Annotated in this window: 53 protein-coding genes and 1 other RNA gene; 30 read left to right on the plus strand and 24 right to left on the minus strand. The window is 36.1% G+C overall.

The features are described from left to right. From WBM60_RS02805 to WBM60_RS02830, 6 genes are all read right to left on the minus strand, one after another. The coding region (locus WBM60_RS02805; protein ID WP_424282747.1) for a tetratricopeptide repeat protein at positions 1 to 1,027 on the minus strand (1,027 nt) is incomplete at its 3' end. Between the two features lie 124 nt (positions 1,028 to 1,151). Next, positions 1,152 to 1,298 (minus strand): hypothetical protein, encoded by a 147-nt coding sequence (locus WBM60_RS02810; protein ID WP_424262323.1) that lies wholly within the window; start codon positions 1,296 to 1,298, stop codon positions 1,152 to 1,154. Between the two features lie 146 nt (positions 1,299 to 1,444). Next, positions 1,445 to 2,176 (minus strand): LytR/AlgR family response regulator transcription factor, encoded by a 732-nt coding sequence (locus tag WBM60_RS02815; protein WP_424277272.1) that lies wholly within the window; start codon positions 2,174 to 2,176, stop codon positions 1,445 to 1,447. Positions 2,177 to 2,318: 142 nt separating this feature from the next. Beyond that, positions 2,319 to 3,866, minus strand: coding sequence for a hypothetical protein (locus WBM60_RS02820; protein WP_424282748.1), 1,548 nt, complete (start codon positions 3,864 to 3,866; stop codon positions 2,319 to 2,321). A gap of 6 nt (positions 3,867 to 3,872) precedes the next feature. Then, positions 3,873 to 4,283 carry an acyl-CoA thioesterase gene (locus WBM60_RS02825; RefSeq protein WP_424262329.1) on the minus strand — a complete coding sequence of 137 codons (411 nt, stop codon included), beginning with the start codon at positions 4,281 to 4,283 and terminating at the stop codon, positions 3,873 to 3,875. Position 4,284: 1 nt separating this feature from the next. Further along, positions 4,285 to 5,331, minus strand: coding sequence for a glutaminyl-peptide cyclotransferase (locus WBM60_RS02830; protein ID WP_424262331.1), 1,047 nt, complete (start codon positions 5,329 to 5,331; stop codon positions 4,285 to 4,287). A gap of 146 nt (positions 5,332 to 5,477) precedes the next feature. Between WBM60_RS02830 and ffs the strand changes: the two genes are divergently transcribed. The 3 genes from ffs to fsa all read left to right on the plus strand — a co-directional run bounded on the left by ffs (position 5,478) and on the right by fsa (position 7,228). Beyond that, an RNA gene (ffs, locus tag WBM60_RS02835) (signal recognition particle sRNA small type) lies at positions 5,478 to 5,576 on the plus strand. A gap of 123 nt (positions 5,577 to 5,699) precedes the next feature. Beyond that, positions 5,700 to 6,509, plus strand: a complete 810-nt coding sequence (locus tag WBM60_RS02840) for an SDR family oxidoreductase (protein ID WP_424282749.1) — start codon at positions 5,700 to 5,702, stop codon at positions 6,507 to 6,509. Positions 6,510 to 6,574: 65 nt separating this feature from the next. Then, positions 6,575 to 7,228: a fructose-6-phosphate aldolase gene (gene fsa, locus WBM60_RS02845; protein ID WP_299163007.1), complete on the plus strand. Its 654-nt coding sequence runs from the start codon at positions 6,575 to 6,577 to the stop codon at positions 7,226 to 7,228. A 73-nt stretch (positions 7,229 to 7,301) separates the two neighbouring features. Here the strand turns inward: fsa and WBM60_RS02850 are convergent, their stop codons facing one another. Then, complete coding sequence (locus WBM60_RS02850) at positions 7,302 to 8,681, minus strand: TlpA family protein disulfide reductase (protein WP_424262336.1); 1,380 nt, start codon at positions 8,679 to 8,681, stop codon at positions 7,302 to 7,304. A gap of 176 nt (positions 8,682 to 8,857) precedes the next feature. On the opposite strand from WBM60_RS02850, the gene WBM60_RS02855 reads away from it, so the two are divergent. Further along, positions 8,858 to 10,486: an ABC-F family ATP-binding cassette domain-containing protein gene (locus tag WBM60_RS02855; protein ID WP_299163001.1), complete on the plus strand. Its 1,629-nt coding sequence runs from the start codon at positions 8,858 to 8,860 to the stop codon at positions 10,484 to 10,486. 29 nt (positions 10,487 to 10,515) lie between these two features. Beyond that, positions 10,516 to 11,658: a hypothetical protein gene (locus WBM60_RS02860; RefSeq protein WP_424262340.1), complete on the plus strand. Its 1,143-nt coding sequence runs from the start codon at positions 10,516 to 10,518 to the stop codon at positions 11,656 to 11,658. A 55-nt stretch (positions 11,659 to 11,713) separates the two neighbouring features. On the opposite strand, the gene WBM60_RS02865 is transcribed toward WBM60_RS02860, so the two are convergent. After that, complete coding sequence (locus tag WBM60_RS02865) at positions 11,714 to 12,430, minus strand: hypothetical protein (RefSeq protein WP_424262342.1); 717 nt, start codon at positions 12,428 to 12,430, stop codon at positions 11,714 to 11,716. A 202-nt stretch (positions 12,431 to 12,632) separates the two neighbouring features. On the opposite strand from WBM60_RS02865, the gene WBM60_RS02870 reads away from it, so the two are divergent. After that, entirely contained in the window at positions 12,633 to 13,184 is a 552-nt protein-coding gene (locus WBM60_RS02870; RefSeq protein ID WP_424262344.1) for a fasciclin domain-containing protein, read from the plus strand. 1 nt (position 13,185) lies between these two features. Here the strand turns inward: WBM60_RS02870 and pheT are convergent, their stop codons facing one another. After that, positions 13,186 to 15,612 carry a phenylalanine--tRNA ligase subunit beta gene (gene pheT / locus WBM60_RS02875; protein WP_424262346.1) on the minus strand — a complete coding sequence of 809 codons (2,427 nt, stop codon included), beginning with the start codon at positions 15,610 to 15,612 and terminating at the stop codon, positions 13,186 to 13,188. Between the two features lie 127 nt (positions 15,613 to 15,739). Here pheT and WBM60_RS02880 point away from each other — a divergent pair, with 127 nt between their 5' ends. Next, entirely contained in the window at positions 15,740 to 16,960 is a 1,221-nt protein-coding gene (locus tag WBM60_RS02880; protein WP_424278808.1) for a peroxiredoxin family protein, read from the plus strand. A gap of 44 nt (positions 16,961 to 17,004) precedes the next feature. Here WBM60_RS02880 and leuB read toward each other — a convergent pair whose 3' ends face one another. Then, positions 17,005 to 18,123 (minus strand): 3-isopropylmalate dehydrogenase, encoded by a 1,119-nt coding sequence (leuB, locus tag WBM60_RS02885; protein ID WP_424262350.1) that lies wholly within the window; start codon positions 18,121 to 18,123, stop codon positions 17,005 to 17,007. Next, positions 18,124 to 19,296 carry a 2-isopropylmalate synthase gene (locus WBM60_RS02890; protein ID WP_424276273.1) on the minus strand — a complete coding sequence of 391 codons (1,173 nt, stop codon included), beginning with the start codon at positions 19,294 to 19,296 and terminating at the stop codon, positions 18,124 to 18,126. A gap of 145 nt (positions 19,297 to 19,441) precedes the next feature. Between WBM60_RS02890 and WBM60_RS02895 the strand changes: the two genes are divergently transcribed. Continuing rightward, complete coding sequence (locus tag WBM60_RS02895; RefSeq protein ID WP_424258916.1) at positions 19,442 to 20,986, plus strand: hypothetical protein; 1,545 nt, start codon at positions 19,442 to 19,444, stop codon at positions 20,984 to 20,986. A 54-nt stretch (positions 20,987 to 21,040) separates the two neighbouring features. Here the strand turns inward: WBM60_RS02895 and WBM60_RS02900 are convergent, their stop codons facing one another. Both WBM60_RS02900 and panB read right to left on the minus strand, forming a co-directional pair. Further along, positions 21,041 to 21,739, minus strand: coding sequence for an RluA family pseudouridine synthase (locus tag WBM60_RS02900; protein ID WP_424258914.1), 699 nt, complete (start codon positions 21,737 to 21,739; stop codon positions 21,041 to 21,043). A gap of 5 nt (positions 21,740 to 21,744) precedes the next feature. Further along, entirely contained in the window at positions 21,745 to 22,563 is an 819-nt protein-coding gene (gene panB / locus WBM60_RS02905) for a 3-methyl-2-oxobutanoate hydroxymethyltransferase (protein WP_424258912.1), read from the minus strand. 111 nt (positions 22,564 to 22,674) lie between these two features. Between panB and WBM60_RS02910 the strand changes: the two genes are divergently transcribed. The 3 genes from WBM60_RS02910 to WBM60_RS02920 all read left to right on the plus strand — a co-directional run bounded on the left by WBM60_RS02910 (position 22,675) and on the right by WBM60_RS02920 (position 26,268). Then, positions 22,675 to 23,130, plus strand: coding sequence for a nuclear transport factor 2 family protein (locus WBM60_RS02910; RefSeq protein ID WP_424258910.1), 456 nt, complete (start codon positions 22,675 to 22,677; stop codon positions 23,128 to 23,130). Between the two features lie 179 nt (positions 23,131 to 23,309). After that, a complete protein-coding gene (gene dnaK, locus WBM60_RS02915; RefSeq protein WP_424258908.1) occupies positions 23,310 to 25,220 on the plus strand; it encodes a molecular chaperone DnaK in 1,911 nt (636 codons plus the stop codon). A 103-nt stretch (positions 25,221 to 25,323) separates the two neighbouring features. Next, on the plus strand, positions 25,324 to 26,268 hold the full coding sequence (locus WBM60_RS02920; protein ID WP_424258906.1) for a hypothetical protein: 945 nt from the start codon (positions 25,324 to 25,326) through the stop codon (positions 26,266 to 26,268). Between the two features lie 121 nt (positions 26,269 to 26,389). Here the strand turns inward: WBM60_RS02920 and WBM60_RS02925 are convergent, their stop codons facing one another. Together WBM60_RS02925 and WBM60_RS02930 are read right to left on the minus strand one after the other, a co-directional pair. Further along, positions 26,390 to 26,956: a GNAT family N-acetyltransferase gene (locus WBM60_RS02925; protein ID WP_424258904.1), complete on the minus strand. Its 567-nt coding sequence runs from the start codon at positions 26,954 to 26,956 to the stop codon at positions 26,390 to 26,392. Further along, positions 26,953 to 27,603 (minus strand): alpha/beta hydrolase, encoded by a 651-nt coding sequence (locus tag WBM60_RS02930; protein WP_424258902.1) that lies wholly within the window; start codon positions 27,601 to 27,603, stop codon positions 26,953 to 26,955. Before WBM60_RS02930 ends, WBM60_RS02925 begins: the two co-directional genes overlap by 4 nt. 57 nt (positions 27,604 to 27,660) lie before the next feature. Here WBM60_RS02930 and WBM60_RS02935 point away from each other — a divergent pair, with 57 nt between their 5' ends. The 10 genes from WBM60_RS02935 (at position 27,661) to WBM60_RS02980 (ending at position 38,072) form a co-directional block, all read left to right on the plus strand. After that, a complete protein-coding gene (locus WBM60_RS02935; protein ID WP_424258900.1) occupies positions 27,661 to 28,083 on the plus strand; it encodes a PaaI family thioesterase in 423 nt (140 codons plus the stop codon). 1 nt (position 28,084) lies between these two features. Further along, a complete protein-coding gene (locus WBM60_RS02940; RefSeq protein WP_424258898.1) occupies positions 28,085 to 29,134 on the plus strand; it encodes an isochorismate synthase in 1,050 nt (349 codons plus the stop codon). A 49-nt stretch (positions 29,135 to 29,183) separates the two neighbouring features. Next, positions 29,184 to 30,941 (plus strand): 2-succinyl-5-enolpyruvyl-6-hydroxy-3-cyclohexene-1-carboxylate synthase, encoded by a 1,758-nt coding sequence (menD, locus tag WBM60_RS02945; protein ID WP_424278807.1) that lies wholly within the window; start codon positions 29,184 to 29,186, stop codon positions 30,939 to 30,941. Between the two features lie 33 nt (positions 30,942 to 30,974). Next, positions 30,975 to 31,319, plus strand: coding sequence for a DUF2853 family protein (locus tag WBM60_RS02950; RefSeq protein ID WP_424260122.1), 345 nt, complete (start codon positions 30,975 to 30,977; stop codon positions 31,317 to 31,319). A 61-nt stretch (positions 31,320 to 31,380) separates the two neighbouring features. Beyond that, complete coding sequence (locus tag WBM60_RS02955; protein ID WP_424277104.1) at positions 31,381 to 32,211, plus strand: S1-like domain-containing RNA-binding protein; 831 nt, start codon at positions 31,381 to 31,383, stop codon at positions 32,209 to 32,211. 153 nt (positions 32,212 to 32,364) lie between these two features. After that, positions 32,365 to 32,961, plus strand: coding sequence for an SPOR domain-containing protein (locus WBM60_RS02960; RefSeq protein WP_424278659.1), 597 nt, complete (start codon positions 32,365 to 32,367; stop codon positions 32,959 to 32,961). After that, a complete protein-coding gene (gene menA / locus WBM60_RS02965; protein WP_424261149.1) occupies positions 32,961 to 33,869 on the plus strand; it encodes a 1,4-dihydroxy-2-naphthoate octaprenyltransferase in 909 nt (302 codons plus the stop codon). Before WBM60_RS02960 ends, menA begins: the two co-directional genes overlap by 1 nt. 37 nt (positions 33,870 to 33,906) lie before the next feature. After that, positions 33,907 to 34,659, plus strand: coding sequence for a LytR/AlgR family response regulator transcription factor (locus WBM60_RS02970; protein ID WP_424261147.1), 753 nt, complete (start codon positions 33,907 to 33,909; stop codon positions 34,657 to 34,659). Between the two features lie 749 nt (positions 34,660 to 35,408). Then, positions 35,409 to 37,367: a histidine kinase dimerization/phosphoacceptor domain -containing protein gene (locus WBM60_RS02975; RefSeq protein ID WP_424277160.1), complete on the plus strand. Its 1,959-nt coding sequence runs from the start codon at positions 35,409 to 35,411 to the stop codon at positions 37,365 to 37,367. Positions 37,368 to 37,391: 24 nt separating this feature from the next. After that, positions 37,392 to 38,072, plus strand: a complete 681-nt coding sequence (locus tag WBM60_RS02980) for a metal-dependent hydrolase (RefSeq protein WP_424282750.1) — start codon at positions 37,392 to 37,394, stop codon at positions 38,070 to 38,072. On the opposite strand, the gene WBM60_RS02985 is transcribed toward WBM60_RS02980, so the two are convergent. Further along, a complete protein-coding gene (locus WBM60_RS02985; RefSeq protein WP_424282751.1) occupies positions 38,073 to 38,867 on the minus strand; it encodes an SDR family oxidoreductase in 795 nt (264 codons plus the stop codon). 48 nt (positions 38,868 to 38,915) lie between these two features. Between WBM60_RS02985 and WBM60_RS02990 the strand changes: the two genes are divergently transcribed. The 4 genes from WBM60_RS02990 (at position 38,916) to WBM60_RS03005 (ending at position 43,468) form a co-directional block, all read left to right on the plus strand. After that, positions 38,916 to 39,968, plus strand: coding sequence for an o-succinylbenzoate synthase (locus tag WBM60_RS02990; protein ID WP_424258673.1), 1,053 nt, complete (start codon positions 38,916 to 38,918; stop codon positions 39,966 to 39,968). Then, complete coding sequence (locus tag WBM60_RS02995; RefSeq protein ID WP_424258671.1) at positions 39,959 to 40,906, plus strand: lysostaphin resistance A-like protein; 948 nt, start codon at positions 39,959 to 39,961, stop codon at positions 40,904 to 40,906. Before WBM60_RS02990 ends, WBM60_RS02995 begins: the two co-directional genes overlap by 10 nt. 4 nt (positions 40,907 to 40,910) lie before the next feature. Then, positions 40,911 to 41,978, plus strand: coding sequence for an AMP-binding protein (locus WBM60_RS03000; protein WP_424258669.1), 1,068 nt, complete (start codon positions 40,911 to 40,913; stop codon positions 41,976 to 41,978). Positions 41,979 to 42,103: 125 nt separating this feature from the next. After that, entirely contained in the window at positions 42,104 to 43,468 is a 1,365-nt protein-coding gene (locus WBM60_RS03005) for a M24 family metallopeptidase (protein WP_424258667.1), read from the plus strand. On the opposite strand, the gene WBM60_RS03010 is transcribed toward WBM60_RS03005, so the two are convergent. Next, entirely contained in the window at positions 43,465 to 45,093 is a 1,629-nt protein-coding gene (locus tag WBM60_RS03010) for an acyl-CoA carboxylase subunit beta (RefSeq protein WP_424277157.1), read from the minus strand. The two genes, WBM60_RS03005 and WBM60_RS03010, sit on opposite strands and share 4 nt — an antisense overlap. Before the next feature lie 79 nt (positions 45,094 to 45,172). Between WBM60_RS03010 and WBM60_RS03015 the strand changes: the two genes are divergently transcribed. From WBM60_RS03015 to ettA, 3 genes are all read left to right on the plus strand, one after another. Then, positions 45,173 to 46,156: a Gfo/Idh/MocA family protein gene (locus tag WBM60_RS03015; protein ID WP_424277156.1), complete on the plus strand. Its 984-nt coding sequence runs from the start codon at positions 45,173 to 45,175 to the stop codon at positions 46,154 to 46,156. Positions 46,157 to 46,227: 71 nt separating this feature from the next. Beyond that, entirely contained in the window at positions 46,228 to 46,410 is a 183-nt protein-coding gene (locus WBM60_RS03020; protein ID WP_299162915.1) for a CAL67264 family membrane protein, read from the plus strand. An 86-nt stretch (positions 46,411 to 46,496) separates the two neighbouring features. After that, the gene (ettA, locus tag WBM60_RS03025; protein ID WP_424263089.1) at positions 46,497 to 48,188 is read left to right on the plus strand and encodes an energy-dependent translational throttle protein EttA; all 1,692 of its coding nucleotides are present in this window, start codon (positions 46,497 to 46,499) and stop codon (positions 48,186 to 48,188) included. Positions 48,189 to 48,214: 26 nt separating this feature from the next. Here the strand turns inward: ettA and WBM60_RS03030 are convergent, their stop codons facing one another. Both WBM60_RS03030 and WBM60_RS03035 read right to left on the minus strand, forming a co-directional pair. Next, on the minus strand, positions 48,215 to 49,021 hold the full coding sequence (locus WBM60_RS03030) for an MBL fold metallo-hydrolase (RefSeq protein WP_424263091.1): 807 nt from the start codon (positions 49,019 to 49,021) through the stop codon (positions 48,215 to 48,217). Between the two features lie 53 nt (positions 49,022 to 49,074). Then, complete coding sequence (locus tag WBM60_RS03035; protein WP_424263093.1) at positions 49,075 to 49,536, minus strand: GNAT family N-acetyltransferase; 462 nt, start codon at positions 49,534 to 49,536, stop codon at positions 49,075 to 49,077. Between the two features lie 172 nt (positions 49,537 to 49,708). Here WBM60_RS03035 and WBM60_RS03040 point away from each other — a divergent pair, with 172 nt between their 5' ends. Then, positions 49,709 to 50,596 (plus strand): hypothetical protein, encoded by an 888-nt coding sequence (locus tag WBM60_RS03040; protein WP_299162904.1) that lies wholly within the window; start codon positions 49,709 to 49,711, stop codon positions 50,594 to 50,596. 168 nt (positions 50,597 to 50,764) lie between these two features. Here WBM60_RS03040 and fumC read toward each other — a convergent pair whose 3' ends face one another. After that, on the minus strand, positions 50,765 to 52,162 hold the full coding sequence (fumC, locus tag WBM60_RS03045; RefSeq protein ID WP_424277154.1) for a class II fumarate hydratase: 1,398 nt from the start codon (positions 52,160 to 52,162) through the stop codon (positions 50,765 to 50,767). 152 nt (positions 52,163 to 52,314) lie between these two features. Between fumC and WBM60_RS03050 the strand changes: the two genes are divergently transcribed. After that, positions 52,315 to 52,488, plus strand: a complete 174-nt coding sequence (locus WBM60_RS03050) for a hypothetical protein (protein WP_299162900.1) — start codon at positions 52,315 to 52,317, stop codon at positions 52,486 to 52,488. Positions 52,489 to 52,534: 46 nt separating this feature from the next. On the opposite strand, the gene WBM60_RS03055 is transcribed toward WBM60_RS03050, so the two are convergent. The 4 genes from WBM60_RS03055 to prfB all read right to left on the minus strand — a co-directional run bounded on the left by WBM60_RS03055 (position 52,535) and on the right by prfB (position 57,619). Continuing rightward, positions 52,535 to 55,069 carry an outer membrane beta-barrel protein gene (locus WBM60_RS03055; protein ID WP_424263098.1) on the minus strand — a complete coding sequence of 845 codons (2,535 nt, stop codon included), beginning with the start codon at positions 55,067 to 55,069 and terminating at the stop codon, positions 52,535 to 52,537. Between the two features lie 437 nt (positions 55,070 to 55,506). Further along, a complete protein-coding gene (locus WBM60_RS03060; protein WP_424262453.1) occupies positions 55,507 to 55,986 on the minus strand; it encodes a hypothetical protein in 480 nt (159 codons plus the stop codon). 141 nt (positions 55,987 to 56,127) lie between these two features. Then, complete coding sequence (gene arsC / locus WBM60_RS03065) at positions 56,128 to 56,475, minus strand: arsenate reductase (glutaredoxin) (protein ID WP_424277632.1); 348 nt, start codon at positions 56,473 to 56,475, stop codon at positions 56,128 to 56,130. A gap of 48 nt (positions 56,476 to 56,523) precedes the next feature. Then, positions 56,524 to 57,619, minus strand: a protein-coding gene (prfB, locus tag WBM60_RS03070) for a peptide chain release factor 2 (RefSeq protein WP_424262457.1) whose coding sequence is annotated in 2 segments (ribosomal slippage) — positions 56,524 to 57,555 and positions 57,557 to 57,619 — 1,095 coding nt in all. Because the reading frame shifts where the segments join, the coding sequence is not laid out codon by codon here. Positions 57,620 to 57,671: the final 52 nt, after the last annotated feature.

The following is a 57,671-nucleotide window of genomic DNA, read 5'->3' on the forward strand; positions in this document are numbered from 1 at the left end:
CATTGTCCATTGCTAATGAAGTATCTCTTTCAGCCAAAAAATACTCCGCCAGATGGTAGCGACTCATGGCAATTTGATCAAGGTAGTTCTCCTGGATATTAATTTGCAAAGCCTCTTTTAAATTGGCCTCGGAAATTTTCATTTTGCCCGTTTTGAACTGACTATAAGCCAAATTATCAAGAGCAAGGGCGTAGCTTTTTGGATTCTTAATCAGCAAACTATCTGTGCCTACTACCTTTTCGAAATATTTAATAGCTTTTAAATAATCTCCTTGTTCCTTATAGGAATTCCCAATATTATTGTTCAGTATATTTTGTTTTGCATTAATCGATTTTTTTGGTAGTTTGTTGAGGTATTCTCCTGCTTTAGAAAAATAGTTCCGTGATAGTTCAAATTCATTCAAGCTTTTGGAAATAGCCCCCAATAAATTGTAGCAGAGGAACAATTGTTCATTATTTTCATGTTTTTGGAAGAGTTCTATGGCATTTATGATATTTATCTCGGCCCCGGTATAGTCCTTTAAGTCTTTTTGTATTATAGACATCTGATAAAGTAGTCGGCCCCTTCTGAACTTGTCTCCTAAGGCGGTATAAATTTTTTCAGCCTGGGCGTATTGGTAATAGGCACTGTCCTTAGAAAAATAATTCTGATAAAAATCGCCCAGATCCCAATGTAATGCCGCGAGGATTGAAGAATCTTTAATTTCACGTGAGAGAATCCGGGCACTTTTATTGACCATTCGGAAACGTGTAGAATCTTTTAATTTCAGATAAGCCAGGGAAAGTTCGGAATAATGCTTCAGCCTTATCGAATCATTTGGCTCACCGGTAGCAAGCTCATAAGCCTTTTGTAAAAAATCCTTTTGGGCTTTTGAAGGTAGATTTGCGTCTGTTCCATTTTTGATCCACACCTGGGTGCTATCTGAACTGAGAAGTTCACCATTTAAATGAGGCGATTGATTTTCTTTTTTACAGGAAAAAAAAAGAAATAAGAGCGATATTAGAACTATATGTTTTTTAGTTACCATAACACTTAGAAACAAATGGCTTCTAATACAAGATAATTAAAAAGCCCTAAATACACTATTTAAGGCTTTCTAATAATTTATAAAACTTGTGAGGGTTGAATATATACTTAAAATTAATTTTAGGCTAGGATCTACCTCCTCCGGTCGGTATGTCATCTCCACCAGTTCCTTGCTCATATAGAGATTGATCTTCAGCGCTGTTATCTGCGTCACAGGAATATAATCCCATACTAAATACTACTATTGCGACAATGCTTAAAACTTTTTTCATCTTTATCGTTTTTTTAAGGGGTTAGTTATTATTGACTAGCATGGGACTAATTTAAAAGGATAACCAAAAGTTTATTGTTTTAATATAAAAGTATTAGCAGATGTACCTATTCTATGAGTATTCGAAAGGTTTTTGAGAGTATTCCTTTAATTGGAGGGTGATATGGTGTTTTTTGATAAAATCTTTTTTAAACCATCTATATTTTCTTTATAAGATTTGGAAAAAGGCAGTTGTGTTTTTCTAATCTTTAAGAAGCATGTAGATTTTCCATAATTAATTCCCGAGACATAATTGGTGTTCAGGATATAACTTTGGTGAACACGTATGAAATTGGAGGGTAACTGATTTACAAAAGTCTTAAGGGTTTTATAGGCGCTTATTTTACTGCCGTCTTTCATGATGAAATCTGTAGCATTATTGTCTGCTCTTAAATAAAGTATTTCATTGGTATCCAGATATTGGTAATCATTGTAAGATTTAAGACAAAGCGTATGAGAAACATCTTCTTTTGGCAATTGTTTTTTAAGCCGTAATAGCGTCTTCCGAATATCAAATTCATTATAAGGCATCAGCCAGTAGTCAAAGAAATTATGTTTAATAGCATTATAGGCGTACTCCTTGCTTTTTGAGATTCCAATAAGAATGGGAATATTTTTAACATACTGATACAATTCAGTGACCATGTGAAAATATTCAAAAGCCTTGTCGTTTAGGTTAATAAAAACAACATCCGGAGTGTATTTAAGAATAGCATTTAAGCCATCTTCACAGTTTCTAGCCTGACTGGTGCATACAAAATCCCCATAGTCCTCCAAATAGTGCTGCAACTGCAAATTTGAGGTGGCGTCGGAATCAATAATAGTATAAGAATACTCCATGCCAAGGTATTTGGGTACAAAGTAGTAAACCTATTCGAAAAGACACCCTACTTTTACCGTAGAATAATTAAGGTTTTTCTACATAAAGTGTTGGAAATCAAGAATATTGAAAGAAAATTCTTTCAAATAATATTGCTAAAGCTTAATTCTGATCGAAAGCAACAAATTCATAGGCCCCAATATCGGGTTCAGAACTGCGATCTGTTCCCAGAAGATCTGAGGGTACCAGCAATGCTGTGTCAGGATCTGCTTTGCCAATTGCCGAAGAAGAATTGCCAAGCCTGAAATCGTTTTTTGCAGTATTCCAAAAATCAGCATTCTCATTCAGAAAAACATTGTTGTAGTAGGTATCATTATCAAAATCATACAAAGGATCTGAATCAAACTGATTATTTGTATCCTTAAATTTAATCAGGCAATTCTTGAAAGAAAAGTCAAATGCATTTGTCTCATCAGAATTTAAGGAGAGTTCAAGAGACATATTGCCATCTGCAATACAGTTTATAAAACTGGCTGTCAGGTCTTGTCCGTTTGCACTTGTATCCTCCGCGAGATCATAATTACTGATTTGCAATGCAGCACCCGATCTGAAACCATTACTCCAATAATTGGCTATTGAACAGTGCACAAAAGAATAACTACCCCCATTGGAAAGGATTAATGAGCCATTTCCCGCATTACCCAGCACTAAATTTTCTCCATTAATTGAGGAAGATCTTGCCCAAATATTTATTGCCAGGCTGTTATAAATCTGAGAATTACTAACTGAAAGTTTTGGCGGATTTAAGTCCGAATTACCTTCAACCAATAGTCCCACAGAAGCATTCCTGATGGTAAGATGGTTTATGATATTGTTACTACTGCCGGGAGCCAGCCAAATGGTTCCCCATTGCCCGGGCACCTCTGAGAACTCCGGTTCCAGTCGGTCACCCTCAAAAATTACTTCATTTTCCAAAAGAAGCGTATCCATGCTTAAAGTGCCATTAACCCTGAGGGAAGCCCCTTCTCCTACCAATATTCCCGAATCTTTGTGAAAGTGTACTCTGCTGCCTGCAGCCATATTAAGGGTTTTGTCAGATGCTACTCCGGCATAACCATATATAACATAAGGTTTTTCATTGCTAAAGCTTAGTTGCTCATCGGTAAGAAGAAATCCTTCTATTCTAATTTCATTTCCATCTTTGTCCAGTCCCAAAAGTAAAGTTTCCTTAGTTCCATCAGTATTTTCTGCCGGATAAAGGAATATAGCATCTTTTATTAAAGTCACTAATTGAACTTCCTGCTGTTTGGGACCTGCATCAAAAAGGATGGCATCTGTATACAAAAATTCATTCCCGTTGATTGTCGAAATATCAAAAGTTGTTTCGATAAAAATAAATAAGCTGTCTTTGGCCATTAATGGGACATTTTCAAATTCTTTCCCGGCCACACCATCTACATTTAATCTGTAGCTGCTATTATTTCCTTGTGCCAGACGTACACTAGGGATTTGTATATCGTTATTTGACCGGTTATAGACCTTTAGAGAATAAGTACTACTGCCAATATTGGTAAAGACCGTATCTAAATAGACTGTATCCTTTGAAAACTCCAAGTTGCCACTGCTCGTATCGTACTGAAAATCCTTCCTGCAAGAACACCAGAGAAGTGTTATCAATAGAATTGGTATAATAAAAAGACTTTGGCGCATATCATATCAGCTAGGATTCTTTGTCACATCTGCAAAAATAGAACGAATTTCTTCTGAAATTCGTATTGGTTTGAGTGTTTCGGGATTAAGAAGGCACCATGTTGTTTTTGAATGTAGCAAAAGAGTATTCGTTACAGCGTTATACATCTCAACAACCCTTGTAGAAATGGCTCCTTTGGAATTTTCAATATATGTTTTTAAAAGAATAACGTCGCCCAAACCGGCGGCGCTTTTATAGGTTATGTTATGATTGAGCACTACCCAAATAAAACGTTCCTGAAGCTCTTTTGAAGTCAGGTGCTGCCAATGTTCTTTGGAAATGTCCTGAATCCATTGTACATAGCGGACGTTGTTTACATGATTTAGGTCATCAAGATCATCAGGTTGTACAACTAAAGTTTTTTCAAAAGCCTCCATCTTATTTTTTCTTGATCCTAATTTCAAAGAGTTTATCCCAGTTTTTACCTGTGACAAAGAATGTGTCAGTTTTTGGGTTGTAGGCCACGCCGTTTAAAACATCAAGATTTTCATGTTTTTTAACTTTATTCTTCAATCCGGCCATATTAATCACCCCAACGATGGCTCCACTTTCCGCATCAATAATCATCATACTTTCCTTTTGCCAGACATTGGCGTATATTTTTCCATCCACATATTCCAATTCATTGGCTTTATTGAAAATGGATTTATTGGTTACTGTTTCAATATGACTTACTTCCATGAGCGTCTCCGGATCTAATAACCAAATTTTTTCAGTACCGTCGCTTTTGTAAATCATTTTTCCGTCATTACAGAGCCCCCAACCTTCTTTGCTCTCCCCATATTGAAAACTATTAAGTTCTTTAAAATCAGAAAGTTGGTAAACAAAGCCTATGCTGCTGCGCCATGTGAGTTGATAGAGCTTGTCATTTAAAATTGTAATACCTTCTCCAAAATAATTTTTGGCAAGGTCCTTTTGTTGCAATACTTTACCGGTTTTAAAATCTATTTTCCTGATGAACGATTTAGCATTACCACCACTACCGGTACTCTCGTATAAGGTATCATTGTAAAATTCTAAGCCCTGAGTGAATGCGTTTAAATCGTGTGGGTATTCATTGACAATTTCATAAGTGTAAATTTCGGGGGCTGTGGCGGACAAAACCTTTATCTTTTTAGTTATTTCCGCTGTATTCCCTTCATATTCAATAACAGCTTTGAGTTCTTTTTGCCCCAAACGTGTTATTTCCAAACTTAGTTTGTCTCCTTTTACCTCCAATACTTTCCCGTCGATTGAATAGCTTACTTTGTCTATCGTTTTTCCTTTTTTGTTCTTTATGGATACAGCTACGGACTCCTGATTTCTATACTCATTGGTATTGCCGGCTAACTCAATTTCAAATAACTGTTTGGGTTTTGGATCCCCTTCACAGGCTAAGAACAATATAGTTATTATTACAGGGATGAAAAACTTGATGAAATTCATATACGATTTTACTTCTATAGTTTAAGATTAGAAAGCCTAATATTGGAAGTTTCTCTGAGCAAAAGTATTATTTATTAAATGCTTTAGGGCTAAAATAAGAATGTAAAACGATTGTCCCAAATTTAAATTGGTCGTATATTTGCATGAGGCAAGTCCTACACGACCAGCTCCCTCTGAATCCCCCAGGGTGGGAACGCAGCAAGGGTACGAGGTTGTAGCGGTGCGATGTAGGTAGCTTGCCTTTTTTTATGCAGTTTATTTTGTTTTTTTGACACCTTCTACGGATTAATATAATTTTTCACTTCCGTTCTGAATTAAGATTTCAGTATTTTCTTTCTCTTCTTTTTATTTGTTTATTTGCAAGGTATATGAGACAAAAAATTGTTTTAATTACTGGTGGTTCCTCAGGTATTGGCAGATCTATTGGTTTGCATCTTCAATCTAAAGGATATAAGGTTTTTGGTACTACGCGTAACTTGGAGAACTATCCTGAATTTTCAGATTTTCAACTCATAGAATTAGATGTCCGAGATAATACCAGTATTGCACGGGCTTTAAATGATTTAATTGCCTCTGAGGGCTGTTTAGACGTACTTATAAATAATGCGGGAATTGGAATAACGGGGCCAATTGAGGAAACGCCCGAAGCTGAAATAAAAAAAGTATTTGACACTAATTTCCACGGACCAATTAATATGGCCAGAGCCGTATTGCCGCAGATGAGAAAGCAAAATTCAGGACTAATAATAAATATCACCTCAATAGCCGGATATATGGGATTGCCTTATAGGGGGATTTATTCAGCCAGTAAAGGGGCTTTGGAATTACTTACAGAAGCCCTGAGAATGGAGACCAAAGACTTTGGTATTAAGATAACTAACCTGGCACCTGGTGATTTTGCAACGAATATAGCAGCCGGCCGTTACCACGCACCCGCAAATAGTGATTCGCCATATTACAAATCCTACAGCAAATCATTAGCCATAATAGATGATCATGTAAAGGAAGGTCAGGATCCTGTAAAGGTTGCGGAAATGGTATTTAGAATCATGAATACTAAAAATCCAAAAGTTCATTATAAAGTTGGAAGTCCAATGCAGAAATTTTCATTGGTTTTAAAGAAAATTTTGCCTGATAAACTTTATGAACGCTTGTTATTGAATCATTATAAATTGTAGTTTTGTAGGCGCGTTTTTAAAGTAGATACGCAGCTTTCAAACGTTATTAAAACAAAAGAAAACACATGAAATTTTTTATTGATACTGCTAATTTAGATCAAATTAAAGATGCTCAGGAGCTTGGCGTTTTAGATGGGGTTACTACAAACCCTTCATTAATGGCAAAGGAGGGGATCACCGGAAGAAATAATATCTTAAAACACTATGTGGATATATGTAACATCGTTGATGGTGATGTATCTGCTGAGGTAATTGCGACAGATTTACAGGGAATGATCAGGGAAGGGGAGGTGCTGGCAGATTTACATGAACAAATTGTTGTCAAGGTTCCTATGATCCGGGATGGAGTAAAAGCACTTAAATACTTTGCGGACAAAGGCATTAGAACAAATTGTACGTTGGTTTTTTCACCGGGACAGGCCCTTTTGGCGGCTAAGGCAGGAGCAACTTATGTTTCACCGTTTATAGGAAGATTAGACGATATATCTACAGACGGATTAAACCTTATTTCAGAAATAAGGCACATTTATGACAATTATGGATATGAAACGGAAATTCTGGCTGCTTCAATAAGACATACGATGCATATTATTGACTGTGCTAAAGTGGGTGCTGATGTGATGACCGGGCCTTTATCTGCTATTGAAGGACTGTTAAAACATCCCTTAACAGATATAGGGTTAGAAAAGTTTTTAGCGGATTATAATAAGGGAAATTAACTCAGCAACTTATATTGGGTCAAGCGGTTAGGATTATCCATAATCGCTTGTTCTGTCAAACAAATCTGGTACCCTAGAAGGAGGTATAAACGTTAGCAAAAGCATCTACAATTATGCCGTCATTTGTAATGATCCCTCTATTCGGGTCATAGACGATTAAGGTATGCGCAACATCTTCAAAATTCTCTGTCCAAAATTGCTCGTTTTTATCTAGTTGTGAAACTTCGAGCATATTATTCCATCGGGAATGTTCTGTTCTTACATTTAGACCAATAAAAGTATACTCCGGATATTTTTCTTTTAATAGATTAATACGTGTAATCATATTAGTAAAATGCCTTTTTTCGGGCGCTGACCAAAAGTAAAATACAACCTTTCTGTCTTTTCCTAAGTCCTTTATGGAAACCTTGTTGCCTTCAGAATCAAATACCATGAGTTCAGGCAGTTCTTTCTGCGGTTGTAAATTTTTTATCCCGTCATATAGTCCGTTAATTTCATGTATGTGCCTGTTGTTCCCTGACATTTGATGAAATTCCTTGATGAAAATTTCAATATTTTCCTCTTTGTCATATTTAAGCAAATAATCCATTGCAACATTCCTGAATAAATTATCTCTAAGTTCCTTCTGCATTATTAGACTATCTATTAACTTTAATTTGTGTTGATTAAAATGGAGTTTGTTTTTTGCCATCTTAATCTCACTTCCACAGCCGTTTTTACAGTCCATGTATGAAAGGTTCCCTAAATGATATTTCATGAAATTATAATACGGCCGGTAATAGCCCAGACCTTTGTTATCATAATTGATATCGGCGCGATAGTCATAAAAGTCAGGGGGAAGATCATGAATAGATTTCTCACCTTTTTTCCTTTTATGATAAAACGGATAGGCCTCTTTGAAGATATAGGAAGTATACATAATACCCGCCTGGGCTATTTCCTTAGCACCATCTGAAAGTTCAGCCTCCATAGAAAGGTTGTTTAACGATTCAAGTTTTACATTTTTTAGGGAGTCTATTTTTGATATAAAAGCTTCAGGTTCCAGGCTATAGAATTTATAAATCAACTCTTCCTCCTGTTCATTGGCCAGAAACATTTCCAAAAGAAAATTATTTACCTGTTCGTTGGTACCAGAAAAAACCAGTGATTCATCAAAATCAACGGTATTTAGCCTTAATTGTAAACTATCACCTCGCTCTAAAAACACATACTGCTCTTCCGGAAAGTGGTAAAAATGATGAAGACCCTCATCTACTGAATCCAACTGAAAGGAAAATCTATTATTCTCATCAAGACGTGCTGTATCTAAAACCACGTCTCCTTTAAACAGGACAACATACTCGCTTGAAGGGTTAACAATTTCCCCGCCAAAATAAACCGCTGTAGATTTTTTTTCTGCGGTATTACAAGCTGCCAGTAAGATTATAATAAAATATAGTAAAGTTTTATTCATATAATTTTCGCTGCCTATAGGATACAAAACTAGTCAAACCAATAGGCTGAAGCTGTTAAGGCTCAGTTAAAAGTTCACAATCATTGTTAATTGGGAAAGCCGGCTATTCGCGTCGAGGATTATTGCCACTTAGGATTATTTTTCCGTATTTTTGCAAAAATTTTAAAAAGACAAGTATGTTATCTGTTTCCAATTTATCAGTTCAATTTGGCAAAAGAATACTTTTTGATGAAGTAAATGTTAGTTTCACACAAGGCAACTGTTATGGAATAATTGGTGCCAATGGAGCAGGGAAATCTACTTTTTTGAAAATACTCTCAGGTGAAATTGACCCAACCTCAGGTAAGGTACATCTTGAACCGGGCCGGCGTATGTCTGTTTTAGAACAAAATCACAATGCCTATGACGAAATAACAGTTCTGGAGACTGTAGTTATGGGGAACAAACCCTTATATAAAATCAAAAAAGAGATAGATGCCCTTTATGCAGACTATAGTGATGAAAATGCGGATAGAATTGGAGAACTGCAGGTAACCTTTGAAGAAATGAATGGCTGGAACGCGGATAGTGATGCGGCTACCTTGTTATCAAATTTGGGAATTCCGGAAGTATTTCATTTTACCTTAATGTCTGAACTGGATTCAAAATTAAAAGTTCGTGTTCTCTTGGCTCAGGCGTTATTTGGTAATCCGGATGTTTTAATTATGGATGAGCCCACGAATGATTTGGATTATGAAACCATTACGTGGTTAGAAAATTTCCTGGCTTCTTACGATAATACGGTCATTGTAGTGTCTCATGACCGTCATTTTCTGGATGCGGTTTGTACCAATATTGCCGATATAGATTTTGGTAAAATCAATTCCTTTTCCGGTAATTACACCTTTTGGTATGAGAGCAGTCAATTAGCAGCCAGGCAAAGGGCACAACAAAACAAAAAAGCAGAAGATAAGGCCAAAGAATTACAAGAATTTATCCTGCGCTTTAGTGCCAATGTCGCTAAAAGCAAGCAGGCAACATCAAGAAAGAAGATGTTGGAAAAACTTAAGATTGAGGACATTAAGCCGTCGAGTAGGAGATACCCTGCAATAATTTTTGAACAGGAAAGGGAAGCCGGTGACCAAATTTTAAATATTGAAAATTTGGCTGCGAGATCTGAGGATGGGGAATTATTGTTCCAAAACTTAAATCTGAATCTAGCTAAAGGAGATAAAGTGACAATTTTATCCAGAGATTCAAGGGCGACAACTGCTTTTTATGAAATTATCAATGGCAAAAGAAAAGCTGATAGTGGCACATATCACTGGGGAATCACAACTGTGCAATCCTATTTGCCAGCTGATAATTCTGACTATTTCAACGAAAATTTGAATTTAGTGGATTGGTTACGACAGTGGGCCAAAACCGAAGAGGAAAGAGAGGAAGTATATATTCGTGGTTTTTTAGGTAAAATGTTGTTTAGTGGGGAGGAGGCATTAAAAAAGTGTACGGTTCTCTCTGGTGGTGAAAAGGTGCGATGTATGCTTAGCAGAATGATGATGATCAGGGCTAATGTACTAATGTTAGATGAACCTACTAACCATCTTGATCTTGAAAGTATAACAGCCTTTAACAATTCGCTCAACAATTTTAAGGGCACAGTTATATTTACTACTCATGACCATCAATTTGCTCAAACCGTGGCAAATAGGATCGTAGAATTGACTCCAAAAGATACTATAGACAGATATTTAACGTTTGATGAATATATGTCTGACAAGGCTATAAGGGAACAACGTGATAAAATGTATGCAATACCCGTATAGCTGAATAGGACCTCCCAAATCCTAATGCTATGCAAACCTACAGAATTTACTTTCTTTTGCTGGCCCTTTTTATGCTGGGGTGCAGCGATGATACCGGAGAACTTCAGAATACAAAAGAAGATTTTCCCAATGTTGATGCCAATTATTCACTATTGGTAGAATCTAATGAAGTCCTATCACTTATTAATTTAGATGCCGATGCTGAAACTATTTTTTTAGATCCGGGGATAAGTGAATTTGAAGGTATTTCTTTTCCTTCAGTTACTTACAGAGACGGAAACGAAATAAGTATTTTCAATGCTCAAACCGATTGTTCAGGGAGAATTTCTTTATATGATTTTAAAAATGACGCCTTACAAAAGACGGTCGTCTTTGATGATTTGGGAAATTGTGATCTTATTGTTCGGGCGCTTGCTCATTCCGAAAACACTTTCTACGTTGGTTATGAGGTACCCGGAGGAGGAGCCAAAGAGACACTTTATTATATTCGAATAATTAACACCTCACTATCAGTACCTGAATTTGTTGATATTGAGTTGGTTAAAAGACCCTTACAGGCAATTTTTTCAAATAATAACGTATTTATTTTATCAGAGGATATAGAAGATGAAAATAAAAATGCCTTGATAGTCTTTGATACCGGGATTGGAGAATTAGTAGCCGATATAAATCTCGGATTTGACGCACAAAGACTTTTTAATTCCGATGACGGAAATATCATAGTCAGTTATCCTGAGTTACATAATATTATTAGCAGTACTACAATGGCAATAAGCGCAACGATTCGTTATAGCGATGGTAAGGAACCTGGATTCGGAGATTCTGAATCCTCCTTTTATGATGATGTAGGGAATTTGTATTATTCAATGCCCACGAATTTTTCCGGGACTTCCTATCCAAATATCCCGGCTGTTTATGATTTTGAAACTAATACTGCGTTTCTTTATTACTACGAGAATTTTTTATCAGAACAGGAGCAATTATTTGAATTCGAAATTGGTGATACCAGCATGGTTTCCTACGATGCCAAAAACAATCTTATTTTAATTGGATATCAGAAATCAGGAGATCCTGGTAAAGGTGGCCTATTGCGTGTCAGACCTGTCCCCAACCCTGCATTTATTGATAATATTGATCTGAATGGCGTACCTTTTCAAATGTATACCAACTAATTTAACACCGCATGAAATAAGCGAAGTAGAATATGAAATTCGCTAGTATATATGCTCAGGCATTAAAATATTTACTATTCCATATAGCGGGATTAAAATTCTTACCCAAAGCGAATCCGTAGAAAATAACTACGGCGGCTATAGATTTGAACATAAAAAAGAATATTATCATAAATTCCATTTGCGAATTTGATTTTGAAAAAAGTCCGTTTGGAATAAAAAGTGTAGTTAGATAACTGATTAAAACTACAAGTAATGTAAGGTTAATAATATTCTTAAATGGCCAAACCAGAATCCTGCGTAAAGGATGCAGATCATTACCCCATTTATCAATTAAATAAAAATATCCATTACCAATAGGGGCAAACAATAGGGGATCATCCTTATCTGCTAATTTGAACAGTTTTGAGGGGGCAACTATTTTAAAACCTTCAATTTCAATATTATGTTTTTGCTCCAGCAGTTTTATCTTATCAATTGTTTTATCCGGAATCTGACCTTTAAAATATTTTGTGTCCAGAAAACGAAGTCTGTAGTTAATGCAGATTTCCTTTATTTGATCAATGTGAAAAATTCTATCTGTTTCTAAAAGATCAAATTTGAAATTATTTTGTGAACTATTAGTAGTACCGGATATTTTTTTCAGAATTTTTTCTTCTTTTTCGGAAGATTTCTTTAAGAGTAAATATACCTCATTAATAAGTTGTTCTTCGGAGAACTGACGTTTTGCTTTATTGAGTTGCTCCTGGATATTTGTATTTTTTAATAACATGGGTTTCTTTTTCTAGCAATTGAGTCAAAAATAATGAATTGACGTTATGAAACAAATTCTGTTTAAGATTTCATCAACGTTAATGTTTTGTTAAATTCTTTCAAATGCATTTTCACTTATATGAATGTGTCCACCATAATTGTATCTTGTCGGCTTAGCTATACCGTTCATCGATAATTTCGAATAATTTAAATTAGATACCATGAAATTTTTGGCAACCCCCCTAAGCCTACTTGCCTTATTGACCTCTTTAACAACTTTTTCTCAAACTTCCCTGGCTTCCGTAAATAATGATTTATTAAAAAAAACAATTATTCGGAGCACGGAGGAATCTCAAATTCACAAAACGCTTCTTGCCGTTGTAAAAGCTGCAGATCTTGAAGAAACTCTCGCTGGTGATGGTCCATTTACAATTTTTGCTCCATCGGACGGAGCCTTTAAGAAGATGTCTGAGGATAAGATAGCTGCACTGTTAAGACCTGAAAATAAAAGGGCCTTACAATCTTTTGTTACCTATCACATCGTTGCGGGTAATCTTACGGCTTCAAAAATATTAAAGGCAATGTGCAGGGGTAAAGGTATTGCCAGTTTAACTACCGTTCAGGGTAATGAATTATTAGCCACTATGGATGGCCTGGATATTGTTCTAACGGATTGTTTTGGAAATATAGCAAGGATAACTTCTGCAGATGCCAATCAGAGTAATGGTGTTATCCACGTAATTGACAGTGTGATTTTACCAAATCAATTGTAACCTATCGTAACTCTGCACCCAACTCTTTTTCAAAGCGTTGCTGTAGTTTTTTCATAATCTTATCGATCTGCTTATCCGTTAATGTTTTCCTGGCATCCCCTATGGTAAATCCTACAGCGTACGATTTTTTTTCCGGAGGGAGATTCTTTCCGGTATAGACGTCAAAAAGAGTAATATTTTTCAGTAGATTTCTTTCTGTATCGAGTGCAATGGTTTTGATTTCATCAAATGAGATATCCATGTCCAACAATAAAGCCAGATCCCTTTTTACCTCTGGAAATCGTGGAATTTTCTCAAAAATTATTTTATTCTTGGGGATGATCTCAGATAATGCGTCCCACTTAAAATCGGCATAAAAAACATCTTGTTTAATATCAAATTCTTTCAAAATAGTTTTTTGAACCATTCCAAAGGATACCAATTCAGTTTTATTCTTTTTCAGGCTTAGGCCTTCATGGAAAATGTCATTCTGCTCGGAAAAAGAGTTGTAGTCAGCAATGCCAAGTCGATCTAAAACCTGTTCAACGGCTGCTTTTAGGAAATAAAAATCTGTAGGCCTGGAAGGAGAGATCCAGCTGTTTTCATTTCGGGTTCCCGTAATAATTAAGGTTAAGTGCTTAGATTCTAAATAATCTGATTTGGTGTTCTGGTATGTTTTTCCAAATTCGAAAAAATTTAGGTTCTGTTTTTTTCTGTTAATATTATAAGCCACTGTTTCTAATGCCGAAAATAGCATGGTTTGTCTTAAAACTGACAAATCTGCACTTAACGGATTTAATATGGCAACTCTCGTTTCTTCAGAATTAGTAGCTAGAAATTTATCATAATTGGGACTGGTAAGACTATTGGTCATAATTTCATAAAAACCTCTCGAAGCCAGCATCTCGCCAATTAGTTTTTCAAGTTTATGATCTTCAAATCTTGTACTGGTAGCAATGGAAGCATTCAGCTTTTCCTTAAAATCAATATTGTTATATCCGTAAATTCTCAAAATTTCTTCAATCACATCCACTTCTCTTTGAACATCTACTCTGTAAAATGGAATAAGAAGCCCTAAACCCGATTCGGTAGAATTTTTAACCTGGATATCTAAGGATGCCAATATGGACTTAATCGTATCTGCGGGTATTTTTTGCCCTATTAAGGTGTTGATTCTTTCGAAAGAAAGAAATACCTGATAATCATCTTTCTTTCTAGGATAAAGATCTACAACGTCCGAAGTAACATCTCCCCCTGTGATCTCCTTTATCAATAAAGCTGCCCTGCGCAGGCAATATTCGGTGTTATTTATATTTACACCTCTTTCAAAACGAAAAGATGCATCAGTATTTAACCCGTGGCGTTTGGCGGTTTTCCTAATTGAAACAGGGTCAAAATAGGCGCTTTCAAGAAATATTGATCTGGTATTTTCCGTTACGCCTGTATTAATTCCCCCAAAAACTCCGGCAATACACATGGGCTTCTCATCATCACATATCATTAAATCTTCTTCATTCAAAATACGTTCCTCACCGTCAAGGGTCATAAATTTAGTGCCGGATGGTAAAGTTTTTACAACTATCTTTTTGCCGCTAATTCTATCGGCATCAAATGCGTGTAAGGGCTGCCCCAATTCATGCAGGACGTAATTAGTAGCGTCTACCACATTGTTAATAGGGCTTAGGCCGATAGCACGCAATCTATTTTTTAACCAATCCGGCGAAGGCTGCACAATAAGATTACTAAGTGTTACTCCGCAATACCTCGGTGCCAGGTTATTATTTTCAACCGAAACATCTATTTTTAACGATCTGTTTTCAACATTAAAATTACTTACGGAGGGAGTAATAAGTTCTGTTTGAATATCTCTCTGCTTAAGCCCTGCTTTTAGATCCCTCGCTACTCCATGATGGCTCATAGCGTCCGCTCTGTTTGGTGTTAAGCCGATTTCAAAGATTTCATCTTTTTCTATTTCAAAGATTTCAGAACAAGCCGTTCCCGGTACGAGTGTCTCACTTAAGACCATTATACCCTCATGGCTTTCGCCTAAACCTAACTCATCTTCTGCGCAAATCATTCCATGACTCTCAACGCCTCGTATCTTTCCTTTCTTAATTAGCAGGGTCTTTCCATCATTGGTGTATAGCGTAGAACCTATCTTGGCCACAGGTACCATTTGTCCCTCGGCGACATTTGGTGCGCCACAAACTATCTGAACAGGGTTTTCTAAACCAATGTCAACCGTAGTCAGCTTTAACCTATCGGCATCCGGATGCTTTTCACATCTTAGGACATGGCCTACTACTACACCCTCTAAAGAACCGGGAATAGACTCGAATTGGGAGATGCCTTCTACTTCAAGCCCTAAATTGGTTAGAAGTTCCCCTGTTTTTTCTGCTTCCCAGTCGAGCTTAAGAAACTGTTTTAACCAGTTATAGGAAATTTTCATTGGCTAGTTTTAGCCTTCAAAGATAAAACAAAGGTCTTATACATTCAATATAGTAGAGGATGAATAGCTTTATTTTTTATTAAAGGATTTTAATCGTTATTTCGCATCAAATTTTAGAACCAGTCCAATGAGAAAATTTTACTATTTTTTCCTGCTATTTTTTACTTTATTATCCTGTAACAACCAGCAAAGTGAATTGCTTAGGGAAGGGATGTGGTTAGCTCAATTGGAAGCCATGGATAAAGAGCTTCTTCCCTTTAATTTTAATTTAAAAAAATCTGAATCAGGATATATAATTGATGTTTATAATGCTGGAGAAACTGTTCGGGTTGATGAGATTGAAATCCGTAATGACAGCATAAAAATTAAAATGCCTGCATTTGAGGGCTATATCTCGGGAACTTTTAATGATTCGGTTATTAAGGGCAGATTTATAAAAGAAAGCCTGGATAGAATTGTGCCATTTTACGCAGTATATGGTGATAGCATTAGATTTCATAGTTCAGCAAATGCTAGGGTAGATGTTTCCGGGATATGGGAAACCAAATTTAGTCCGGATTCTGAAGATGAGTATTTGGCCAAGGGTATTTTCTCACAACAAATCAACAAGGTTAGTGGTACATTTAGAACAAACACGGGTGATTATAGGTATTTAGAAGGAATAGTAGATGGCGATAGTTTGAGACTCTCCACTTTTGACGGGGCTCACGCTTTTTTGTTTACTGCAAAAGTGACAGACAGTACTTTATACGGCACTTTTTACTCAGGAAATCATTTTAAAGAGCCTTTTATAGGCCGCAGGAATGAAGGGTTTGAATTAGCTGATGAAGAATCGCTAACCTTTATGAAGGAAGGCTATGATAAATTACAGTTTTCGTTTCCAAATACTGAAGACATCTTAATTTCACTAGAAGACTCCAGATTTAAGGAAAAAGTTGTAGTGGTACAAATTATGGGTACCTGGTGCCCGAATTGCCTTGATGAAACCAGATTTTTATCAGATTACGTAAAAACCAAAAAACCGGACAATTTGGAAGTGGTTGCCCTGGCTTTCGAGTATGCCAAGACCAAGGAACTTGCTTTTAAGGGAATTGAAAGGCTAAAAAATAGGGTAGGGGTAACTTATCCAATTCTTCTGGCTCAATATGCAAGTTCCAGTAAAACCAAAGCAAATGAAAAACTACCCATGTTAAATCATATTATTTCATACCCTACAACTATCTTTATTGACAAGAAGGGAAAGGTAAGGAAGATTCATACCGGATTTAACGGGCCGGCCACAGGCCAAAAGTATATTGCTTTTAAAGAAGATTTTGATCAATATATTGAATTGTTGCTAAGCGAATAATGCAAACTTCAAATTTGAAAGTCTGAGACAAAGTAAAAACTCCTTCAAATTATGGTAGATTTACCCAACCAAATATTTTCCCGGTTGATAGTAAGATGATCATCCGATTCCCGGATATTGCTCGAAATAAAATCGCCCACAGAATTTGTCCCGTACTTGCTGTTTTTATCCAAATCCGGAGTGACAATTTCATTTTTCATTGATTTCAGGACTGCTATTACAAGTGCTCTGGACTCCTCATCCAGGCCAAAATGGTCTAGTAGCATTGCCGCAGATAATATGGATGCAATAGGGTTGGCAATATCTTTATCTTTTGCCTGAGGGTAAGATCCATGTATTGGTTCAAATAGCGCATTGTGCTCTCCCACAGAAGCAGAAGGTAGCAGACCGATAGAGCCTCCAATTACACTTCCCTCATCTGACAATATATCACCAAACATATTTTCCGTAAGAATCACGTCAAACTGGCTGGGATTAAGTATTAGCTGCATTGCGGCATTATCAATAAACAAAAATTCCAAAGTAATCTCAGGATAACTTTCTGCAATTTTTGTGACCACTTTTCGCCATAGCCTTGATGATTCAAGGACATTTGCCTTGTCTACCAGGGTTAATTTCTTTCGTCTCGTTTTAGCTGCTTTGAATGCCATGTGCGCAATACGGCTAATTTCTGCCTCAGAATAGGTGCATAAATCTGAAGCCACAGTGCCATCTTCGTTCAAGTTCTTCTCACCAAAATAAATCCCTCCAATTAGTTCTCGGTAGATTACAAAATCAGTACCCCGAATAATTTTTTTCTTTAGTGGAGATTTATCAATAAGCGTAGGAAAAACTTTGACCGGTCGAATATTGCTAAATAGTCCCAGTTCTTTCCTAAGCTTTAATAGCCCTTGTTCAGGTCTGATTTTAGCATCTGGGTCATTGTCATACTTAGGGTCACCTATTGCCCCAAACAATACGGCATCTGAATTTTTGCACAATTCAAGAGTGGAATCAGGAAGCGGGTTTCCGGTTTTATCTATTGCTTTTGCACCGACTATTGCTTCAGTAAACTCAAATTGGTGGCCAAAAGTCTCCGCAACAGCCTGAAGGCACTTAACAGCTTGAGCAGTAACCTCGGGTCCAATTCCGTCACCAGGTAAAAGAGCAATTGTAAGGTTCATTTAAGCGACACTTTGAATATTAATTGGGCTTGCTTCAATTATTTGATGGATATCATCATCAAGGATTTCTTTTTTCTGGTCAGCAAATTTCAAAAATTCAGTATAAACACTATCCAATTGTACTTTTGTGAGTTCATAACCTACTTTTTTAGCCCGATAGGCCAATGCCGCTCTACCACTTCTTGCGGTAAGCACAATGGAGGATTCGTTAACACCAACATCCTCGGGGTCCATAATTTCGTATGTTTCTCGTTTTTTTATCACTCCATCCTGATGAATACCAGAACTGTGTGCAAATGCATTTGAACCAACAATAGCCTTATTTGGTTGCACTACCATCCCCATTTTATCTGAAACCATTTGGCTGGTACTGTATAATAATTTACTGTTAATATTTGTATCCAGATTTAGATCCGGGTGTTGTCTTAATATCATCACAACTTCTTCAAGTGAAGTGTTTCCTGCTCTCTCGCCAATACCATTAATTGTGCATTCTATCTGTCTTGCTCCATTTATTACTCCTGCAATTGAATTTGCGGTGGCCAGTCCCAAATCATTATGACAGTGACAAGAAAGTTTGGCTTTTTCAATTCCTTTTACGTTTTCTTTTAGATATTTCATTTTTGCGCCATATTCCTCGGGAAGACAATATCCGGTCGTATCTGGAATATTTAGTACGGTAGCCCCGGCCTTAATAACGGCTTCACATACACGTGCCAGGTATTCATTATCTGTTCTGCCTGCATCCTCTGCGTAAAATTCAATATCTTCCACAAAAGTTTTTGCATATTTAACTGCATCAACTGCTCTCTCCAGTATTTTATCCCTTGTAGAATTAAATTTGTATTTTATATGTGAATCAGAAGTGCCGATTCCAGTGTGAATTCGAGGTTTTCTTGCATACTTCAGAGCTTCCGCAGCTACTTCTATATCTTTTTTAACAGATCTCGTCAATCCACAAACCGTTGCTTCCTTTACAATTTTTGCAATTTCATTGACAGATTTGAAATCACCCGGGCTCGAAATCGGAAATCCAGCTTCAATAATATCAACCCCCAATAGGTCCAGGCGCTCCGCAATTACAAGCTTCTGTTTGGAATCCAGTTTACAACCTGGGACTTGTTCACCATCCCTGAGTGTCGTATCAAAAATATCAACCTTATCTTTACTCATTATTTTTGCATAATTTTAGTCATTATACGAATATATAGTTAGGAAAGTGAATAGCTTAATTACCTATGATTCATTTACAACGTTAATTTACTTTTTTGTATTCGTAAAGTACTGTAAAACAACTATATAAATTATATTTTTTACGATGACAAATGCCCATAAAGATGCATTGTTTGTTTTAGTTAAATCTCTTTCCAAATCTGAAAAGCGACAATTTAAGCTTTATGTGGGTCGCCTTGGAGTAAATACAGATGCCAAATTTCTTGCGCTTTTTAATTTACTGGATAAACTTAAGACTTATGATGAAAGGGTAATTTTAGAGAGTGGGATCGTTAAAAAAACACAGCTATCTAACCTAAAAGCGCATTTGTACAAACAGATTTTGGTTAGTTTAAGATTAAATCCGGTAAATCAGAATATTAGAGTTCAGATAAGGGAACAATTGGACTTTGCCACTATACTTTATCAAAAGGGGTTGTATAAGCAAAGTCTAAAAATATTGGATAAAGTAAAAAGTATAGCAATAGATAATGAAGAGAAAAACATTGCCTATGAAATTGTGGAATTAGAAAAGATTATTGAAACACAATATATTACAAGGAGTATTCCGGATAGAGCTGATGAACTGGTTAGGCAAGCCAAGAAATTGTCAGAGCAAAACGTTTTGACCAGCAAACTTTCCAATCTATCCCTTCAGTTATATGGTATGATGTTAAAAGTGGGCTATGTGCGAAATGATGAAGACCTTGGCCGAGTAAGGCTTTATTTTGCAGAGCATTTACCTAAATACAAAATTGAAGATCTTGGTTTTAGGGAAAGGTTATGGCTGTATAAGGCACATTTATGGTATAGTTTTTTGATACAGGACTTTTTATCATGTTATAAATATTCAAGTAAATGGGTGGATCTGTTCTATGAGAATAAAAAAATGATTTATTTAAATCCTGTTTTCTTTTTGAAGGGGAATCATTATTTATTAGAATCTTTATTTTTTGTAAAATACAGTTCTCAATTTAGAGAGACACTTGAAAAAATGGAGGCTATTGTTGGCGAAAAGGAATTTTCTAAAAATGACAATATATCATCCTTAGCATTCCTATATATTTATTCAAATAAGTTAAACCTTCATTTTCTGGAGGGCACATTTGATAAAGGATTGTACCTGGTTAAAATAATTGAATACGGTATAACCAAACACCGTGATCGTATAGACCAGCACCATATAATGATATTTTATTATAAAATTGCCTGTCTGTATTTTGGAGTTGGAGACAATAAAACCTGCATAAAATATTTAAAGAAGATTATAGATAATAAAAACCTTAAGATGAGGGAAGATCTAATGTGCTTTGCCCGGGTTTTAAGTTTAGTGGCGCATTATGAAGCAGGCATGGATTACCACCTTGAAATTCAGTTAAAGAGTACTTATAAGTTTTTACTCAAGATGAATGATCTTCAGGCGGTTCAAAAGGAAATGATCAAATTCTTAAGGAAATTAGGGGATATTTATCCTCATGAATTAAAAGCAGAATTTCAAAGTTTATATGATGAACTAAAAAAATATGAAGATCATCCCTATGAAAAGCGTGCATTTCTTTATTTAGATATACTCTCCTGGCTTGAAAGTCATTTGCAAAACAAACCTGTAGGGCAAATTATCCGAGATAAGGCTTTGAAAAATATTCGTTGATTTCCTCTGATGACCACATTATGGTATGGGGCTTTTTTTAAATGTATCGAAAAATCAAAAACAAGCATCCCAAATTGGATCTTCTACGGTTGGTGCCTTTATAGATATAGGTTTCTTTCCAACAGGATGATAAAATTCTATGCTTCGGGCATGCAAATGGATACTTCCGTTTTTATTGCTACGGTCAAAACCATATTTTAAATCTCCTTTAATTGGGCATTTTATTGCCGAGAGTTGTGCCCGAATCTGATGATGCCTCCCCGTTTTCAAATCGATTTCCAATAAATAATAATTGTTGAGCTTTTTTAAAATTCGGTAATCTAAAACGGCTTTTTTACTATTGGGAACTTCTTTAATATGGGCATAGGACTTATTTTGTTTCGTGTTTCTCACCAACCAGTGTTCCAGTGTACCCTGCTCTTTATCAGGATGGTTTTTTATAATTGCCCAATAGGTTTTTTTTGCTAATTTTTTTGAAAATATTTCGTTTAATCTGGAAAGTGCTTTTGAGGTTCGGGCAAATATGACTATCCCAGAGGTGGGTCTGTCTATCCGGTGAACCACACCCAAAAAAACTTTCCCCGGCTTGTTATATTTTTTTTTAATGTATTGCTTTACAATTTCACTTAATGGTTCATCTCCTGTTTTGTCTCCTTGAACAATATCGCCTGGTCTTTTGTTTACCGCAATAATATGGTTATCCTCATATAATACCTGAAGATTTTGGGAATTGGTCTTAGTTCTGTTATCCACTAGCTTTAATATTGCTCATCATCACTAGGGAAATCCCGGCTTTTAACATCACTAACATAGCGCGAAATGGCATTTCCCATATCCTCATAAAGATTCATATATCTCCTTAAAAACCGTGGATTGAACTCATGAGTCATTCCAAGAAGATCATGGATTACCAAGACCTGACCATCCGCATGTTTACCGCCGCCTATACCAATTGTTGGGATAGTAATATTTTCAGACACTTTCCTTGTTAACAAAGCCGGGATTTTTTCGAGGACAATCGCAAAACAACCTAGCTTCTCAAGTAATTCAGCGTCTTCCATTAGTTTCTCAGCCTCATCCTTTTCTTTGGCCCTGACGGTATATGTGCCAAATTTATAGATGGCCTGTGGTGTTAATCCCAGATGTCCCATAACCGGAATACCTGCATTTAGGATTCGTTTTACCGATTCTTTTATCTCAATACCACCTTCGACCTTTACTGCATGAGCACCACTTTCTTTCATTATTCTGATAGCTGAACGAAGTGCTTCTTTGGGATCACTCTGGTAACTTCCAAAAGGAAGATCAACTACTACCAGAGCCCTGTTTACTGCTCGTATAACCGAAGAGGCATGGTAAATCATCTGGTCGAGTGTTATAGGTAAAGTAGTCTCATGTCCTGCCATGACATTGCTGGCAGAGTCACCAACCAATATGACATCAACTTTGGCATCATCAACAATCTTTGCCATGGAATAATCATACGCTGTTAACATAGAAATTTTTTCTCCCTGCTTCTTCATTTCTATTAAGGACTTAACAGTAACCCTCTTGTATTCTTTTTTGGAAATAGACATTGCTTTCTTTTTGGCGAGTTAAATGTAAGGAGTTTTGTTCAATTGTTAAGAGCAAGGTAAAGTGTTTAAATTATTCCTTATTTTAGGCACCGAAGTTTAAACGATTAAACAATGAGAGTATTTATTTGTTTGCTGTTGCTTTTTAGTTCTGGTTTATTAAATGCCCAGAATAATGAAAAAGAAGAAGTAAAGAAGGCCGTTGAAATGTTTTTTGATGGGTTTCACAATCAGGACTCTGTGCTAATAAAAAGCACAACCAGTCCTGGTATAATTATGCAAACTATTGGTCGTGATAAAGAGGGAGCAAGTGTAGTTAAGACCTCGGATTTCAATAATTTCCTAAAATCTATAGTTAGTATTCCTGACACTACAAAATTTCGGGAAAAATTACTATCCTATCAAATTCAGGTCGATGGAAGTATGGCAAACGCCTGGACACCTTATGAATTCTGGATCAATGATAAACTGAGTCATTGTGGGGTAAATTCATTTCAATTGCACAAGCAAGACGGAGCCTGGAAGATCATTTATATTATAGATACACGGCGGCGTGAAGACTGCGATTAGACCAAAATACTGTAATTCTTCCTGTTTCCAGCCTCTCTAAATGCACTATTTTTTAGAATACACCTCATTTATATTTGTGAAACTAATGACATCCTGTCAGTTTTTTCCGGTTGGCATACTGTTTGTCATTTATAAAAACACTGAAATATGGATAAATATTAACTTATAAAATAAAATAGATGAGCAAGATTATAGGAATAGATTTAGGAACAACAAACTCATGTGTTTCTGTAATGGAAGGCAATGAGCCGGTTGTGATACCCAATGCGGAAGGTAAACGTACTACACCGTCTGTTGTTGCGTTTGTAGAAGGTGGCGAAATAAAGGTTGGAGATCCTGCTAAAAGACAAGCAGTTACTAATCCACATAACACGATATATTCCATTAAACGTTTTATGGGGAATAAATTCTCAGAATGTCAAAAAGAAGTTGACAGAGTACCTTATAAAGTCGTAAAAGGAGACAATAATACACCAAGAGTCGATATTGATGGGCGTTTGTACACCCCTCAGGAGATTTCAGCAATGGTGTTACAAAAAATGAAGAAAACTGCTGAAGATTATTTAGGTCAGACTGTTACTTCAGCCGTTATTACAGTGCCTGCTTATTTTAATGATGCACAAAGACAGGCAACTAAAGAAGCAGGAGAAATTGCCGGTCTTAAGGTAGAAAGAATTATTAATGAACCTACAGCAGCTTCTTTGGCCTATGGACTGGACAAGAAACACAAGGATCAGAAAATTGTAGTATTTGATTTCGGTGGAGGTACGCATGACGTTTCCATTTTGGAATTAGGAGATGGAGTTTTTGAAGTCTTGTCGACAGATGGGGATACTCATTTGGGAGGTGATGATGTTGATCAAAAAGTTATTGACTGGTTAGCAGATGAATTTAACAAGGAAGAGAGCATAGATCTACGAAAAGATCCTATGGCGTTACAGAGATTACGTGAGGCAGCAGAAAAAGCCAAAATTGAATTGTCTACTTCTGCGCAAACTGAAATAAATCTTCCGTATGTGACTGCAACAGCTTCCGGACCTAAGCACCTCGTGGTTACATTGACTCGTTCAAAATTTGAGCAATTAATTGCTGATTTGGTGAAGAGAACCATTAAACCTTGCGAAACAGCTTTAAAAGCTGCCGGACTTTCAAAAAGTGATATTGATGAAATTATTTTGGTTGGAGGATCTACCAGGATTCCTGCGGTTCAGGAAGCTGTTGAGAAATTCTTTGGTAAAAAACCATCCAAAGGCGTGAACCCTGATGAAGTTGTAGCTGTTGGAGCCGCTATCCAGGGAGGTGTTCTTACCGGAGATGTGAAAGATGTCTTGCTATTGGATGTTACCCCTTTATCTCTTGGAATTGAGACCATGGGAGGCGTAATGACCAAATTAATTGAGTCAAACACCACGATTCCAACGAAAAAATCACAAGTATTTTCTACTGCTGCGGATAACCAGCCATCTGTTGAGATTCATGTTTTGCAGGGAGAAAGACCAATGGCGACAGATAACAAAACCATTGGAAGATTCCACTTGGATGGAATTCCACCTGCACAAAGAGGGATACCTCAGATTGAAGTTACTTTTGATATAGATGCTAATGGTATTATAAAGGTATCGGCAACAGATAAGGCTACTAACAAAACTCAGGATATCAGAATAGAAGCTTCTTCCGGACTTACCGAGGAAGAAATTAAGAAAATGAAGGCAGAGGCAGAAGCTAACGCAGAATCTGATAAAAAAGCTAAAGAAACTGCGGATAAAATGAATGAGGCAGATAGCATGATATTCCAGACTGAGAAACAATTAACTGAGTTTGGAGATAAATTATCTGAAGACAAGAAAAAGCCAATTGAAGATGCCTTAACAGAGCTTAAAACAGCTTATGAAGGTAAAGATGTTGAAATAATAACATCTGCACTGGATAAAATAAATGAGGCTTGGAAGGTTGCATCTGAAGAGATGTACAAGGCCCAGGCTGAAGCTCAACAAGCCGGAGCACCGTCTAACGGTGAAGAGACTGCTTCTGCAGAAGACACAAAAGAAGGGGATAATGTGGAAGATGTGGATTTTGAAGAAGTAAAGTAAAACAAAAAATATGTTGGGATTAAAGGGCGGATATTCCGCCCTTTTTTATTTTCGGTATGCTATTTGTTTTCATGTTGAGGTATAAAGAAGTAATTTTGTGTCAATGCAAAAAAACTACATTACTTACCTTTTTAAACTGATATCGGTTATAGGACTTTTCTTATTGCCCTTTAAGACGTATACCCAGGAACCACAAATTTTTACTATAAAGGATTTTGACCTTAGGGGAAAGGTTAAGTCTTGCCTGGTCATTACTGATTATGGCAAAGAAGAGTTTGAATTTGATAAGGAAGGCTTACTTACCAAAAATTTAACCCGTTATAATGAAACCGATTACGATATTACTTATTACAAATATTTGAACGGACAATTGATGGAAAAGCGCGATGAAATTTATCGCGAAGGCCAATTTGACAAACAGACTTCACTTGCGCATTTTTTTGAAGTTGATACCACGGATAATAAAAAAGTTTCTGAAAAAATTATTTCTTATACCGGTGATGTTCTGGATATCTATGAGTATTCTTATGATAAGGATGATAATCTCATAGAAATTATCAGATCTAATAATCAAGGTTTAGATGATACAAATATTGAATATAGCAGTTATAAGGGCGAAACAACAATAACCTATTTGTTAAATGGTGTAATTCTCAAATCGGTAAGAACATCTTTTAAGAAGAATAAAAAAGGCATAAAGAACAAGATAGTTTTAACCAAAGAATTTCTTAATGGAATTCCTAACAAAGCGGAAGAGCGGATATATGATTCTGAAGGCAAATTGACCTCATTAAAGGAATTTAATTATGATGAAACGAAGAAGTCATTTGCAACCATAAAGGATATTAACTATACCTATGATGCCCAGGGCTTGCTTATAAAAGAGGTTGAAAAAATTGAAAAATCTGTCAATACGAAAGGTTATATCTACCAATTTGATGGAGAAGAGGAGGGGAATTGGGTTAAGAAAATCATTACACCAAAAAACCTTTTTACTACTCGAAGTATAACTTATTATCAGGATGAATTAATAAAAATTGAAGAATAATAACATTACTCTTTAAACGGTTCAATTAAATCCTATAAGTTGCCATTGAGATCCTCAAAAACGGCTGCGTTACCATAGACTTCCTTTCGGGGAGGACCAACAAAATTAACCCCTTGTTGGCTCATTTATCCTGGCGAAGAAAATTTTCCCATTCATTTTTCAGAATACCGTAACAGCAGGTATTCCTTTTATGGCCATCTAATAAATAGACATTTTCCCTGAGAATTCCTTCCAGAACAGCTCCCAGCTTTTCCACTGCTTTTCTTGATTGTAAGTTTCGTTCATCTATCCTGAAGGAGACTTTTTCAAATCCCAGCATGTCAAAAGCATGGTTTAGCAGCAAATTTTTCATTTGTGAGTTAAGGCCGGTGCCCTGAAACTTTTCACCTATCCATGTAGAACCAATTTCCAACACCTTGTTTTTATAATCGATATTCATATATCTGGTACTTCCGGCAAATGCCATGGATTTTTTATCATAGATAATAAAGGGAAGCGAGGATCTTTGCATCTGTTGTTCCAGGGCTATTTCAACATATCTCCTAAGAGCCGTAGGAGTTTCGATATCAGAAGGGGAATACTGAATAAGTTTATGCTCAGCAGCTACTGAATGTAAGTTTGCATAGTTATCAAGAGTAAGAGGCGAGAGTCTTACCCTATCATTTTCCAGAATTATAGATTTTATCATATAATCAAACTATTAATAAGTTCTTTTTTTACGATATGACCTCCATCAAAAATATGTTCTTTTGCCCTGCCATTAAATATGGCCTGGCTTTTTTCTCTCTCAATAGACAAGCGATCCTCTGTAAGATATTCATCTTGATTACCTATAATTATACTTATCAGAGTATTAGCACCTAAATGTGCAAAATCATTTTTATTTAGTTCATTTGGAATACCCCCAGCATATAGCACTAATTGATTACAAATAATTTTACGTTGAGCCACCCATCTGGCAGCCATCGAAACTCCTTGGGAGAAACCGAATATTATAAGGTTATGCGTGGAGAGCATTGTTTCCTCTTCTATAATGGCATCGAGATAGTTGAGATTATTCTTAATTTCTGTTTGAGTATTTTCTTTTGTCAGCCAACTGGCGCCCACGTGTTTATATGAGTTATTCAGATAATATTTGGAAGGTGCCTGCGGGGCAATAATGTAATTATCTAAAGGATTTAGTTCATCAAAATATTTTAGAAAATACTTGCTCAAATACCCTATACCATGAAATACAATCCATACATTTTTGGTTTTATCAGTAAAGTCATTTAATGTTTCGTAGGTGTTTGTGCTGTTATACCTAACAGATTTTTCCAAAGGTTTAGTACTCATATTATTTCAATTGTTATTTGTGCATTTGAATGCTTAATTTTACGCAAAATTATTTCTATGGACGAATACAAGGACAAAATACTTAAGGTTTGCAATGATATTTGTAAAAACACCCTAATGGAAACCTTGGAAATTGAATTTGTTGATGTAGGTGAAAATTACCTTGTAGCTAAAATGCCTGTAACTTCAAAGGTTCACCAACCTGATGGTGTCTTGCACGGCGGTGCAACTGTTGCTCTGGCTGAAAGTGTTGGCAGCGCCGCTTCTTATGTATTTCTTGATGCCCAAAAATTTTTTGTGCGTGGTATTGAAACATCGGCTAATCATGTAAAGAGTATAAGTGAAGGAGAGGTATATGCCAGAGCTACAATTATTCATAAAGGAAGAACTACACAATTGTGGGATATTAGGGTAACAGACATAAAAGGCAACCTCATTTCAATATGTAAATTAACCACTATTGCCCTACCAAGAGCCTAGCATGTTTTTAGAACACATTGGCATAATTGAAAATCACTGGAAAAGTGAATTGCCCGTTGTTGTTTACAGAAAACCTAATACCAGCGAAGTAATCTCAATTTTTCAGCAAGATTCGAACCTGTATCATGTCCATGATTATAGGGAGAAAGGATTTGTTTTCGCCCCTTATGATAAGAGGGCTCCTGGAATTCTAACCCGAGCGGATAAAATCTGTTCGCATGAATATCAAATAAGGGATTTAAAATTTGATACTCCCAACTTTGGAGCAGTCTCGGGAGAGGGGAAGAAATACCATATCGAAATTGTAAATAAGGGGATTAAAGAAATTGTAAATAATAAATTCAAGAAAGTAGTGCTATCAAGAAAGATAGTGGTCCCCAATAATTCCTCACCTATTGAAATATTTAGAAAGGTCCTTGATAGTTATCCCAATGCTTTTTGTTATTTCTGGTACCATCCAAAAATAGGTCTTTGGATAGGAGCTACTCCCGAATTACTTTTTCTTAAACAAAATTCCACTTTGGTAACTATGTCTCTAGCAGGCACCAAAAAGAGCACAACCACTGATAAACCTTCATGGGGTAAAAAAGAAAAAGAGGAGCAGGATTTGGTTACCCAACACATCGTTCAACAACTCAGGGGTTACGTACCGGATTTATCAATTGGAAAGGTAAATTCTGTTAGGGCAGGTAATTTATGGCATCTAAAAACTAAAATTTGGGGAACAGTTGGGGATTTGGAATTAAAAAGTATAATTCAGGCATTACATCCCACACCGGCTATTTGCGGCTTTCCTGTAAGTGAAGCAGAAGCATTTATTAAAAGGAACGAGAATTATGATCGGGAATTTTACACCGGATTTTTAGGAGAACTAAATATTGATAATGACAAAACTTCGCATCTCTTTGTCAACCTTCGTTGCATGCAAATAAAAGATGATTCGGCTTTCCTTTATATTGGTGGCGGAATAACAGGTAGTTCCAATGCTCAACAAGAGTGGATAGAAACAGTTCATAAAAGTGAAACCATGCTAAATATGATATATAATTAGGTCAATTGATTGGATTTAGACCGTGTTCCGTCGTATTTTTGTGTTGCCTATGAAATATTCTAGTATTCCTTCGGCTCAATCGGTTGTTTTCCATTGTAAATCAAGGGGTATTAAGAACGTTGTAATCTCCCCGGGTTCAAGGAATGCCCCATTGACCATTGGTTTTACTAATGACCCGTATTTTTCGTGTTATAGCATTGTAGATGAGCGTAGCGCAGCTTTCTTTGCCTTAGGCATGGCACAACACTTACAAAAGCCTGTGATAGCTGTTTGTACTTCGGGAAGTGCACTTTTAAATTATTACCCTGCCGTAGCAGAAGCTTTTTACAGCGATATACCTGTTGTTGTTATTTCTGCTGATAGACCCGGTTATAAAGTCGATATTGGTGATGGTCAGACCATAAGACAGGAATCATTATTTGAAAAGCATATTGGTTATTCAGCCAATTTAAAACAAGATATCTCCCATGCTACTGATATAGTAAAAAAGTATGATCCCTCCTTATTTCCAAAAGATTATAGCTTAGAAAATTTACAGTCTCAAATACAAAACTATAATGATGCAGAGTTAAATAATGCCTTAAAGGAGGCAATTAATCAAAATAGCCCCGTACACATAAATATACCCTTTGAGGAGCCTCTATATGACGCTTTGGAAAATTTAGAGATAGCACCATTTTGTGTCCCTGTAATTTTGGAGAATAGCAGTGAGGAGATCGATTGGGATTATCTTGCCCAAATATGGAATTCGTGTGCAAAGAAAATGCTTATTATTGGTGTAAATAATCCAGATAGCATTAATGTTGATTATTTAAATGTCCTTGCGAATGATGATTCAGTAATTGTTTTTACAGAAGTTACTTCAAATGTGCATCATAAAAATTTTCTTCCAAGTATAGATAGTGTAATTGCGCCCATTGAAAAGTCTAAGAATAAAGAATTACTTTTTAAGGAATTACAGCCTGAACTATTGATTACTATGGGAGGTCTGATAGTTTCAAAAAAGATAAAAGCATTTCTAAGAAAATATAAACCAAAACATCATTGGCATATAAATAATAAAAAAGCCTATGATACTTTTTTTAGTCTATCAAAACACATAAAAACAGATGAAAATTGGTTTTTTGAAAACTTGTTTAAGCAGAGGTCTGAAGTGCAAAGTAATTACTTTAGCAAATGGGATGAAGTAAAACAAAAATATGAAAGTAGAAGGAAAACTTATTTAAGTGAAATTCCATTTACAGATTTTTTGGCTTTTCAAACTATTTGTTCCGGCATTCCAAAAAACTATCAGCTACATCTTGCAAATAGCTCAACCGTGCGATACGCACAGTTATTTGATTTAGATCCTTCACTTAAGGTATATTGTAATAGAGGAACAAGTGGCATAGATGGTAGTACTTCTACCGCAATTGGTTCGTCAATTCATTCAGTAAATCCTACCTTGCTAATAACCGGAGACCTGAGTTTCTTCTATGACAGCAATGGCCTATGGAATTCTTATAAGCGCAACGATTTAAGAATAGTGGTAATCAATAATGGTGGCGGCGGAATTTTCAGGATCTTACCAGGTATGGAAAATTCTCAGAATTTTGAGACCTACTTTGAGACCGTACAAGATTTAGAGTTGCAAAAACTTTGCGCGCTTTTTAATATAAATCATCTGGAAGCAGTAGATAAAAAAACCTTAAATACGGCTTTGTCTACTTTTTATTTACCTTCCAATTCACCTGTGCTTTTAGAGGTGAAAACACCCCGATTATTGAATGATAAAATTTTGCTTACTTATTTTGATTTCATATCTTAGGATCTTATTAATTCTTATAAAGAATCTAACAATATGAGCAGTAGACGAGACCACCTTATAGAGCAGTACGCAGCGGATATCAAGGGTAAATTTGGTCAAACCCCGGATATGGATCTACTGACAAAAGTAACTATTGGTCTGGGGCCAGCAATCTATAATATGGATTCTTCCAAAGTGTCTGGAACAGACGATTCTGAACTTGAAACCGTAAAGAAAAATTTTTTACAAAAAAAATTAGGGCTAACAGATGGCCCTCTGCTAATGGAAGGTATCAAAAGTGTAATTAACACCTACGGTGCTTCTGAGAGAAACAAATATCGTGCGGTGGTATATTATATATTGGCAAAGCACTTTAAAAAAGAATCTGTCTATAACTAGAACATCAAATTAGCCGTTCTTTTGATCGGCTTTTTTTATACTTTTTGCTTAGAACAATTTCATGATAGAATTAGGAAATTATAACACTTTAAAAATTTTAAGAGAAACAGATGTAGGATTATTTCTAGGTGACGATGATGTGGATGATTTATTACTTCCATTAAAATATGTTCCAGACGAATTCAATATAGGGGATGATATAAGTGTATTTTGTTATCTGGATCATGAAGAACGGCCTATTGCGACAACACTTAAACCACTCATTAAAAGGAATACTTTTGGTTGGCTTAAGGTAGCTGAGGTAAACGAATTTGGGGCTTTTATGGATTGGGGCTTGGAAAAACATTTGCTGGTACCCTTCAGGGAACAGCAGACAAAAATGATTGAAGGAGAATCATATGTGGTTTTTTGTTACCTCGATGAAAAGAGCTTCAGATTAGTGGCTTCATCCAGATTGAATAAATTCGCGAAGAATGAAGAAATATCACTTAACCCCAACGATGAGGTAGATCTATTGGTAAGCAGGCAATCTGAATTAGGTTGGGACGTCATAATAAATAATAAATACCAGGGACTGGTTTTTAATAGTGAAGTATTTCAACCCATGCAAGTTGGAGCAACCTTGAAAGGGTATGTCAAGAAAATTCGTGAGGATAATAAAGTTGATGTTGTTTTAAAGCCCATTGGTTATTTGGGACTAGAACCTGCGGCTAAGCAGATCTTTGAGCAGCTAGAATTAGCAGGAGGATATATTTCACTTCATGATAAATCAGCTCCGGAGGAAATACAAGAGATGTTTCAGATGAGTAAAAAAACCTTCAAAAAAGCCATAGGAACCCTTTACAGGAATAGAAAAATTGAAATTAAAAACGACGGGATTTATTCCGTTTAGTCAGAATTAATTTTCAATAGTTTTAAACAATTACCAATTGCGCATTTTATTCTTCCCATAATTCTGTTATTTTTGTCCGATTAACCCTATTTATTTTGTTGATAATAAGGTTTTTACTTAATTTTAACCCTGGATCCCTAAATTAATTACCTCATGCCATTTATTGAAGAAAGCGATTTATTAGAATTACATAAAGATATTGACAAGGCACAGATTATAAATGAACGCTTGTTAGATCAAATAAAATTTAAGAATAAAGAATTAAAAAGGAGTAAGATCCAAAGAAATGTTCTTGCTGGTGTAACTGCACTTTTTTTAATCGGAACACTTGCGATTACTTCATTTACAGCCGGACTTAGTAGGTCTAATACCTATGACAATCAAAATTTATTAGTTTCTATTGATAGCTTGGATGCTGTAAAAACCAGAATAGATAATCTTCAACAAAAGAATGAAGAGTTGAGTTTAGTAAAAGAATTCTATCTGGCTAAGATGTTTTTAGAAAAAGAAAAAATATATTCAGTTCAGGTAAAATCCTTTGTTGATAATAATCTTACCCTGGCCTCAGAATCTTTGACAAATACTATGTTCGTCAAAACCAACCCTTTTTATTCTTACTCATTGGGTAACTTCGAGACATTGGAAGAAGCCAGATCCTTCAGATATCAATTGGTTAAAATGGGCTTCGATGATGCATTCGTGGCTTCTTATCAGGATGGAAAGCGAATAAAAATTGAAGATCCGTATTAGTGACCAAATTTAGAGCCTGGCTAAGTGCAGCCCGCTTAAGAACCCTTCCCTTATCATTGTCAGGCATATTGGTAGGTACTGCTGTGGCTAATATTTACGGTTATTGGGATTTGCATGTTTTCATTCTTGCTTTATTAACAACAGTTGCTTTTCAAATTACATCGAATTTTGCAAATGATTATGGTGATGGAGTAAAAGGCACAGACAATGAAGATAGAATTGGACCCAAACGAGCTTATCAAAGCGGCCAACTATCTAAAAATGAGTTAAAATCGGGTATTCGCATATCTGTTGTAATTGATTTATTCCTGGTCTTCCTGTTATTATACTTTGCTTTTCAAGAGAAACACTTATGGTATGTGGTTTTATTTGTAATGCTTGGAATGGCCAGTATTTGGGCTGCCATTAAGTATACAGTCGGCAACAATGCATATGGTTATAAAGGATTTGGTGACCTTTTTGTTTTCTCATTTTTTGGACTGCTGAGCGTTCTGGGTTCTATGTTTTTGTACACAAAGTTTTTAACATCTATGGCGGTACTGCCTGCTGTTTCTATTGGATTCCTTAGTACAGCGGTACTTAATTTAAACAACTTAAGAGATATAGGATCGGATAAAAAAGCAAATAAGAATACGGTAATTGTCAAAATAGGGCTTTCTAAAGGGAAAGTATACCATTACACCTTAATTATTTTGGCATTCATTAGCATGCTAACTTTTGTGCGGTATCATTACTATTCATGGAAAAGTGCAATATGTCTGATCGCATTTGTACCACTTTTTATTCATTTAAAATTGGTAAGCAAAATAGAAAACCCCAGGCATTTTGATCCTGAATTAAAAAAAGTAGCCCTTAGCACTTTTCTGCTGGGATTCTTGTTTTATATAGGGTATAATTATTTTTTGTAAATTTGAGAAGACATAACCCACAAATACCATACTTACTTTGGAACAAGCTATTAAGATTCTTATTGTAGAAGATAATGTGATTATTGCAGACGACATGCAATCCATGTTGGAGGAAATAGGATATGAAATTGTAGATAATGTTATTGTTTACGAACAGGCTGAAGAGGTTTTAAAAAATAATCATATAGACCTGGTGCTTATTGATATCATTTTGGCATCCGACAAAACTGGAATAGATTTAGGGAAACATATAAGAGAGAACTACAATATTCCCTTCATTTTTGTCACTTCCAACTCAGATAGGGCTACTGTGGAGAACGCTAAGACAGTTAAGCCTAATGGCTACCTGGTAAAGCCATTTGAACAGCAGGATTTATACACTTCTATCGAGATTGCGCTTTCAAATTTTGATTACTCAACCAAAGAGGGAGGGCAGGAACACCCGGAAGATGAAGAAAGGGTAGTATCCAATTCTGTTCTCAAAGACTCGATTTTTGTTAAAAAGCAACACCTTTATTATCGAATTCAGTTTGGAGATATTCAGTTTATTAAGGCAGATAATGTCTACCTCGAGGTGAATACCATAGACAAGAAATTTTTGGTAAGATCTCCCTTAAAAGATTATTTAGAGAAATTACCCAAAAATAAATTCTACAGAGCGCATAAATCTTATATCGTAAACGTAGATCATATAGATGCAATTAACTCTAAGGATATTATGATAAATAATACCCTTATCCCGATTTCGAAAGATTTCAAAGAGTTCATTATTTCTGCCATGAACTCATAGGGCTGAGTTTTTTCAGTAGTTTTATTTTATCAGAATTGAACCTGGTATTTATTATTAATGGCCATCAAAAGGCTAATCACAACACATTTGAACTACTTCACAACAATTATTTTTCCCTAAAGAAGAATTGGAATACTTTGGCTATGTAATTAATTAGATAAATTTTTTTCATTTTCATATAGTGTTCTCGTAAAAGAGTCTTGTCTTAGTTGGCAGGGCTCTTTTTGATTAATACCATTTTGAATTGAACCGGATTTCTAATCTCTCTTGAATTAATACTCCATGAAAGGCTAAAAAAATCGGGTAAAATGCTTATAATGACTATAAAATGCTATTTCACAACATAATTATGCACTTACACAACAAAAACCCGAATGCTAAATTTCTAGGTAATAAATTTGAAGCGCTGATACAGCACCCCAAATCTTATCATTAATATATCACAGTTTAAAAGGCTATGCTTTGTGTATAGTCTTTTTTTAGTTGCCCCACGTATTTTATAAGGATGATTACAAAAAATGCATGCGGAAAATTGAAGGTGTTTTGGCATTAAAAGTATGGATGAAAATATTTTGTTATAAGCCTTAAATTTTACTAAGAGCTCTGGTAGACAACAGTTTCATTCTACTTTACAACAAAAATTTAAACGCTAGACGAATTAATAGTAAGTTTAAATTGTTGTTAAGGTTTTTAACTTAATAATTTTAATCAGATCAAAATAGAATTAGGCAAATATCCCTAAGCTTGTTATGGCAAAATCGCTGGGTAAAATTTTAGTAATATTTTTTCTTTCTTTAGTTCAAAGTGTCGGAGCCCAGGTTTTAGATACCTTGGATGAAAATGTATTGGATGTATTTAAGGAAAAGCAAAGTGTTGCCGATAGGTTTGATTATTTTTTTAATACACTACACAGGTACAATGAAAATTCCGCCTATGATTGGTTAGATGAGGTTAATGTTTACCTAAATTCTGCAGAGAAGTCAGGAGATTCAACGGCTATAAATAATTATAAGCTCATGCAATCTCAAATTTATTATGATTTGGGTGACTACGACAAAAGTGTAGCTATAGCTAATGACCTGTATTCTGTGAAAGATGGGCTCGATTTGCAGACCAAGAGGTTTATGTTGGATTTGATAGATAGTAACTATTCACAATTACAACTATATGGCAAGCAAGTTGAGATAAGACAGGAGAAAAGAGATTTAGGTTTCTCCGAGAATATTACCTTTTATGATATTTATTCTAATCTGGGTTTGCATAGAAAAGCCATGGAAGATTATATCATGGATATGAAAAAGACCATTGATAACAGTGATCTCTACGGTCTTGCAGAATATAATAATAATGTAGGACGGTATTTACTTCTGGACAAATCTTCCTCGGTTGCGTTGAGTAATTTTAAAAAAGCCAAAGGTTATGTGGATGTATTTTTAAATGATGTGACCCAGGTTAAGACGGAGAAAGAATTACAGGATGCCAAATTATTAAAGGGAATTATTGAAGGGAATATTGGTAAATCCTATTTGCAGCTAAAACAATTTGAAGAGGCCTTACCTTATTTGGAAAATAGTATTGGTTTAATAAAGGAAAATAATATTGGTCAGTATTCTGAGGATGTGATTGAAAATAGTCTGGCACTTGCAGATTGTCACCTTCAGCTGGAAAATTTTCAAAAGGCAAAGGACATATTAAATGAAGCTCTTAATCCCATTAAAATAGAGCATATTATTAAGAAAAACAGATTACTGGCTGCATATTACGACAAGATTGAGGACTATAAAAATTCTAGTTTTTACTTAAAGAAAAATGTAAGGATTGCTGATTCTATTAATATCAATGACTCCTCACTTAAAAAACAACAACTTTCCACAGTTGCAAAATATGAAATTGAGAATTCCAAAAGAATGATAGATGCGCAAAAGCTGGAAATGGAACGCGCTAGAAATGAAATGCAGGCTAAGGACGAGCAGATAAACCTGGTTTTTATTTCTTTGATTTTTACTCTTTTGGGTTTTGCGGGATTAGTTTATGCCTATTTAAAAAGTATAAAGAATCAACGTCTTATTGCCGAACAGAAGCATATAATTGAAAATTCTCTGGTAGAAAAAGATTCTTTACTTAAAGAAATTCATCATCGTGTAAAAAACAACCTGCAAATGGTATCGAGCCTTTTGAGTCTGCAAACCAAAAATACGCGAAGTAAAGCGGCTATTGAAGCTCTTGAGGAAGGGAAGAGCAGGGTAAAAGCTATGGCTCTAATACATCAGAAATTATATCAAAATGATGATTTATCTGTAATTGAAATGCAGGGTTATATAGAAAGTCTGGTTAATAGTGTTCAATCAGTATTCAAAAAAGGAGGACATAGTATTAATATAACAATTGACGCTGAAGGGGTTGAATTGGATATTGACAGGGCTATCCCTTTTGGATTAATACTAAATGAGTTGGTGTCAAATTCTTTTAAATATGCGTTTCCTGATGATGATGCCGATGGTAAAATATATATCCACCTTAGAAAAAACGGCGACCAGGGATTCTTTGAGTATACCGATAATGGTATAGGACTTGACGAAGAATCTGAAGAAAGGGCCAATTCCTCAATGGGGATTCGGTTAATGAAGCGTCTGGTAAATCAATTACAATCTACATTAAATATTGATAAAACTACGGATGGTGTACGTTTTTGGTTCAATTTTAAATAAATTTGAACTTCTAAATGTTATATCATGAAAATTACTTTTTTAGGGCACGCATCCTTATTGGTTGAGGTCGGTCAATACAAGGTTTTAGTTGACCCGTTCATTACAGCAAACGAGAAAGCAACCGGAAAGGTTGATATAGAAGATTTGAATCCTGATTATATCTTGGTTACACATGCCCATCAGGACCATATCCTGGATGTAGAAGCCATTGCTAAAAGATCTGATTCAGTAATTGTCAGTAATTATGAGATTGCAATGCATTATCAGGCTAAGGGCTTCAAAGTACATCCCATGAATCACGGCGGCAATTGGAATTTTGACTTTGGAAAAGTAAAATATACGAATGCCATACATACTTCTTCCTTTCCCGATGGTTCATATGGCGGACAGCCCGGTGGGTTTATTATCTCTTCTGAAGGCAAGCAACTTTATATTGCCGGAGATACTGCCCTGACTATGGATATGAAATTAATTCCTTTGACCCATAAATTAAATCTGGCCATTTTGCCCATTGGGGACAATTTTACTATGGGAATAGAAGATGCTGTTCTGGCTGCAGATTTTGTTTCTTGTGATACGGTGCTGGGATATCATTATGATACTTTTGGTTATATAGAAATCGACCACAAGAAGGCTCAGGAAAAATTTACGAAAGCCGGTAAAAAATTGCACTTGCTACCAATTGGGGAGGCAATTACCATTTAATTATCTAAACTTACTTCTCAGTACTATTTTGTGTAATAGCTTTGGAAAAAATCGTTTCAGGTAAATACCTTTAATTTCTTTACCGCCAATATAAACTTCATATTTCTTTTGCTCTATTGCCCGGATCATTTTTCTTGCAAATATCTCCGGGGGCAAGCCTTGCTCCGTTGCTGTATCATTTCTATTTTGAGAAGAACCATCCCCGATTAAAGCATTAATAGCCACCTTGGTCTGAACAAAACCAGGACATACCAGGGTTACATCTATACCATCCTTATCGTGTTCCATCCTAAGCACATCAAAGAAACCGTGCAGGGCGTGTTTAGCGGCACAATAGCCGGACCTATAAGGAGACCCAAATTTGCCCATTAAACTTGTTACGGTAACAAAATGCCCGCTCCCATTTGAGATAAAATGGGGCAAGACTTCTTTGCTTAGGGCAACAGTTCCCAAATAATTTACATTTATCAATTTTTCATAGACTTCTAAATCTGTATCCATTATTAAAGAACGCTGACTTATTCCTGCATTATTGATTAGTATGTCAATCTTCCCATAAAAAGTAATTGCAGTGCTAACACTATGATCCATAGACCTAAATTTTGAAAGGTCAAGAGGTAAAATTGTCACGCTATCCGGAAATTTGCAGTTCTCTTTAACCAATTGGAGTTGTTTTTTATTTCGGGCGGACAGGATAAGTTTATGGCCTTTCAGGCTTAATTCATAGGCCAGTGCTTCACCTATACCGGAAGAAGCACCGGTTAACCATATTACTTTTTTATTATTTCCCTCCATTCTCTAATTTTTAGATTGAAAATATAGTTAAATTTAGCACCAATTCATATGGAAGCCCTTTACAAGAAATACGATCTGAACTTCAAAAGACCTAGTGGCACGTCGCGAGGCATTCTTAGGAAAAAAGAAACCTGGTTTTTAGTCCTGAACAGTAATGGAAAATTTGGAATAGGAGAATGCGGATTGTTCAGAGGCCTTAGTATTGATGATGTACCTGAATATGAGGACAAACTTTCCTGGACCTGTTCACATATTCATTTAGGTAAAGAAAGACTTTTAGAAGATTTAAAGGAATATCCAAGCATTAGATTTGGAGTGGAACAGGCTTTCACTTCCCTGGCTTCTGAAAACCCCTTCGTGCTTTTCCCTTCGGCCTTTACCAAATCTGAAGCAGCCATTGATATTAATGGCCTAATTTGGATGGGCGATATAGAATATATGCAGGAACAAATAGCTCAAAAGATAGCGTCGGGATTCAGTTGTATTAAAATTAAAATAGGGGCAATTGATTTTAATACGGAATTGTCGTTATTGACTTCCCTGAGAAAGAAGTATAAAAAAGAAGAAATTGAACTTCGGGTTGATGCCAATGGGGCATTTAAAGCAGATGAAGCCTTGAATAAACTCATTAAATTAGCAGCCTGCGATATACATTCTATTGAACAGCCTATTAAACAAGGATTTCCTGTTGAAATGAAACATCTATGTGAAAACTCACCACTGCCAATAGGTCTTGATGAAGAACTAATTGGCCATCATACCGTAACGGAAAAGGAAACTTTGCTACAAACCATTATGCCACACTATATTATTTTAAAGCCAAGCCTTTTGGGGGGATTCATGGCTTGTAAGGAATGGATTGAGGTAGCTTCAAAATTAAATATCGGCTGGTGGATTACCAGTGCATTGGAAAGTAATATTGGTCTTAACGCCATCGCTCAGTGGACGTATACGCTTAACAGCAAAATGGCTCAGGGATTAGGCACCGGGACTTTATTTACTAATAATTTTACCAGTCCACTTAAAATACAAAATGGGAAATTACAATACGATAAAAATTCAAACTGGGAACAAAGCTTAATAAATAAATTATGTATATAGAACAAGGTTTTAAAGGATTGCATGAACTATGGCGATATGCGGTTGGAGTAATAATAATTTTCTTTGGCTGGCAAGTTATTGGGGCAGGTCCCCTGGTTTTAGTTCTTATTGCAAAAGCAATTGAGTCAGGAGAATACCCGTCAGACATAGCCGAAATTTCCAATTTATTGGGATCTAATTTATTTTTCTTTCTTGCGCTGCTGACATTTGTTATAGGGTTTTTGGCACTATATCTTACTTTAAAATATGTACATGGACAAAGCTTTATATCATTAAGCACTTCCAGGAAAAGTATTGATTGGAAACGAGTGATTTTCACATTTTTCCTGTGGGCTGCAATTTCTGGCATATTTATAGGTTTGGATATCTTTTTATCACCTGAAGACTACGTATATAACTTTCAGCCAGGTCCATTTTTAGTATTGCTGCTTATCGCTCTTATTCTGATCCCTATTCAAACTAGCTTTGAAGAGTATTTTTTGCGTGGTTATTTAATGCAGGGATTGGGCATTGCCGCAAAGAACAGATGGGTTCCACTTATAGGTACATCTGTATTTTTTGGACTGCTGCATATCTTTAATCCGGAAGTAGCTAAAATCGGATACGGGGTAATGGTTTTTTATATTGGAACCGGCCTGTTTTTAGGTATTCTTACCCTAATGGATGAAGGTTTGGAATTGGCCCTTGGTTTTCATGCAGCAAATAATTTAACTGCTGCACTTTTGGTTACTGCAGAATGGACGGCTTTCCAGACGAATTCTATATATAAGGATATTTCTGAACCTGAAATTGGTTGGGAAGTTTTTGCACCAGTTTTTATTATATATCCTGTTATGCTTCTTATTTTATCCAAAAAGTACGGGTGGACCAATTGGAAGGAACGCCTAACCGGAAAAGTTTTACCTCCCGGAGATTTAGATGATACACTTAAAATTTAATTAGATGGCGGTTAAAATACACGAACAATTTAAACTTAATGGTCATGGCTACTCTAATGAGGAGCTAAAAGAGGTAGCTTATAGTTTAATTAAGGAAGGAGAAGATTATGAAAAGGATATAGGAGACTTTCTATTAGATTGGTTGTCTCCAGACCTAAAGCTAACAATTCGTACGTCCGGCTCCACAGGTATTCCTCTGGGGATCGCCTTAAAAAAACAGCATATGGTAAACTCTGCCAAGGTTACCGGCGAATATTTCCGATTAGAGGCCGGTGACAAGGTATTACTATGCTTATCTCCCCAATATATTGCAGGAAAGATGATGCTCGTTAGAGCAATGGTTCTTGGTTTAGAGCTCGATTTTGTTGCTCCCACTTCAAGACCTTTGGATGGAGTAAATAAGTCCTATAAATTTTGCGCCATGGTACCTCTTCAATTAGAATCATCTATTAATAAATTAAATCAGATTCAGACGGTCATAGTTGGGGGAGCTTCAGTTTCTTCTCAATTAATTAAATTGATTGCTAATAGCAATACAAAGATTTTTGAGACTTATGGCATGACCGAGACCATTACTCATGTTGCTGTCAGACCATTGAATCAATACGATACCAAGTCAAAGTTTGGCGCCTTTAAAATATTACCGGATATAACTATTTCTCAGGATGACAGGAAATGTCTGGTAATAAATGCTCCAAATATTAGCGATGACCCTGTAATCACCAATGATATTGTAGAATTGATCTCGGAAAAAGAATTTCTTTGGCAGGGACGATTTGATAATGTTATTAATTCGGGGGGTATCAAATTAATTCCTGAGCAAATTGAACAAAAACTGTCGTCCTTTATGCCGTCAAGATTTTTTGTTAGTGCTTTGCCCGATTTGAAGTTGGGTCAGAAATTAGTTTTAGTTGTTGAAGGTGAAAAAATAGAGGGGCTTCAGGAAATAATATCCAAAGCTGATTTGGAGAAATTTGAGTTGCCAAAGGAAATATTTTACGTCCCGGCTTTTATAAACACAACGAATGGTAAGATTGTAAGGGAAAAAAGTTTGTCTTTGATAAAAAGCTGATATCATTCTAAATTTTGAGAATCCAAATTTTAGTAATACCAAGGGTAAGAATGTATTACTATAGAATATAAATGATTAGTATATTCATGGCTTATTTTAAAAAAATAAAACAAAATTATAAATTAATGAAGTCTACGCATTTTATAAAAATCTTCCTGACGCTCCTATTTTTTTCACTCAGTTATCAGTTATTCTGCCAGCAAATTTTATCTGAAGAAGATCGTGCTCAGGTTATTGATGAAATTTTAAACGAACGGTTTGATGTACTGCTGCCTGAACTTATGGACCAATCAGATTTGGATATGTGGATCCTTATTTCCCGGGAATACAATGAAGACCCTATATTAAGGACCATGCTGCCGGCTACATGGCTAAATGCCAGAAGGAGAACCATTCTATTGTTTTATAGAGATAAAGCCAGCAACACAATCGAAAAGCTGGCCGTAGCCAGATATAATGTCGGAAAAAATATATCATCGGCATGGGACAAAGAAAAAGAACCTGATCAATGGCAAAGATTAATTCAATTGATAGAAGAACGTAATCCAAAAAAAATAGGCCTGAATTTTTCAAAGGATCATAATATAGCGGATGGTCTGGATAAGACAGATTATGAGGAATTCTTACAGTACTTACCAAAGAAATACGCTTCAAGAGTAGTTTCTGCTGAACAACTTGGTGTTAGATGGATTGAGACAAGAACTGAACGGGAAATGGTAATTTACAATCAGTTGGTCTCCATCACGCACGATATTATAGAAGAAGCATTTTCCGAAAAAGTGATAACCCCCGGAATAACAACAACAACGGAAGTGGAGTGGTGGATGAGGCAAAAAGTTACAGACCTTGGTTTGAAGACCTGGTTCCATCCAACAGTAGATGTACAACGAACAAATGAGGAACTGGTTGGGCATCTATACTCTTTTTCGGGAAGACCAGACCAAATGGTCATTTTACCTGGAGATCTGCTACACTGTGATTTTGGGATTACTTATTTAAGATTAAATACAGATTGTCAGGAATTGGCCTATGTTTTAAAACCCGGAGAAAAGGAAGCACCTGATTTTTTAAGGGAAGGTTTGAAAGCTGGGAACACTGTGCAGGACTATCTCACAAAGAATATGATAAAAGGACGAACAGGGAATCAAATATTAAAGATCGCCTTGGATCAAGCCAAAGAGGCCGGACTTAAACCCGCCATTTATACACATCCATTAGGGTCCTATGGTCATTCTGCTGGAACAACTATTGGAATGTGGGATTCCCAGGGGGGTGTTATGAAAGACGACGGTGAGAATTACCCCCTAAATGCGAACACAGTTTATGCTATTGAATTGAATACAACGATTAATATTCCGGAATGGAATAGAGATATTAGAATTATGTTAGAAGAAGCAGGCTTCTATGGGGAAGAGGGTTTTAGGTATGTAAATGGACGACAAACAGAGTTAATGCTGATACCCAGGGAAATCAAACATTTAGGTAATTAAACCTGTAAGACACCCATATTAAATGCTTTTTCAATAGGGGCATGGTTTGCTGCTTCTATACCCATGGAAATCCATTTACGTGTTTCTAACGGATCTATAATAGCGTCTGTCCATAAATGTGCTGCCGCGTAATATGGGGATATTTGTCTATCATATCTTTTCTTAATTTCATCAAAGAGTTCTGCTTCTTTTTCAGGAGTTATTTTTTCTCCCTTCTTTTTTAAAGAGGCCTTTTCTATCTGGAGTAATACTTTTGCCGCCGAATTTCCGCTCATTACAGCAAGTTCCGCACTTGGCCAGGCGAAGATTAGTCTTGGGTCATAGGCTTTACCGCACATGGCATAATTTCCGGCTCCATAACTATTGCCAATAATCACGGTAAATTTAGGTACAACAGAATTGCTTACTGCATTTACCATTTTGGCGCCATCCTTTATTATACCGCCGTGTTCACTTTTGCTACCCACCATAAACCCTGTGACATCCTGAAGGAAAACCAGAGGTATTTTTTTCTGATTGCAATTTGCAATAAATCTTGTGGCCTTATCTGCAGAATCTGAATAAATAACGCCTCCAAATCGCATTTCGCCTTTATTGGTCTTCACTACCTTTCGTTGATTAGCGACAATGCCTACTGCCCAGCCATCAATGCGGGCATACCCTGTCAGGATTGTTTTCCCAAACCCTTCCTTATATTGCTGAAACTCTGAGTGGTCTACAAGTCGCTTAATTATTTCGAGCATATCGTATTGCTCTGTCCTTGATCCGGGTAAAATGCCATAAATATCCTCCGGATTTTCTGCAGGTTTTATAGACTTAATTCTATTGAATCCTGCGGTATTGGGAACCCCTATCTTATCAATCAGGTTTTTGATCGTATCAAGGGCATCTTTATCATCTTTTGCCTTATAATCGGTTACCCCACTAATTTCACAATGTGTCGTGGCTCCACCCAGGGTTTCATTATCAATATTCTCCCCTATGGCGGCTTTAACCAAATAGCTGCCAGCTAAAAATATACTCCCAGTTTTATTAACAATCAGGGCTTCATCACTCATAATAGGTAAATAAGCACCACCTGCTACACAACTCCCCATAATAGCGGCTATTTGTACGATACCCATACTGCTCATTATCGCATTGTTTCTAAAAATGCGGCCAAAATGCTCTTTGTCGGGAAAAATTTCATCCTGCATAGGGAGATAAACCCCTGCGCTGTCTACCAAATAAATAATTGGGAGTCGGTTTTCTATAGCAATTTCTTGAGCTCTAAGGTTCTTTTTGGCCGTAATCGGGAACCAGGCACCCGCTTTTACTGTAGCATCATTTGCAACAACAATACATTGTTTACTTTTAACATAGCCTATTTTTACCACAACTCCTCCAGATGGGCACCCGCCATGTTCCTTGTACATATTATCTCCCGCAAATGCACCGATTTCTATAGAATTACTTTTGTCATCCAATAAGTAGTCTATACGTTCTCTTGCAGTCATTTTACCTAATTCATGCTGCTTTTCGATACGGATTTTACCACCGCCTAATTTTACATTTACAAGTCTCTTTTTTAGCTCTGAAACCAGTAATTTATTTTGATCTTCGTTCTTATTGAAGTTGATATCCATTCTCTATAGTCAATTTCTTTAATAGGGTTAAAGATAAGGAGTAATATTGATTAACTTTAGCAAAATACAACAGTAAGATATGAAAGAAAAAATTCGTTGGGGAATAGTGGGGTTGGGAAATATAGCTCAAAAATTTGCAGATGATTTAAAATTGATCGCTGATGGGGAACTCACTGCGGTTGCCTCGAGAGATATTCAAAAGGCCAAACGATTTGGTGAATTAAACAATGCTAAACATGCATTTGGGAGCTATCAGGAATTATTTAAGTGTACCGAGGTAGATGTGGTTTACATTGCCACACCACATACTTCTCATGCCGATTTGAGTATAATGGCCATGAATGAAGGGCGAAATGTACTTTGCGAAAAACCTATGGGAATAAATAGGGGTGAAGTGGAAAGAATGATTGCCTCCGCCAGAAAAAATAAAGTTTTTTTGATGGAAGCTTTATGGAGCAGGTTTAACCCCTCAATTAGAAAAGTAAAAGATTTGGTAGACCAGGGAATTATTGGTGAAGTAGGATACCTACATGCAGATTTTGCTTTTTATGCGCTCGACAAGGATATAAACGGCAGGCTTCTAAATCCTGAATTGGCAGGGGGATCCCTATTGGATATTGGTATTTATCCTATTTTTTTAGCATATCTTATTTTAGGATTTCCTGAAAAAATTATGGCTACTTCTAAAATATTTAAAACAGGGGTAGATATCCAAACCTCTATGATTTTGGAATATTCAAATGCACAGGCCATATTGTATAGTGGACTTACCTCTAATTCAGAAATGAAGGCAGAGATTTCCGGCTCTGAGGGTACTGTCTTTTTAACCCCCCGATGGCACGAAGCACAGGAATATTCTGTTGAAAAAAATGATAAGTTAGAAAAAGTTCAATTACCTACAAGAGGAAAAGGTTATGAGTATGAAATTGAAGAAGTTCATCAATGTTTAAGGAACGGTATGTTAGAAAGTGACTTATGGTCCTTGAAACATACCTATGATTTAATTAGAATTATGGACGATATTAGGAAACAAACGGGGGTAGTCTTTCCTTTTGAACAATAAAAGTTTAAGCATTTACTTTGAAAAATTCTTATAAAATTTCCGATATTTGAGGTCCAACTAAACTAACTAACATGGGAATGAACAAGAATACGGTCCTGGCCTGGGCTACCTTTATTATGATTTTTGTGGGCTTAGGTCTTATTGCCCTCGGAGCATTTCGATACGACGATGTGGCCGGATGGGGGTTTGCCTCCGTTGGCATTGGTTTCTTTGCCATAGCCTGGGTGTTTAATGCATTAAAAGGGAGGGTTTAAGCCCTTCTATATCCCATAATAATTCTTTAAAATATCAACAGGTTATATAACTTCTTGATTTATTATTCAAAAAACATATTAAGTTTATGTCTGACGATAAAAAGGTAATTTTTTCTATGTCCGGGGTTACCAAAACCTACAAAAATGCCAATACTCCTGTTCTTAAAAATATTTATTTAAGCTTCTTTTACGGTGCAAAAATAGGAATACTCGGACTTAATGGTTCGGGTAAATCTACGTTATTGAGGATTATAGCTGGTATAGATAAGAACTATCAGGGAGATGTAGTGTTTTCGCCTGGTTATAAGGTTGGCTATTTGGAACAGGAACCTTTACTGGATGAAAATAAGACAGTACTCGAAATCGTTAAGGAAGGCGTCTCAGAAACTGTGGCCATCCTTGATGAATACAACAAAATCAATGATATGTTTGGTTTGCCTGAAGTATATGAAGATGCAGATAAAATGCAAAAGCTGATGGACAAACAGGCAACTCTGCAAGATAAGATAGATGCCTCAAATGCCTGGGAACTCGACACCAAACTTGAGATTGCTATGGATGCGCTGAGGACTCCTGAAGCAGATATGAAAATTGCCGTGCTCTCCGGTGGAGAACGTAGGCGGGTGGCATTGTGCAGGTTGCTTTTGCAGGAACCGGAAATATTATTGCTCGATGAGCCAACGAACCATTTGGATGCTGAATCTGTACATTGGTTGGAACACCATCTGGCACAATACAAAGGAACTGTTATTGCGGTAACACATGACCGTTATTTCCTGGATAATGTTGCCGGTTGGATACTGGAGTTAGATAGGGGAGAAGGTATTCCATGGAAAGGAAATTACAGTAGCTGGTTGGATCAAAAATCCAAACGTCTTGCACAAGAGAGTAAGCAGGCGTCTAAACGACAGAAAACACTTGAACGGGAATTAGATTGGGTACGTCAGGGTGCTAAGGGCAGGCAGGCTAAACAGAAAGCCCGTCTCAATAATTATGACAAACTATTAAGTCAGGATCAAAAACAACTTGATGAAAAGTTAGAGATCTATATTCCAAATGGACCTCGTTTAGGAACCAATGTTATTGAAGCTAAAAATGTAAGTAAAGCTTTTGGCGATAAACTACTTTACGAAGGGTTAAATTTTAAATTGCCACAGGCGGGAATAGTGGGAGTAATAGGCCCTAATGGGGCCGGTAAAACAACTATTTTTAAAATGATCATGGGCGAGATAGCTCCGGACAAGGGAGAATTTATTGTGGGTGAGACGGCTAAAATAGCCTACGTAGATCAAAGTCATTCTAATATTCAGAAAGATAAGTCTATCTGGGAAAACTTTAGCGACAGTCAGGAATTGATAATGATGGGGGGTAGGCAGGTTAATTCCAGAGCATATTTAAGCCGGTTTAATTTTTCCGGAAGTGAACAAAACAAGAAAGTGAACATGCTCTCCGGAGGAGAACGCAACAGATTGCATCTCGCAATGACTTTAAAGGAAGAAGGAAATGTTTTGTTATTGGATGAACCTACAAATGATCTGGATGTAAACACATTACGGGCGTTAGAGGAAGGTTTGGAAAATTTCGCCGGTTGCGCCGTTGTAATTTCTCACGATCGCTGGTTTCTGGATCGAGTTTGTACTCATATATTAGCCTTTGAAGGAGATTCGCAGGTATATTTCTTTGAAGGTTCTTTCACAGAGTACGAAGAGAACAAAAAGAAACGTTTAGGTGGGGATATTATGCCTAAAAGAATAAAATACAAGAAGTTAATCCGGTAAAACCTTACTTTTTTTATTGTCCTTTCTTAAAAGTCATCATTGGGATACCAATCCAGTTGTATCACACTAATGTCAGGATTTCCCTGATTCACCAATTCTTTAAATCTGCCAACGTCACTAACATTTGGCCTGCCTCGGTAATGATAAGGATAAACTTCCTTGGGTTGAAATTGAAGTACGGCATCTGCAGCGCTTTCTTCGGTCATAGTATAGGGCAGATTCATACAAACAAATGCCTTGTCAATATTTTTTAATGCACGCATTTCAGGGATATCTTCGGTATCACCGGAGAAATAAAAACGTTTATTTCCCAGATTTAGAACATAGCCATTCCCACGCCCATTTTCATGAAATGCCTTAGCTTCTTCCCTCAAATTATACATTGGGATGGCTTCAACGGTAATACCAAATCGCTCTTTAGAATCCCCATTATTCAATACATCTATTTGTGGTGTAAAGTTAGACGGGATTTTATCTGCAACTGCCTGAGGGACGATGATCTTGGCCTTTTCAGTATTTAGTTCTTCAAGTGTTTCCAAACTAAAATGGTCTCCATGTATATCTGTGATCAAAATCAAATCAGGCGGCTTTTGACCTTCAAATGATTTTAGGCCACCAACCGGATCTATGTAAATGGTAACATCTCCCCATTCAAGTACTGTGGTTGCGTGTTCAATTGGAATTATTTTAATTTCTGATTGAGAGTTAGCAGGCGGCGGTAATTGTTCACTATACTCAGGTTGAGAATCTACTCCCGGTTCGCGGTTGTTTTTTTGCTTACAGCCCATTAAAACCATAAAACAAGTAAGTAAAGCAATAATTAAATTTTTCATAATATTTTTTATTGTAATAAAAGAAGGAGCTAAAGATAAATAATAAAAGACAATTATAAAATGAGCTGCATTTTAATATTACTTCGTTTATATGGAGTGTTTTTTTCTAAATCTATTACTTCGAACCCATATTTTTTATAAATATAAATGGCGGGTTCCAGCTTGGTATTGGAGTATAAAAGTAATGTTCTCCATTTGTTTCTTTTGGCAAAGTAAATGGCATATTCCATCAATTCCTGACCTATTTTCATACCCTGATAACCCGGGTCAACAGCCATTTTTCCCAATTCAAAAGTTTGTTCATTTAATTTTATCAAAGAAAAACATCCTACTATTTCAGACTTCATTTCGGCAAAAAAAATATAGCCACCCTTATCAATGATGCTGCTTTGACAATTTTCCAGTAACTCAGCATCTTTAGGCTCTACATAGAAGTAATTCTCCAACCAGGATAAATTCAGATCCCTGAAGTATTTGGCAAGGCCCGGTCTGTAAGGGATAATTTTCAAAGACATTATTGGGATTCTAATTTAGCAATTACTAAAGTTAATATTAGGGGGATTCTTGTTAAAAGTTTTTAATTATTTTTTTAGTAAGAAAAATCTAAAAGTAAATCTAAACCGTATATAGACTTATACAAACAAACACTTTTAAAAAGTAACAAAAAGGTTAACTAATATTTACATTATGACTGAAACAAAAAATAACAATGGATTAAAAGTAATAGCTGGCTTATTGGGCGTAGTTCTATTAGCTACTATTATTTATACTGTTAGTCTCTATCAGGATAAGAAAAAGACCACTATGGCTCTTACTCAGGAAAAAGATCTTGTTGTGGAGGATTTGAATAGCTTAAAATCTGAATACGATAAAGCAATATTGGAAAGTAATGCGACGAATGAAGAATTGGTTAGTGCCAGGGATAGAATTGCAAAGTATATTGACTCTGTTAAAACAATGAAGTCTGATATCGCTTCCCTTTCAAGATACAGAAGACAGGTTGGTGTTCTTAAAGAAGAAAGAGAGCAATTACTACGCCAGGTAGATTCTTTGACTAAGTCCAATACGTTAATTGCAATGCAAAGAGACAGTACTTTTGTTGAATTGGAAAAACAAACAGTATTCAACGATTCATTGGTAGTACAGAATACTCAGTTGGCAGATGCAGTTGAAAGAGGTTCTGCTTTAAATTTATCTTCTTTCACAGTTGATGCTGTTAGAGAACGTAGCAATGGTAAATTAGTATCCACTTCCAGAGCAAAAAGCACCGATAAATTTAAAATTTGTTTTACTGTTGCTGATAATGTAATTGCCGAAGCAGGAGACAGACAATTTCTTGTTGAGGTTTTAGATCCTCAAGGTAATGTTTTAGGCGGAGGAATGACTAAGTCTAGTGAAGACGGTGCCTCTGTATCTTATAGCAAAGAAACCGATTTCTACTACGAAAACAATGATTTGGATGTATGTGATTTTATAAATAAGCCATCTGGTGATTTCCAAAAAGGAAATTATATGGTAAATGTATATGATGACAAACTTAAATTACTAGGAACATCAAAGTTCGCATTGAAGTAATAAACACTATCCATTTATAAAAAAAGGGTCAATCGTTAGATTGGCCCTTTTTTATTATAATAATTCTGAATTCAATATGCTTATCTGGAGTTGAAGGCAAATCCTAACGAGTTACCCCGGGACTTCGAATGATAATATTATATATGTTATGTAAAAAGGAGTGCAATTCTATTTCAGACCACCAACCATCTCCTCCGGCTTAACCCATTCATCGTATTCTTCTTCAGTAACATATCCTAGATTAACAGCTTCTTCCTTTAGGGTTGTCCCATTTTTATGTGCCGTATTGGCTATTTCTGCAGCTTTATAATATCCAATTTTTGTATTCAAAGCCGTTACAAGCATTAATGAATTGTTCAATAATTCTTTTATGACGTCACGATTAGGTTCAATGCCTACCGCACAATTTATATCAAAGCTGATGGCAGCATCTCCTAAAAGCTGGGCAGATTGCAGAACATTGGCGGCCATTAAGGGTTTAAAAACATTTAACTCATAATGCCCTTGTGTACCCCCTATGGTTACGGCAACATCATTGCCCATAACTTGTGCGCAAACCATGGTAAGTGCTTCGCATTGGGTTGGGTTGACCTTACCTGGCATTATTGAACTTCCGGGTTCATTGGCAGGAATTATGATCTCACCGATTCCGGATCTTGGCCCTGAAGCCATCATTCGAATATCATTAGCAATTTTATTCAGGGAAACAGCTATTTGTTTTAATGCACCATGGCTCTCAACCAGCGCATCATGTGCTGCAAGGGCTTCAAACTTATTTGGAGCCGTTTTAAATTTAAGTCCGGTAAATTCAGAAATATATTTAGCTACTAAAACGTCGTAGCCTTTAGGCGTATTTAATCCAGTACCTACTGCAGTGCCTCCTAATGCTAATTCACTTAAATGATCTAAAGTGTTCTCAAGTGCCTTTATCCCATGATCTATTTGAGAAACATAACCGGAAAATTCCTGTCCAAGCGTTAAAGGGGTTGCATCCATTAAGTGCGTCCGGCCAATTTTAACCACATTATTAAATTGTGTTGCTTTTTCATTGAGGGTATTGCGCAATTGTCTTAATCCGGGAATCGTAACCTCAACAATCTTTTTATAAATTGCAATATGCATTCCTGTCGGAAAAGTATCATTTGACGACTGCGATTTGTTAACATCATCATTAGGTTGTATTGTTTTTTCTCCTTCGCCAATGACTTTACCCGCCAATTCATGTGCTCTATTAGCAATAACTTCATTTACATTCATATTGCTTTGTGTACCCGAACCGGTTTGCCATATAACAAGAGGAAATTGGTTATTGTGATCTCCGGCGAGTATTTCATCACAAACCTGGGCAATTAGATCTCTTTTTTCAACGGCCAATACCCCTAGTTCACAGTTGGTGTATGCTGCGGCTTTTTTCAAATAGGCAAATCCCATAATCACATCTAGTGGCATGGAAGCCGGAGAACCAATTTTAAAATTATTTCGTGATCTTTCAGTTTGTGCACCCCAGTATTTATCTGATGGGACTTTTACCTCACCCATGGTGTCTTTTTCAATTCGGAAGCTCATAATAGTGTAGTTTTAATGTCTACAAAGATAAGATACGAAGGCTTATTTTGATAGTGGTAAATTGAAATTTCATGTGATCTAATTTTTTTTTTGGCTTTGATTTGTTGAAATTACTATTTTCAAACTATCTTTGTCTTCCAAAGAATAAGAGTATGTTCGAATTTGATCAATATTTGGGGTTTTTAGCCTTTTTAACCGTTATTACCATAGGTTTTTGGTTAATGATGTTTTTATTATTATTTGTAGTTCCCTATTGGCTGGGAGGTAATCTTATGGAATTATGGAAAGAAAAACGGGAAGCCAAAAGAGCCCAGCGTAACGAATAAAAAAAAGAAGCCGCTTGGCTTCTTTATATTTTAGAGATATTTGATTTTAAGATCCCTCAAATTCAAAATCCTCACCATTACCATTTCCTCTTCTGTTTCCATTTCTTTGGTTCTTTTTTTGATTGAAGCGATATAAAAAGGACAATGTAATTTGCCTTTCACGCCATTGGAATTCACTATAGGTAAATACATTATCCGTACGTGTTTCACTTCTTCTTTTTCTGCTGTTAAATAGGTCACTTACATTTAGGGAAAGTGTAGCCTTGTCTTTGATTACGTCCTTACTAAAAGCTAAATTGGTGCTTAAAATACCTTTATTCAGGCTTTGCGCATTTTCCGTTGGACCTCTGTAAAACAGATTAGCCTGAAAATCAACTTTTCCAGGAAGGGGAATTTTGGCACTAAACCTGGTGAACCATGCTAGGTTATCCGCATCAAAAACTTGAGTTATTTCCTCTTCCTGAGAATTGGTATAGGTATAATCCCCCCGTAATTGTTGATTAAACACATTGAAATTTAAAGTAAAACGCCAATTTCTTTTAGGAACGTAGATGGTAGTAAATTCCATTCCGTAGCGTGTGTCTGTTGCTAGGTTTATGGGAGTTCTAACCTGTATAGGAACAAAAACAGGGTTATCAGGATCATCCGGATTTTCGATTTCCACAAAATCTCCTGTTTCCAGTGTTATAAATTGAAAAACCCCAGTTGAATAGTTGTAATATGCCGATGTAGTTAAGGTAACTTTTTCCCATCGTTTCAGGTACTCTAAATCAAAGGCATTGGTATAAGTAGGGTTGAGATCCGGATTTCCCAAAAACAAATTTGTATTGCTGGATCTGGAGGGAAAAGGATTAATAAAACGCGAGCGGGGCCTTCTCAATCTCCTGCTAAAACTAATATTAATCTTATCTAAATCTGTAAAATCATAGCCTATAAATATAGACGGAAACCAATCTACGTATGTTTTGTTATTTATTTCATTTGTAGTAACTAATTCAATTCCGATATCAGAAGCCTCCATTCGCAGGCCACCAAGAATATTGAAATGTTTAAATTTTCTACCTAATTGAACGTATGCGGCGTTTACATATTCTGTATAAATAAGTCGGTTGCTAAAATTGGGATCACTAATTAAACTACCATCTTCCACTATTCCGAATTGAAAATCTGTATCAAACGTATTAAAAGTCCCTCTATAACCCAATTCAAATTGTGACTGCTTGTCTTCGCTAAATGGAAGCACATATTCCATTTGCACTAATTGGTTTATTTGAGTTTCATCATTGATGGTCTGCTCTGTTGGAATTTTCTCATTCTCACCAAGTACAATTTCATTAATAATTGCATTTTCTACTTCTGAACCGGTTGAATATTGATAATCAATTGCAATTTCATGGCCTTTGTCGTTGAATTTCTTAGCAAAATTGAATGAATACTGTATATCGTTTTCATCTTCTCTTTCCTTTGTAAATCTATTTCTTTGTACAGTTGGATCCCCGTTGGCATCAAAATTAAAGAAATCAACATCTACTAAGTTGTCGCCGTTTGAGGTCCTGTAAACAAAGGAATTCGTAATGCTCGTTGTTGGGTTAATAAATAATTCAAAACCAAAATTATTATTGAATCCGTTCCGCTCTCTTTGGTAAGCTCGTATTTCGTTTTGAAAACTTGCGGTAGTCCCATCGGGATTAAAATTTTCCTGCTCAAACAGAGCATTACCAGGAGCGTTTCTGTATCTATAAGTGGTATTAATAAAAAAGTTGAATTTTTCCCGCCTCAGATTCAAACTAAGGGCACCTCCATAATTATCAGGGTAACCTGCAAATAGATTGACAGATCCGTTTAAGCCCGAATTTTTCCCCTGTTTTAATATTATATTGATGATCCCTCCGGTACCCTCAGCGTCATAGCGTGCTGACGGGTTTGTTATTACCTCTACTTTTTCAATGGTTTCTGCCGGTAATTGTTGTAGGGTTTCAGGATTAATTCCTGATAGGGCAGAAGGCTTCCCATTAATCAGAATTCTTACACTTTCATTGCCTCTTAAACTAATATTTCCCTCTACATCTACAGTAACTGAAGGTATATTGTCTAAAACATCTGTTACAGATCCTCCTCTTACCGTAAGATCCTGGCCAACATTGTAAATTTTCTTATCAAGACGAAGTTCTATTGTAGTCCTTTCTCCTATTACTTCCACTTCTTCCAATTGCTGCGCATCTATTTGCAATTCTATGGTTCCCAGATTGGTTGATGCCCTAAAGTCTTGTGTTTTCAGCTCATATGTCTTATAGGAAATATATTCTATTCGCACATTGTATTGTCCGGGAAAAGTTTCCACATTAAACTGGCCAATAGAATCAGTTAATCCACCGGTAACGCGCTCAGGATTTCTTATTGACTGAAGAACCAGAGTGGCATATTCCAGAGGTTCACCGGTTTCTGAATCAATAACTTTTCCGGTTATTTGAATTGGAGTCGGTGTTTGAGAATGTGATGATAAATGCATAAATAAACATAATAAGGCCATAGGTATTCCTAGTCGGCAGGCAAATATGTTTTGTTTGATTTTTCTTCCCATAATTTTAATTATTCTCAAAAATTTATATTAATAAATTATCCGAATAGCATTTAATTTTCCTGTGTCAAAGTTGTGATTAATAAGACAAAACACGAAACAATCTTCTTTGAACGACATAAGGATTGCAGTGAACGGCAAGCTTAGGTTTTTTATCGGCGCAAAATGTCGTTCACAGGAATGATTTAGTAGTTGGCGCATGACCTTTGGAGAATGGGCCTAATAATGTAGTCTTATTGAAATAGCATCATAGGGTAGAAGATGCTTGAAATGATAGCTGGCAAGAGTTTTTCTTTCAAATAATAATGTGTGAATAGGCGCTGTTTTTTTTTCAGTCGACAGGGGCTATCCTGTGATTACCAAAACCATGTTGGTTTCGGTTTTAGTAGGAACTGCAAGGTGCTTATAACCTACTTCCTGATATCTAAAGACCTTAACCCTCAGATTTCTTTATCTTTATCTTTTTCTTTCTTTTTCTTTTTCTTTTTTATTTTCTTATACCCTTGCTTTTGTAGTTCGACCAGTTGGTTGAATTTATCTTCGGGAAGACCTGCTTTTAACTCCTCTTTTTGATTTTCACGAATTTTTTCAGCCGCTTCTCTGGTTTTATCAGCTGGTAACTTTAAAAGTTGAAGTTCAATGCTCTGTTGCACATACTTAGTAAGGATAGAGGAAACTACGGCCTGTTCAAAGTCATTCAGTTCTAAGGCCTCTATGATTTTTGGCATTTCTCTATCTACTATTTCTTCGGCAGTAAGATTTTCAGGTTTACTTTGAGGTTCCTCCATGCGGGGTATTGGACTATTTCGCCCGGAATTCCTATTATAGCCATTATTATAACCATATTGAGCATTCGCTTCTGGGATTACAAATAGCACCAATAAAAATACAAAGCCGATATATTTAATGTTAAACTTCATTTTTTTCAATATTTTGCAAAATTAAATCAAGGCTTACTCTTAAGCCGTTAAATGATAGTTAAAACCGCGATACCCTGAAGCAAAATTACAATATAAATTAAAAACTTACCATAATATAGAAATGACCTCTGAAAATTTTCCCTATAGCCCTAACAATTCTATTATAGTTTCGGAGGGTCTGCCAATAACAGCTTTATCTCCTTTTATTACTAATGGACGTTCAATTAATTTGGGATATTTTATCATGGCATCAATAATCTGTTCATCGGACAGAATACTTCCTTTAAACTTTTCTTTCCAGATTGCCTCATTTTTGCGTACCAATTGATCAGGACTTAAAGACAAATAGGCTAAGACCTTACGCAACTCCTCCTTTGTGGGAACTTCCTCGAGATAGTTAATAATTTCAAAATCTTTTCCGGAAGATTCAACTATTGCAAGACCCTCCCGGGATTTACGGCATCTTGGATTATGATAGATTTTTATCATTGCAGACTATTTATTGCTTTCTTATGTTCTAAATTTATAAAGGATATACTAAACTTCGCTTTGCCCCATCGCCATGAGGTAGGCTTTTAAAAATTCATCAATTTGCCCATCCAGAACAGCGTCCACATTACCCGTTTCTTTTCCTGTTCTAACGTCCTTGACCAGTTTGTAAGGGTGAAGTACATAATTCCTGATCTGCGAACCCCATTCTATCTTCATTTTAGAAGATTCTATTTCGCTTCGGGCTTCCTGCTTCTTTCGCAATTCAATTTCATAAAGCTGAGATTTTAACATTTTAAGTGCTGTAGCTCTATTATCGTGTTGTGACCTGGAATCAGAACATGAAATTTGAATGCCAGAAGGTTTATGTACCAACTGGACTTTTGTTTCTACTTTGTTCACGTTTTGTCCGCCCGCTCCACTCGATCTGGAAGTGGTAATTTCAATATCCGATGGATTTATTTCTATTTCAATAGTATCATCAACCAAAGGGTAGACATATACAGATGCAAAAGAAGTATGTCGTTTGGCATTACTATCAAATGGAGAGATGCGTACCAGACGGTGAACACCATTTTCTCCTTTCAACCAGCCAAATGCATATTCACCATCAATTTCTAAGGTAACAGTTTTAATACCTGCCACGTCACCTTCCTGGTAATTGAGTTCTTTGATCTTGTACCCATTTTTTTCACTCCACATCATGTACATTCTCATAAGCATGGCGGCCCAATCACAACTTTCAGTACCCCCTGCACCTGCAGTAATTTGCAAAACTGCAGTCATATTATCTCCCTCTTCAGAGAGCATGTTTCTGAATTCAAGATTTTCTATGGCCTCAAGTGCAGCATTGTATTGATGAGTTACCTCCTCTCCAGAGATTTCACCTTCCTTAGCAAATTCCATTAAGACTTCAAGGTCATTTATCAGATCTCCTGCGGCATTGAAATCAGTAACCCATTTTTTTTTGGATTGTACCAGTTTCATTTGAAGCTGCGCATTTTGGGGGTCATCCCAAAAGTCGGGAGCCAGAGTTTTTTCCTCTTCGTTTTCTATTTCTATAAGTTTGGCATCAATGTCAAAGATACCTCCTCAACGCGCCAAGGCGTTCTATAAGATCTTTCTGCTGATCTGATGTTGTCATAAGCTTGAATTTTCAACCAAAAATAATAATCTTTATTTGGTTCTTTATTGAT

The organism is Eudoraea sp., assembly GCF_049669105.1.
GTDB lineage: Bacteria > Bacteroidota > Bacteroidia > Flavobacteriales > Flavobacteriaceae > Eudoraea.

What these genes read in the sequence shown, in the direction of transcription:
- WBM60_RS03000 (WP_424258669.1), top strand. Translation starts at nt 40,911, where the DNA reads ATGGCGGTTAAAATACACGAACAATTTAAACTTAATGGTCATGGCTAC.
- WBM60_RS03055 (WP_424263098.1), bottom strand. Translation starts at nt 55,069, where the DNA reads ATGGGAAGAAAAATCAAACAAAACATATTTGCCTGCCGACTAGGAATA.
- WBM60_RS02980 (WP_424282750.1), top strand. Translation starts at nt 37,392, where the DNA reads ATGAAAATTACTTTTTTAGGGCACGCATCCTTATTGGTTGAGGTCGGT.
- menD (WP_424278807.1), top strand. Translation starts at nt 29,184, where the DNA reads ATGAAATATTCTAGTATTCCTTCGGCTCAATCGGTTGTTTTCCATTGT.
- WBM60_RS02910 (WP_424258910.1), top strand. Translation starts at nt 22,675, where the DNA reads ATGAGAGTATTTATTTGTTTGCTGTTGCTTTTTAGTTCTGGTTTATTA.
- WBM60_RS03050 (WP_299162900.1), top strand. Translation starts at nt 52,315, where the DNA reads ATGTTCGAATTTGATCAATATTTGGGGTTTTTAGCCTTTTTAACCGTT.
- WBM60_RS03060 (WP_424262453.1), bottom strand. Translation starts at nt 55,986, where the DNA reads ATGAAGTTTAACATTAAATATATCGGCTTTGTATTTTTATTGGTGCTA.
- WBM60_RS03020 (WP_299162915.1), top strand. Translation starts at nt 46,228, where the DNA reads ATGGGAATGAACAAGAATACGGTCCTGGCCTGGGCTACCTTTATTATG.
- WBM60_RS02960 (WP_424278659.1), top strand. Translation starts at nt 32,365, where the DNA reads ATGCCATTTATTGAAGAAAGCGATTTATTAGAATTACATAAAGATATT.
- WBM60_RS02935 (WP_424258900.1), top strand. Translation starts at nt 27,661, where the DNA reads ATGGACGAATACAAGGACAAAATACTTAAGGTTTGCAATGATATTTGT.
- pheT (WP_424262346.1), bottom strand. Translation starts at nt 15,612, where the DNA reads ATGAAAATTTCCTATAACTGGTTAAAACAGTTTCTTAAGCTCGACTGG.
- WBM60_RS02855 (WP_299163001.1), top strand. Translation starts at nt 8,858, where the DNA reads ATGTTATCTGTTTCCAATTTATCAGTTCAATTTGGCAAAAGAATACTT.
- WBM60_RS03040 (WP_299162904.1), top strand. Translation starts at nt 49,709, where the DNA reads ATGACTGAAACAAAAAATAACAATGGATTAAAAGTAATAGCTGGCTTA.
- WBM60_RS02895 (WP_424258916.1), top strand. Translation starts at nt 19,442, where the DNA reads ATGACAAATGCCCATAAAGATGCATTGTTTGTTTTAGTTAAATCTCTT.
- WBM60_RS02820 (WP_424282748.1), bottom strand. Translation starts at nt 3,866, where the DNA reads ATGCGCCAAAGTCTTTTTATTATACCAATTCTATTGATAACACTTCTC.
- WBM60_RS02840 (WP_424282749.1), top strand. Translation starts at nt 5,700, where the DNA reads ATGAGACAAAAAATTGTTTTAATTACTGGTGGTTCCTCAGGTATTGGC.
- WBM60_RS02985 (WP_424282751.1), bottom strand. Translation starts at nt 38,867, where the DNA reads ATGGAGGGAAATAATAAAAAAGTAATATGGTTAACCGGTGCTTCTTCC.
- WBM60_RS02810 (WP_424262323.1), bottom strand. Translation starts at nt 1,298, where the DNA reads ATGAAAAAAGTTTTAAGCATTGTCGCAATAGTAGTATTTAGTATGGGA.
- WBM60_RS02955 (WP_424277104.1), top strand. Translation starts at nt 31,381, where the DNA reads ATGATAGAATTAGGAAATTATAACACTTTAAAAATTTTAAGAGAAACA.
- WBM60_RS03015 (WP_424277156.1), top strand. Translation starts at nt 45,173, where the DNA reads ATGAAAGAAAAAATTCGTTGGGGAATAGTGGGGTTGGGAAATATAGCT.
- WBM60_RS02830 (WP_424262331.1), bottom strand. Translation starts at nt 5,331, where the DNA reads ATGAATTTCATCAAGTTTTTCATCCCTGTAATAATAACTATATTGTTC.
- WBM60_RS02940 (WP_424258898.1), top strand. Translation starts at nt 28,085, where the DNA reads ATGTTTTTAGAACACATTGGCATAATTGAAAATCACTGGAAAAGTGAA.
- WBM60_RS02815 (WP_424277272.1), bottom strand. Translation starts at nt 2,176, where the DNA reads ATGGAGTATTCTTATACTATTATTGATTCCGACGCCACCTCAAATTTG.
- WBM60_RS02975 (WP_424277160.1), top strand. Translation starts at nt 35,409, where the DNA reads ATGGCAAAATCGCTGGGTAAAATTTTAGTAATATTTTTTCTTTCTTTA.
- WBM60_RS02990 (WP_424258673.1), top strand. Translation starts at nt 38,916, where the DNA reads ATGGAAGCCCTTTACAAGAAATACGATCTGAACTTCAAAAGACCTAGT.
- dnaK (WP_424258908.1), top strand. Translation starts at nt 23,310, where the DNA reads ATGAGCAAGATTATAGGAATAGATTTAGGAACAACAAACTCATGTGTT.
- ettA (WP_424263089.1), top strand. Translation starts at nt 46,497, where the DNA reads ATGTCTGACGATAAAAAGGTAATTTTTTCTATGTCCGGGGTTACCAAA.
- WBM60_RS02925 (WP_424258904.1), bottom strand. Translation starts at nt 26,956, where the DNA reads ATGATAAAATCTATAATTCTGGAAAATGATAGGGTAAGACTCTCGCCT.
- WBM60_RS02930 (WP_424258902.1), bottom strand. Translation starts at nt 27,603, where the DNA reads ATGAGTACTAAACCTTTGGAAAAATCTGTTAGGTATAACAGCACAAAC.
- arsC (WP_424277632.1), bottom strand. Translation starts at nt 56,475, where the DNA reads ATGATAAAAATCTATCATAATCCAAGATGCCGTAAATCCCGGGAGGGT.
- WBM60_RS02870 (WP_424262344.1), top strand. Translation starts at nt 12,633, where the DNA reads ATGAAATTTTTGGCAACCCCCCTAAGCCTACTTGCCTTATTGACCTCT.
- fsa (WP_299163007.1), top strand. Translation starts at nt 6,575, where the DNA reads ATGAAATTTTTTATTGATACTGCTAATTTAGATCAAATTAAAGATGCT.
- WBM60_RS03030 (WP_424263091.1), bottom strand. Translation starts at nt 49,021, where the DNA reads ATGAAAAATTTAATTATTGCTTTACTTACTTGTTTTATGGTTTTAATG.
- leuB (WP_424262350.1), bottom strand. Translation starts at nt 18,123, where the DNA reads ATGAACCTTACAATTGCTCTTTTACCTGGTGACGGAATTGGACCCGAG.
- WBM60_RS02950 (WP_424260122.1), top strand. Translation starts at nt 30,975, where the DNA reads ATGAGCAGTAGACGAGACCACCTTATAGAGCAGTACGCAGCGGATATC.
- WBM60_RS02860 (WP_424262340.1), top strand. Translation starts at nt 10,516, where the DNA reads ATGCAAACCTACAGAATTTACTTTCTTTTGCTGGCCCTTTTTATGCTG.
- WBM60_RS02995 (WP_424258671.1), top strand. Translation starts at nt 39,959, where the DNA reads ATGTATATAGAACAAGGTTTTAAAGGATTGCATGAACTATGGCGATAT.
- panB (WP_424258912.1), bottom strand. Translation starts at nt 22,563, where the DNA reads ATGTCTATTTCCAAAAAAGAATACAAGAGGGTTACTGTTAAGTCCTTA.
- WBM60_RS02890 (WP_424276273.1), bottom strand. Translation starts at nt 19,296, where the DNA reads ATGAGTAAAGATAAGGTTGATATTTTTGATACGACACTCAGGGATGGT.
- WBM60_RS03010 (WP_424277157.1), bottom strand. Translation starts at nt 45,093, where the DNA reads ATGGATATCAACTTCAATAAGAACGAAGATCAAAATAAATTACTGGTT.
- WBM60_RS03005 (WP_424258667.1), top strand. Translation starts at nt 42,104, where the DNA reads ATGAAGTCTACGCATTTTATAAAAATCTTCCTGACGCTCCTATTTTTT.
- WBM60_RS02850 (WP_424262336.1), bottom strand. Translation starts at nt 8,681, where the DNA reads ATGAATAAAACTTTACTATATTTTATTATAATCTTACTGGCAGCTTGT.
- fumC (WP_424277154.1), bottom strand. Translation starts at nt 52,162, where the DNA reads ATGAGCTTCCGAATTGAAAAAGACACCATGGGTGAGGTAAAAGTCCCA.
- WBM60_RS02865 (WP_424262342.1), bottom strand. Translation starts at nt 12,430, where the DNA reads ATGTTATTAAAAAATACAAATATCCAGGAGCAACTCAATAAAGCAAAA.
- WBM60_RS02880 (WP_424278808.1), top strand. Translation starts at nt 15,740, where the DNA reads ATGAGAAAATTTTACTATTTTTTCCTGCTATTTTTTACTTTATTATCC.
- WBM60_RS02825 (WP_424262329.1), bottom strand. Translation starts at nt 4,283, where the DNA reads ATGGAGGCTTTTGAAAAAACTTTAGTTGTACAACCTGATGATCTTGAT.
- WBM60_RS02920 (WP_424258906.1), top strand. Translation starts at nt 25,324, where the DNA reads ATGCAAAAAAACTACATTACTTACCTTTTTAAACTGATATCGGTTATA.
- WBM60_RS03035 (WP_424263093.1), bottom strand. Translation starts at nt 49,536, where the DNA reads ATGTCTTTGAAAATTATCCCTTACAGACCGGGCCTTGCCAAATACTTC.